At 43.0% G+C, this 57,671-nt stretch carries 43 protein-coding genes and 1 other annotated feature (2 of these 44 only partly in view); of the genes, 12 read left to right on the top strand and 31 right to left on the bottom strand.

Annotation, left to right across the window (positions count from 1 at the left end; translation table 11 throughout):
* Together CJ190_RS01260 and CJ190_RS01255 are read right to left on the bottom strand one after the other, a co-directional pair.
* Nucleotides 1–3,079, bottom strand: partial view of a pneumococcal-type histidine triad protein gene (locus CJ190_RS01260; protein ID WP_432628852.1) — the 5' portion only. It extends 1,034 nt beyond the left edge of the window; 3,079 of the gene's 4,113 nt are visible here — the first part of the coding sequence; the start codon lies at nt 3,077–3,079; its stop codon lies beyond the left edge, outside the window.
* A gap of 47 nt (nt 3,080–3,126) precedes the next feature.
* Complete coding sequence (locus CJ190_RS01255; RefSeq protein ID WP_064292381.1) at nt 3,127–4,035, bottom strand: metal ABC transporter solute-binding protein, Zn/Mn family; 909 nt, start codon at nt 4,033–4,035, stop codon at nt 3,127–3,129.
* Nucleotides 4,036–4,289: 254 nt separating this feature from the next.
* On the opposite strand from CJ190_RS01255, the gene uidA reads away from it, so the two are divergent.
* The gene (uidA, locus tag CJ190_RS01250) at nt 4,290–6,125 is read left to right on the top strand and encodes a beta-glucuronidase (protein WP_064292360.1); all 1,836 of its coding nucleotides are present in this window, start codon (nt 4,290–4,292) and stop codon (nt 6,123–6,125) included.
* A gap of 246 nt (nt 6,126–6,371) precedes the next feature.
* Nucleotides 6,372–7,874, top strand: coding sequence for a DUF1846 domain-containing protein (locus CJ190_RS01245; RefSeq protein WP_064292359.1), 1,503 nt, complete (start codon nt 6,372–6,374; stop codon nt 7,872–7,874).
* Between the two features lie 37 nt (nt 7,875–7,911).
* On the opposite strand, the gene CJ190_RS01240 is transcribed toward CJ190_RS01245, so the two are convergent.
* The 14 genes from CJ190_RS01240 to CJ190_RS01175 all read right to left on the bottom strand — a co-directional run bounded on the left by CJ190_RS01240 (nt 7,912) and on the right by CJ190_RS01175 (nt 24,193).
* Complete coding sequence (locus tag CJ190_RS01240; protein WP_060777688.1) at nt 7,912–8,586, bottom strand: potassium channel family protein; 675 nt, start codon at nt 8,584–8,586, stop codon at nt 7,912–7,914.
* 39 nt (nt 8,587–8,625) lie between these two features.
* Nucleotides 8,626–10,002, bottom strand: coding sequence for a TrkH family potassium uptake protein (locus CJ190_RS01235; RefSeq protein WP_064292358.1), 1,377 nt, complete (start codon nt 10,000–10,002; stop codon nt 8,626–8,628).
* Nucleotides 10,003–10,019: 17 nt separating this feature from the next.
* Nucleotides 10,020–10,325, bottom strand: coding sequence for a DUF4298 domain-containing protein (locus CJ190_RS01230; protein WP_064292357.1), 306 nt, complete (start codon nt 10,323–10,325; stop codon nt 10,020–10,022).
* 213 nt (nt 10,326–10,538) lie between these two features.
* Nucleotides 10,539–11,306 carry a phosphate ABC transporter ATP-binding protein PstB gene (pstB, locus tag CJ190_RS01225; protein WP_216403018.1) on the bottom strand — a complete coding sequence of 256 codons (768 nt, stop codon included), beginning with the start codon at nt 11,304–11,306 and terminating at the stop codon, nt 10,539–10,541.
* A 37-nt stretch (nt 11,307–11,343) separates the two neighbouring features.
* Nucleotides 11,344–12,165, bottom strand: a complete 822-nt coding sequence (pstA, locus tag CJ190_RS01220; protein WP_060777685.1) for a phosphate ABC transporter permease PstA — start codon at nt 12,163–12,165, stop codon at nt 11,344–11,346.
* Nucleotides 12,165–13,037 (bottom strand): phosphate ABC transporter permease subunit PstC, encoded by an 873-nt coding sequence (pstC, locus tag CJ190_RS01215; protein ID WP_064292356.1) that lies wholly within the window; start codon nt 13,035–13,037, stop codon nt 12,165–12,167. The genes pstA and pstC overlap by 1 nt, the downstream gene beginning before the upstream one ends.
* Before the next feature lie 107 nt (nt 13,038–13,144).
* A complete protein-coding gene (locus CJ190_RS01210; RefSeq protein WP_060777683.1) occupies nt 13,145–14,032 on the bottom strand; it encodes a substrate-binding domain-containing protein in 888 nt (295 codons plus the stop codon).
* Nucleotides 14,033–14,345: 313 nt separating this feature from the next.
* Nucleotides 14,346–16,190 (bottom strand): two-component system histidine kinase PnpS, encoded by a 1,845-nt coding sequence (gene pnpS, locus CJ190_RS01205; protein WP_064292355.1) that lies wholly within the window; start codon nt 16,188–16,190, stop codon nt 14,346–14,348.
* Nucleotides 16,187–16,930, bottom strand: a complete 744-nt coding sequence (locus CJ190_RS01200) for a response regulator transcription factor (protein WP_064292354.1) — start codon at nt 16,928–16,930, stop codon at nt 16,187–16,189. Before CJ190_RS01200 ends, pnpS begins: the two co-directional genes overlap by 4 nt.
* 84 nt (nt 16,931–17,014) lie before the next feature.
* A protein-coding gene (prfB, locus tag CJ190_RS01195) for a peptide chain release factor 2 (RefSeq protein WP_101562031.1) occupies nt 17,015–18,125 on the bottom strand; the annotation gives its coding sequence in 2 pieces (ribosomal slippage) (nt 17,015–18,052 and nt 18,054–18,125; 1,110 coding nt in all).
* Between the two features lie 456 nt (nt 18,126–18,581).
* The gene (gene secA / locus CJ190_RS01190; protein WP_101562032.1) at nt 18,582–20,954 is read right to left on the bottom strand and encodes a preprotein translocase subunit SecA; all 2,373 of its coding nucleotides are present in this window, start codon (nt 20,952–20,954) and stop codon (nt 18,582–18,584) included.
* Nucleotides 20,955–21,488: 534 nt separating this feature from the next.
* Nucleotides 21,489–22,058 (bottom strand): ribosome hibernation-promoting factor, HPF/YfiA family, encoded by a 570-nt coding sequence (hpf, locus tag CJ190_RS01185; protein ID WP_013668810.1) that lies wholly within the window; start codon nt 22,056–22,058, stop codon nt 21,489–21,491.
* 118 nt (nt 22,059–22,176) lie between these two features.
* Nucleotides 22,177–22,854, bottom strand: a complete 678-nt coding sequence (locus CJ190_RS01180; protein ID WP_070598119.1) for a ComF family protein — start codon at nt 22,852–22,854, stop codon at nt 22,177–22,179.
* Nucleotides 22,847–24,193, bottom strand: a complete 1,347-nt coding sequence (locus CJ190_RS01175; protein WP_064292527.1) for a DEAD/DEAH box helicase — start codon at nt 24,191–24,193, stop codon at nt 22,847–22,849. The genes CJ190_RS01180 and CJ190_RS01175 overlap by 8 nt, the downstream gene beginning before the upstream one ends.
* Before the next feature lie 158 nt (nt 24,194–24,351).
* Here CJ190_RS01175 and CJ190_RS01170 point away from each other — a divergent pair, with 158 nt between their 5' ends.
* The gene (locus CJ190_RS01170) at nt 24,352–24,999 is read left to right on the top strand and encodes a YigZ family protein (protein WP_064292526.1); all 648 of its coding nucleotides are present in this window, start codon (nt 24,352–24,354) and stop codon (nt 24,997–24,999) included.
* 130 nt (nt 25,000–25,129) lie between these two features.
* Here the strand turns inward: CJ190_RS01170 and CJ190_RS01165 are convergent, their stop codons facing one another.
* Both CJ190_RS01165 and CJ190_RS01160 read right to left on the bottom strand, forming a co-directional pair.
* Nucleotides 25,130–25,756 (bottom strand): bifunctional 4-hydroxy-2-oxoglutarate aldolase/2-dehydro-3-deoxy-phosphogluconate aldolase, encoded by a 627-nt coding sequence (locus CJ190_RS01165; protein WP_064292525.1) that lies wholly within the window; start codon nt 25,754–25,756, stop codon nt 25,130–25,132.
* A gap of 442 nt (nt 25,757–26,198) precedes the next feature.
* Entirely contained in the window at nt 26,199–27,269 is a 1,071-nt protein-coding gene (locus CJ190_RS01160; protein ID WP_101562109.1) for an IS30 family transposase, read from the bottom strand.
* A gap of 348 nt (nt 27,270–27,617) precedes the next feature.
* On the opposite strand from CJ190_RS01160, the gene CJ190_RS01155 reads away from it, so the two are divergent.
* Nucleotides 27,618–28,247, top strand: a complete 630-nt coding sequence (locus tag CJ190_RS01155) for a deoxynucleoside kinase (RefSeq protein ID WP_070598105.1) — start codon at nt 27,618–27,620, stop codon at nt 28,245–28,247.
* Between the two features lie 17 nt (nt 28,248–28,264).
* Complete coding sequence (pnuC, locus tag CJ190_RS01150) at nt 28,265–29,017, top strand: nicotinamide riboside transporter PnuC (protein WP_013669619.1); 753 nt, start codon at nt 28,265–28,267, stop codon at nt 29,015–29,017.
* A gap of 149 nt (nt 29,018–29,166) precedes the next feature.
* Here the strand turns inward: pnuC and CJ190_RS01145 are convergent, their stop codons facing one another.
* Together CJ190_RS01145 and proS are read right to left on the bottom strand one after the other, a co-directional pair.
* Nucleotides 29,167–31,449 (bottom strand): glycogen/starch/alpha-glucan phosphorylase, encoded by a 2,283-nt coding sequence (locus CJ190_RS01145; RefSeq protein WP_064292523.1) that lies wholly within the window; start codon nt 31,447–31,449, stop codon nt 29,167–29,169.
* Between the two features lie 539 nt (nt 31,450–31,988).
* Nucleotides 31,989–33,443, bottom strand: a complete 1,455-nt coding sequence (proS, locus tag CJ190_RS01140; RefSeq protein WP_064293618.1) for a proline--tRNA ligase — start codon at nt 33,441–33,443, stop codon at nt 31,989–31,991.
* Nucleotides 33,444–34,039: 596 nt separating this feature from the next.
* Between proS and CJ190_RS01135 the strand changes: the two genes are divergently transcribed.
* Together CJ190_RS01135 and CJ190_RS01130 are read left to right on the top strand one after the other, a co-directional pair.
* The gene (locus CJ190_RS01135; RefSeq protein ID WP_064293617.1) at nt 34,040–35,035 is read left to right on the top strand and encodes a substrate-binding domain-containing protein; all 996 of its coding nucleotides are present in this window, start codon (nt 34,040–34,042) and stop codon (nt 35,033–35,035) included.
* Between the two features lie 34 nt (nt 35,036–35,069).
* Nucleotides 35,070–35,594, top strand: coding sequence for an acyl-CoA thioesterase (locus tag CJ190_RS01130; protein WP_064293616.1), 525 nt, complete (start codon nt 35,070–35,072; stop codon nt 35,592–35,594).
* A 90-nt stretch (nt 35,595–35,684) separates the two neighbouring features.
* Here the strand turns inward: CJ190_RS01130 and CJ190_RS01125 are convergent, their stop codons facing one another.
* From CJ190_RS01125 to CJ190_RS01110, 4 genes are all read right to left on the bottom strand, one after another.
* Nucleotides 35,685–36,830 (bottom strand): mannitol-1-phosphate 5-dehydrogenase, encoded by a 1,146-nt coding sequence (locus tag CJ190_RS01125; RefSeq protein ID WP_064293615.1) that lies wholly within the window; start codon nt 36,828–36,830, stop codon nt 35,685–35,687.
* Nucleotides 36,830–37,273 (bottom strand): PTS sugar transporter subunit IIA, encoded by a 444-nt coding sequence (locus CJ190_RS01120; RefSeq protein ID WP_013669286.1) that lies wholly within the window; start codon nt 37,271–37,273, stop codon nt 36,830–36,832. Before CJ190_RS01120 ends, CJ190_RS01125 begins: the two co-directional genes overlap by 1 nt.
* Before the next feature lie 49 nt (nt 37,274–37,322).
* Complete coding sequence (locus CJ190_RS01115; RefSeq protein WP_064293613.1) at nt 37,323–39,449, bottom strand: helix-turn-helix domain-containing protein; 2,127 nt, start codon at nt 39,447–39,449, stop codon at nt 37,323–37,325.
* Nucleotides 39,450–39,562: 113 nt separating this feature from the next.
* Nucleotides 39,563–41,371: a PTS mannitol transporter subunit IICBA gene (locus CJ190_RS01110; RefSeq protein WP_064293612.1), complete on the bottom strand. Its 1,809-nt coding sequence runs from the start codon at nt 41,369–41,371 to the stop codon at nt 39,563–39,565.
* Between the two features lie 300 nt (nt 41,372–41,671).
* Here CJ190_RS01110 and nagB point away from each other — a divergent pair, with 300 nt between their 5' ends.
* On the top strand, nt 41,672–42,391 hold the full coding sequence (nagB, locus tag CJ190_RS01105) for a glucosamine-6-phosphate deaminase (RefSeq protein ID WP_101562041.1): 720 nt from the start codon (nt 41,672–41,674) through the stop codon (nt 42,389–42,391).
* Nucleotides 42,384–43,340 (top strand): NAD(P)-dependent oxidoreductase, encoded by a 957-nt coding sequence (locus CJ190_RS01100; RefSeq protein ID WP_064293610.1) that lies wholly within the window; start codon nt 42,384–42,386, stop codon nt 43,338–43,340. Before nagB ends, CJ190_RS01100 begins: the two co-directional genes overlap by 8 nt.
* Before the next feature lie 84 nt (nt 43,341–43,424).
* Here CJ190_RS01100 and CJ190_RS01095 read toward each other — a convergent pair whose 3' ends face one another.
* The 4 genes from CJ190_RS01095 to CJ190_RS01080 form a co-directional block, all read right to left on the bottom strand.
* On the bottom strand, nt 43,425–44,942 hold the full coding sequence (locus CJ190_RS01095; protein WP_064293609.1) for an ABC transporter substrate-binding protein/permease: 1,518 nt from the start codon (nt 44,940–44,942) through the stop codon (nt 43,425–43,427).
* On the bottom strand, nt 44,933–46,351 hold the full coding sequence (gene argH / locus CJ190_RS01090) for an argininosuccinate lyase (RefSeq protein WP_070598107.1): 1,419 nt from the start codon (nt 46,349–46,351) through the stop codon (nt 44,933–44,935). The genes CJ190_RS01095 and argH overlap by 10 nt, the downstream gene beginning before the upstream one ends.
* Before the next feature lie 51 nt (nt 46,352–46,402).
* A complete protein-coding gene (locus CJ190_RS01085; protein ID WP_064293607.1) occupies nt 46,403–47,890 on the bottom strand; it encodes an ABC transporter substrate-binding protein/permease in 1,488 nt (495 codons plus the stop codon).
* 78 nt (nt 47,891–47,968) lie between these two features.
* Nucleotides 47,969–48,186 (bottom strand) — a binding site (T-box leader).
* Nucleotides 48,187–48,281: 95 nt separating this feature from the next.
* Nucleotides 48,282–49,688 carry an aldehyde dehydrogenase family protein gene (locus CJ190_RS01080; protein WP_070598108.1) on the bottom strand — a complete coding sequence of 469 codons (1,407 nt, stop codon included), beginning with the start codon at nt 49,686–49,688 and terminating at the stop codon, nt 48,282–48,284.
* A 160-nt stretch (nt 49,689–49,848) separates the two neighbouring features.
* Here CJ190_RS01080 and yfcC point away from each other — a divergent pair, with 160 nt between their 5' ends.
* Nucleotides 49,849–51,576: a putative basic amino acid antiporter YfcC gene (gene yfcC / locus CJ190_RS01075; protein WP_064293605.1), complete on the top strand. Its 1,728-nt coding sequence runs from the start codon at nt 49,849–49,851 to the stop codon at nt 51,574–51,576.
* 14 nt (nt 51,577–51,590) lie between these two features.
* On the top strand, nt 51,591–52,772 hold the full coding sequence (iadA, locus tag CJ190_RS01070) for a beta-aspartyl-peptidase (protein WP_064293604.1): 1,182 nt from the start codon (nt 51,591–51,593) through the stop codon (nt 52,770–52,772).
* Between the two features lie 53 nt (nt 52,773–52,825).
* On the opposite strand, the gene CJ190_RS01065 is transcribed toward iadA, so the two are convergent.
* Both CJ190_RS01065 and purB read right to left on the bottom strand, forming a co-directional pair.
* Nucleotides 52,826–53,728: an acetamidase/formamidase family protein gene (locus CJ190_RS01065; RefSeq protein ID WP_064293603.1), complete on the bottom strand. Its 903-nt coding sequence runs from the start codon at nt 53,726–53,728 to the stop codon at nt 52,826–52,828.
* A 136-nt stretch (nt 53,729–53,864) separates the two neighbouring features.
* Complete coding sequence (gene purB, locus CJ190_RS01060; RefSeq protein ID WP_064293602.1) at nt 53,865–55,160, bottom strand: adenylosuccinate lyase; 1,296 nt, start codon at nt 55,158–55,160, stop codon at nt 53,865–53,867.
* A gap of 496 nt (nt 55,161–55,656) precedes the next feature.
* Between purB and CJ190_RS01055 the strand changes: the two genes are divergently transcribed.
* Nucleotides 55,657–56,943: an adenylosuccinate synthase gene (locus CJ190_RS01055; RefSeq protein WP_064292228.1), complete on the top strand. Its 1,287-nt coding sequence runs from the start codon at nt 55,657–55,659 to the stop codon at nt 56,941–56,943.
* Between the two features lie 231 nt (nt 56,944–57,174).
* On the opposite strand, the gene groL is transcribed toward CJ190_RS01055, so the two are convergent.
* A protein-coding gene (groL, locus tag CJ190_RS01050; RefSeq protein ID WP_013668604.1) for a chaperonin GroEL crosses the window boundary here: on the bottom strand, nt 57,175–57,671 show its 3' end. The gene runs 1,132 nt beyond the window's last position; the window shows 497 of its 1,629 coding nt (coding positions 1,133–1,629); its start codon lies beyond the right edge, outside the window; the stop codon is at nt 57,175–57,177.

The raw sequence follows: 57,671 nt of genomic DNA, 5'->3' as shown, positions 1-57,671 counted from the left end.
GGTGCTCGGTGGTCACACCATGGTCATCCACCCCTAAGATATTATCTTTACTGAACACATAGCCTTCAGATCCAGTATTATAAGGTCCTGGCTGGAGCCCCTTACCGAAAGCCTTATACTTTTTACCATTAAAGCTTACATAGAAATCCTTGTCATCCGCCGATTGTTTATGAGGGACACCAAAACCATTTTTAGGCGGCATTTTTGCTTCAGGATGAGCGATTAAATAACGCATACTTGCCTTAGCCTTTTCGATTTTCTCCTTATCTTGGTTAAACCAAGCATTTAAATGGATATCTTCGATTTTGTGCCAGTGGTCAATATGGTAAACCAGGAAAGCCCCATTTTCTTCTCTTTCCGGATAGGCCATTTGTATATTCACTGCAGCCAATTGCTGAGGGGTAAAGAGGCCTTCAGGAATAGTGGTAGCTTTTGGCTCCTCTGCTACAAGCTTTTTCTTATTTTCATCTTGGTTATTTTTAGAAGAGCTAAATGAAACTCCTTCATAGTCGATTGGCAAAGCAATCTCATCGAGTTTTTTAGCAATCGTTTTATCCGCAAGAACAGCAAGTAACTGGTCACCATCACGTATAACCTCTTTATCTTGGAGACCATGTTCCAATTTGAACTGACTCAATTTTAAACCTAAAATATAGTCTTTATATTCTTGAGCAGTAGAAAAATCGCTCGCTCTTAAGTAGGAAGGATAGTCCGATAAATTCTTCATATGGCTATGGTTACCATGAGGAACAATGACTTTATTGCCGGTCACTTTAAGATCGGCCTTCTTAACGCCACTCTCCAAAGCGATTAAAGAAAGTTTCTTATCGATTACATCAGCGGAATCCTGACTGCCTTCCACACGCTTAATTTCCTTTTTTCCACTATTTACATAATCTTGTGCTTGACGAATCTCTTCATCATCCAAATCAGCAAAGGGAACATAGTGACTGTGATCACCGTGTTGGGTGATAAAACCGTTACTGTCGTACTCTACGATCGACTCTGGACTAAAGCGATAGCCATCATCAGTAGTATAGGCTTTATGATCTTTCCCTTTGGCGGATTTAACGATTTTTTGAGCTAGAGCAAGGAAGTTTACCTTATCTTGGTCTTTCTCCTCTTGGCTATCGTCCACCTGGCTGGCTTGGTTTTTAGACTCATCTTTTTGACTATTTATCTCTTCACCAGGAGAGTTTGAAGGCTTACTTTCCTGACCTGTTTTCCCAGTTTGGTAAATATAAGAAGGATTGTTGAGATGAGCCTCCGTTGCAGCAATTTCAAGAGCGGATAATTCTTGCAAAGGAATCACATGATGATGGTCACCATGGGGATGAACATAGCCAAAATTGGTCTTGCGTGTCACTTTCATCGGATCGAATAACAAGCCATCCCCTTCCCTATGGCGTTCTTCTAGCGGAAGGGCGTAGAGTTCGTCCAACATTTGCTCTAGCGTTTTTTGAGTATTTGCCTGACTTTGCTTTAGATCTTTTTGCACTTGTCCTTTATTTTCTTGAGAGTGATCGATTTGGCTAGGTTTAAAACTTGGTTTATTCACTTGCGGGCGAACTGGGTCTAAGGGTCTAATGATCTTTTCGGTCTGCTCTTGCTTCGATTCCGCTTGTCCACTACTCTTATTAAGATATGCCTTGGCTTGGGCGCGTTCATTAGCACTTAAATCACCCTTAGGCACATAGTGGAAGTGATCACCGTGCTTACAGATATAGCCATCGCCTTGGTCGGAAACAATAGATTCAGGGGTGAAAATATAACCATCATCGGTAGTATAACGTCCCTGACGTCGCGCTTCTTCTAAGGGAGACAGATCCTTCCCTTGATCTTTATTGCCTTGGCCATGCTCTTGGGCTTTCTGTCCTGCTGGCTCTTTTTTCTCAGGCTGAGACCCCGTTTGCGATTTTTTATTAGACACTGTCGTTTTTGAATGGTCTTTAGGCGCTTGGTAGTGGTAGTTTCCAGCCTTTAAATAAGCTTCAGTGGCCGCAATTTCTAAATCAGATAGTTGGTCAAAAGGAATAATATGGAAGTGGTCCCCATGGGGAAGCACATAGCCGAAATTGTTTCTTTTGGTGACTTTGACCGGATCAAAAACTAAGCCATCGGACTCCACATGGCGTTGATTCATTGGCAGCTTATAAAGTTGGTCTAATAAACCGTCTAAACCAGGCCGTTGTCCCTGACTGGCTTGGGAGGATTGCTGGTTGGCTTGATGTTGAGGGCTTATTTGACCCGTTGATCCCTGTGGATTTTGCCAGCTATTATTCCCATGTACCAGACCAGCATAAGGACTATTATTTAAACGTTGGCTAACGATGCTTTGTCCACTACTATGCGAAGGGCCCGCTGATCCTGGCTGGGAAGATCCTGATCTTCCAGCCATATAGGCCGCTGCGGCCGCCCGTTCTGCTGGAGAAAGATCTGCCTTAGGTACATAGTGGAAGTGGTCGCCATGGGCACAAATATAAGCATCCCCAGTATCTTGTACAATGCTACCCACGGTAAAGACATAGCCATCATCGGTGGTATAACGCCCTTGGGCTTTAGCTGCTTGGACAGCTTGGGCCTCAGCTTTAGTCATAGCATGTCCTCCGTGGCTACCGTCTTCTTTAACATTGTGCAGTTTTCTTTGCTCTTCAATTTCTTCCTTGGTCCGCACATTAACGGCCTTATTAGGATCTTTTAGATAGAGATAATATTTTCCATTAACCTTAATGATATAGCCATCCCGAACTTCGTTAACGATATCTTCTTGACGGAGTTTGTAGTTGGGGTCTCGCATAATCAATTCTTCACTAATAATGGCATCATAAGGAACCTTACCATTGTAATAATGAAAATGGTCACCGTGAGAAGTAACATAGCCATCATCAGTGATCTTGACCACGATTTGTTCTGCTTCGATTTCATCATCTGCATTAGACAATTTCTTGACTTCAGCCCCATCTTTTCCTAGACCTTGGTCAGCCACATAATTAATCGTCGATTCATTGCCTGAATGCCCCTGGGAGTAGCCCCAATAATAGCCCCCTCCTAATAAGAGCGCTGAGGCTGAACAAGCCAGAATGGCTTGCTTAATGTTTTTCTTCTCCACAATTATTCACTCACTTTCTATTTTTTATCCTCTTGTAAATGCTTCAAAAGGGTTTGTAAATTCATCTCGATATTTCCTAAGAGTCCTTTGTCATTTTGGGGGTCAGCTTCCAAGGGACTTAGGGTATCCAATTGAGCCCCCGTCGCTTGGGAAATGACCTCAGCAATTTTAGTAGAAACTTGCGGTTCAACGAAAATGGTCTTGACCTGGTAAGTTTTTACAAAGTCTTGAATTTCAGCCATTTGTTGGGCACTTGGTTCTTGTTCTGGCGAGATCCCCGATATGCCTAATTGCCGTAAGCCAAAGCGATTAGCTAAATAAGAAAAGGCCGTGTGCTGAGTGACAAAGGTTTTTTGCTTGAGCTCTTTAAATTGATCTTGGTATTTATCCACTAGGTCTTGGGCCTGGGCTTGATAGTCGTCAGCGTTCTTTTGATAGATTGCTGCATGGTCAGGATCAATCGCACTTAATTGCTTAGCAATACTTTGCACCTCTTGACCGACAAGTACCGGATCAAGCCAGGAGTGGGGATCATAGAGCGTTTTTTCATCGACTTCTTGACCAGGGTCGAGGTCTTCTAAGCCAGGAACCTTGTCTAAAGTTAAGTTTTCTGACCCTTCGATAACTTTGACTGGAGAATCTTTCAGGTTTTCCTTAAGGTTCTTGGCCCAACCTTCCAAGGTCCGCGAATGATAAACGAAGACATCTGCCTTTTCAATGGCAGCAATATCATTAGCTGAGGGTTCAAAGGAATGAATCCCCGCTCCACTTTGAATCATTTGCACAGTATTCAAGTCTCCCGAAACCGCCCGGGTCATTTCATAAATTGGGTAAAAACTGGTGACAATATTTAGCCCCTTGACTTCTTTATCCCCAGTATTCTTCGTACAAGCACCAGTAAGCACTAATAAAGCGAGTAAAAGCATGCTAAAGACTAGGCTTTTAACCGATTTTTTCACTTGATTTCCTCCTCTTATTTTTTAAATCGTAACTCTTACGATTTATATTATCGATTCTTCCGATCGAAGTCAATAGTAAATCGTAAATATTACGATTTGTTTTTTATTGGCGCTTTTATTTCTGTTTCTACAAAAGGCCTGTTAAAGTAATAACAAGAAGATTTTTTTCTAACCCTGACCAAGAGGCCTGTTAAGAGAAAATCCATAGAAAGGAAATGAAGATGTTATATCCACAAACTAACTCATGTCGTAGTGTCCTATCACTGGATGGCACTTGGCGCTTCCGCATTAAAGAAGACCAAGAAAGTTACGATCCTAAGGACCCCTTAGACCATTGGCAAAGTATTGCGGTCCCCGCCTCCTTCAATGACCAAGTAGCTGACCCAGCCATTCGCAACCATGTCGGCTACTTTTACTATCAAAGGGACTTCAGCCTCCCCAAGACTTTAGCTGACCAAGATATTTTTCTCCGCTTCGGTTCGGCAACCCATGAGGCCTGGGTTTTTGTCAATGGTCAAGAAGTGGCCCACCACCGAGGGGGCTTTACTCCCTTTGAGTGTAAGATTACAGACGCGGTTTCTTTTACTGAGCCTAACCGTTTAACTGTCCTGCTTTCCAATATTCTTGACCACACCACCCTACCCGTGGGGCACTACCATGAAAGGAAAGATGCCCAAGGAAAGATCCAACGAGAATTGGATGAGAACTTTGATTTCTTCAATTACGCTGGGCTTAACCGTTCCATTGTCATCTATACCAGCTCTAAAGCTGCCCGCTTAACTGACCTCACCATCTTGCCTGACTTAAATGATTCCTTAGACCAAGCTAAAGTTAGCTTCGATGTTTCGATTGATTCTCAGGTTATTGATGAACTGTCTTATCAAATAAGCATTTACGATGAAGCTGAAAAGATAGTTGCCGAGGGAAAGGCTAATGAGAGTGAATTTTACCTAGACCAACCCCAGCTCTGGCAACCACTCAATGCCTATCTCTACACTGCCCAAGTCGACCTCTACCAAGACGGACAACTGGTGGACACTTACCGGCAAGACTTTGGGATTCGCAAGGTAGAAGTCAAAAATGGCCAATTTCTAATTAACCAAGAACCCTTCTATTTCAAGGGGTGTGGTAAACACGAAGATAGCTACGCCCATGGTCGTGGTTTTGATCCTGTGTATAATGTCTTGGATATTAACCTCTTAAAGAGCATGGGAGCTAACTCCATCCGCACCTCACACTACCCTTATTCCGAGGAAATGATGCAAGTCTGTGACCGGGAAGGGATTGTCGTTATCGATGAAACCACCGGGGTGGGAATTATGTCCTCCTTTGGTTTTAATATGTCTAACTTTGACCCAAAAACTTACCGCGATGACACTTTCCAAGAACTCGATACCCAAGCCGCCCATGAACAAGTTATCCGCGAATTGATTCAAAGAGATAAAAACCACGCTTGTGTAGTGATGTGGTCCTTGGCTAACGAAGCAGCCACTTTCAATCCTGAAGCCCACGATTATTTTGCTCCGCTCTTTGACTTGGCCCGGTCCCTCGACCCCCAAAAACGTCCTTTAACCATGATCAATATCCTCTTAGCCACACCGGATACTGACCAATGTTCTGACCTGGTTGATGTCATCTGCCTTAACCGCTATTGCGGTTGGTATACCCAAACCGCTGATTTTGACTTAGCCGAGGACTTGAGCTTAAAAGAATTACAAGACTGGCAAGCCCTCTATCCAGATAAACCCATCATGTATACCGAATACGGGGTTGATACGGTTGCTGGCCTCCACGCCATCGAGCGCCAACCCTTCACGGAAGAATTCCAATGGGACTACTATGTCATGATGTCTCGAGTCTTTGACCAGGTGGATAACTTTGTCGGCGAGCAACTCTGGAATTTCGCTGACTTTCAAACCAAGGTTGGCGTCCAACGGGTTCAAGGCAACAAAAAAGGTATCTTTAACCGGGCCAGGGAACCAAAAATGGTGGTTCGTCTCCTTAAGGACCGCTGGCAAAAGATACCAAACTTTAATTATAAAACAAAAGCTAACTAAGCCTAATTGATAAAATCATTTAAAGCAAAGCTGATTTTTCTGTGCCAAAAGCTTGAAATAAGGGGAATCAGTCTTTGCTTTTTATCGTTTTTGACTAATATTTTACGAGAATTATTTTTTTCTACTGTGCAAGCGAGCTTTTTCGTGTATCATATTGTAGGTGTTCATTTGTTGGACTGACACATGAACCGAGACAAGTAACGATCACTTGATCGTTAATAAAAAAGAGAAAGTGAGTGTAAGAGTATGGGTAAAATTGGTTTTGACACTAAAAAGTATCTTGAAGAACAGTCAAAGTATATCTTTAAGCGCGTTGAAGGCAAGGACAAGCTCTACCTGGAATTTGGGGGAAAATTAATCGGCGATAAGCACGCCAAACGGGTCCTTCCAGGTTTCGATGAAGATGCCAAATTGAAACTCTTGGAGAGAATGAAGGATCAAGCTGAAATTATTATCTGTGTCTATGCTGGAGACATTGAAAGTAACAAGATGCGGGGCGACTATGGCATCACTTATGACCTTGAAGTCTTACGTTTAATCGACGAATACCATGCCTTAGATATTTCTGTTAACAGTGTCCTTATCACCCGCTATCATGGTGAGGCGAATGCCACAAACTTTATGCATAATCTCGAACGACGGGGGATTAAGGTCTACACCCACCAAGAAATTAAAGGCTACCCCACTAACGTTGACCTTTTAGGGGAAAATGGTTTTGAAGTCAATCCTTATATTGAAACCACAAAACCGATTGTGGTTGTCTCTGGTCCAGGTGCCGGCTCTGGGAAACTAGCCACCTGCCTTAACCAGCTCTACCATGAATGGAAACGTGGGGTCCGGGCATCTTACGCCAAATTTGAAACCTTCCCAGTCTGGAACCTCCCCCTCAACCATCCCGTTAATATTGCCTATGAAGCAGCTACGGTGGACTTAAAAGATGTCAATATGATTGATAATTATCACTACGATGCCTATGGGGAAGTCGCTGTTAATTACAACCGCGACTTAAAGATGTTCCCAGTCATCCGCCGCATCTTACAAAGCATTACCCATGAAACCGTCTACCAATCCCCTACCGACATGGGTGTGAACTGTGTCAAGGCTGGCATTATTGATGATGAAGTGGTCCGTCAGGCAGCTAATGAAGAAATCATCCGACGTTCCTTCCAAACAGAAAACGATTATAAGAGTGGTCTGGTCGATGAAGAAGCCTTGTCACGGATGCAATTAATTATGGAAGATTCTAATCTCAAGCAAGAAGATCGCATTCCTGTCAAAGAAGCCCGCCAATATGCAAAAGAAGTCCAAGACCGCTTCAATTCCGAAGAAGACCAACCCGTCATGGCCTTGGCTTTAGATGATGGTCAAATTGTTACTGGGCGTAGCAGTGACCTGATGGATGCATCAGGTGCAGTCATCCTAAACAGCCTAAAAGTACTGGCTGGCATCGCTGACCCGATTAACCTTCTATCACCACTTATTTTACAAACCATCCAAGAACTCAAAACTGGTCCTTTAAGTGACCGGACACCGATCCTAACTGCCAATGAATTACTCATTGCCCTAGCTATTTCAGCGTCAACCAATCCAACCGCCCAAATGGCTTATGACCAATTAAAAGCCCTGGACGGCACCCAAGCTCACTCAACCTACATACTCACTAAAGACAATGAAAAAACCTTAAAGAGTTTAGGTATCGATGTCACTAATGACCCTGTCTTCCCTAATGAAAATCTCTATTACCAATAAAAACAAAAAAACAGGCCGTGGCCTGTTTTTTTGCTTATTATAAACGTTCTAAGTAATCAATTTGATCAAATTTTTCATTATTGGCTACAGCCACGATAATATCGTCTTTAGCAAAACGATAATCCGGTTGGAATTGGGTATTTAGGGTTTCCTTTAGATGTTTCCTAATCCCGATAATATTGAGATCGTACTTCTGTCTGACATCTAATTCATCCAAAGTGACATTGACCCATTTTTCCGGAGCCCGGAATTCAACAATAGCGGTTTCTTCATCCAAATTAATCAGGTCTTCAATGGATTGGCGGCTGATAACATCGGCAATATGGTAACCTGATTCCTCTTCAGGAAGAATCACTCGCGAAACTCCTAGCGCTAACAAGGCTTGGGCAAAACGTTGGTTTTTAGCCTTACAGATAATGTGGTTGACCCCTAATTCTTGACAGTTAATCACACCGAGAACAGCAGCCTCGAGGTTTTCCCCGGTTCCAATCACAATAATATCGCAATTTCCAAAACCAGCTTCTCGCATAAAGTCGAGGTCAGTAAAGTCTCCTACACTACCTATAGTTAGACAATCTTCCAAGTCGTTGACATGTTTTTCCATACGGTCACAAGCAATCACATCAATCCCCTTGGTCGCTAGCCGCTTAACCAAGGCAGATCCAAAGAGACCTAAGCCCATAACACCAATAACACGATTTGCTTTACTCATAATGACTCCCTTATCCTATTATTTTTATTTCTTTCTAATCTACCCAATAAGAATATTGGTCTTCGCATAGCGAATATCATAATTGTTCCGATTCCGTCTCAAACTTAAAGCCATAGTCATCGGACCAATACGGCCAACAAACATTAATAACATTAAAACAATATGACTAGCTAGGGAAAGGTTAGGCGTCAAGCCAGCAGAGACCCCAACTGTCGCCAAGGCTGAAATGGCTTCAAATAACAAGTGTAAGTAGCGCTGGCCTGGATCAAAAGTTAATAATAAGGCCGACCCAATGAAGAGTGCACTAACATACATTAAAGCTATGGTAAAAGATTGACGAACCGCAGCATCTGGAATCGTATGCCGGTCAAAATTGACATGCTTAATTTGCCGCACCTCGCGCAAGGCTAACATGATGGTTAAAGCAAAGGTGGTTACCTTTAACCCACCGGCAGTACCCCCGGCGCCCCCACCAATGAACATGGTTAGAACAAAGATCAACAAGGACACGGGACGACAGGCCGTGTAATCCACGGTAGCAAAGCCGGCAGTACGCATAGTGATGGTTTGGAAAAAGGCAGTCATAATCTTATCTCCAAGCGATAACGGCCCAATGGTACCAGGATTATCCCACTCAACCAGTAAAAATAAAGAAGCGCCAATCAGAATAACCAAACCTGTGACAATAAGAACTAACTTGGTGTGGGGACTTAAGTGTTTAAAATAAAAACTCAGTTTACGCCCATTACTTTTCTTAGCATAATTTTTGATTTGATTAGTAATATCAAACCAAACACTGAACCCAATCCCCCCCAGGACGATGAGGGCCATGATGGTCCAATTTAATACCGGGACTGTCTTTAGGTCAATTAGGGAATTGTTTCCCATAATATCAAAACCCGCATTACAGAAAGCTGAGATGGCTGTAAAAAGACCATTCCAGAGCCCCTTAGCCCAGCCGAAACGAGGCACAAAGTAGGTCGACAGTAAGATAAAGCCAGTCCCCTCAATAATCGCTGTATAGCGAATAATTCGGGTTAGGAAGTCGCCAATTTTGTAATTTTCACTGTGGTTAAGGGCCGCGCCAGTGGCTATTTGATTTTTCAAACCAATGTTTTGCCCAATGGTATGGTAGATGGACCCAATAATAGTCATCAAGCCCAAGCCACCCGTTTGGATCAGGGCTAGCATCACCATTTGTCCGATAATATTATAAGAATCATAAATGGATTCGGTCCATAAACCAGTCACACAAACGGCTGATACCGATATAAACAAATGGTCTAAATAAGTTGCAGTAGAAGTCGCCGTATGGGCGATCGGTAGGGATAAGAGTAAGGACCCTACTAAAATCACACTCATAAAAGAAAAAGCAATCTTTTGAGAAACATTTAAGCGCTTAAAAAAATTTAACATGACTACCCTCTTTATTCTTAATAATTTTTAATAACTTGTGTGGCTATTTCTAGCATACGGATAGCTAAATCATAGTTATCTGTAAGTAAATTATAGACTTGATCCTCAGAAAGCACACCACATTTTAAGTCACTAGGAAGAGCTCCCTGGTTAGAAGCCTCAAAATCACGATACCATTCTTCACTCCCATAATAGTCGCTAAGTTTATTTACGGCAGCTTGGCCCTTAGCATATGCCTCTAGAGACTTAGAAAAATCAGCAAGTAAAGCGGCCACTTGATCGGCATGGTTTTCCATCGCCTGGATTCTAGCTTCTCTTTCCATCAACATCCTCCTTAGCTCGCTAAGCCATTATTTCCGGCTAGCGCATATATTCACTCTCAATAACTATGAATTGTACGCCTAATACTTCTAATAAGCTAGCTTTTTCTCCAAGTAATAAGACAATTTTTTAATTATTTTCTATTTCTAAAAAAAGAGGACCTGGCCTTAACCAAGTCCTGAAAGCTTCTTTTCAATTGTAAAAGACAAGTTCCACTAACCAAAACGACCAGCCACATAGTCGGCAGTTTGTTCTTGTTGTGGATTATTGAAGATTTGTTCCGTTGGGCCATATTCGATAATTCTAGAATGGCCACCACCTAATTCGGGATCAGCATAGAAGAAGGCAGTATAGTCGGATACCCGGGCAGCTTGTTGCATGTTATGGGTCACGATGACAATGGTATATTCTTCTTTAAGATCATTAATTAAGTCTTCAATCTTCAAAGTGGATATTGGGTCCAAGGCTGAAGTTGGTTCGTCCATGAGTAAGACTTCTGGTTTAACAGCTAAGGCACGCGCAATACATACCCGTTGTTGTTGCCCACCAGAAATAGCTAAACCACTCTTAGATAAGTCATCTTTGACTTCGTCCCAAATAGCTGCACCACGTAAGGATTCTTCCACAATTTGATCAAGTTCATTTTTATCACGGATACCGTGGGTACGGGGGCCGTAAGCCACGTTATCGTAAATACTCATTGGAAAGGGGTTAGGTTGTTGGAAAACCATCCCTACTTCCTTACGTAAGAGATTAAGATTGATATTTTTATCGTAAATATTTTTACCTTCTAATTCAATGGTTCCGTCAATTCGGCAACCATCAACCAGGTCATTCATACGGTTTAAAGATTTAAGAAAGGTGGATTTCCCTGATCCAGAAGGTCCGATCAGAGCAGTCACTTGTTTTTCATAAATTTCAATATCAATATCTTCCAAAGCCTGGAAATTACCATACCAGAGGTCCATATTATGGGCACTCATCTTTAATTTCATCGGCGTTTTTGTTTGTTCAGCCATTTTATTGTTGTCCTCCTTGTGCTCCCAATTTATTGGATAGCCATGTTGATGTTCCGTTAATAATTAAAACTAAGATCAGCAATACCACACCCGTTGCCATCGCTTCGTTACGGTGTAAACCTTCAGTTGAAAGCACGTACATATGTAAGGCTAAGGTTCTCCCGGATGAAAAGAGTGATTTTGGTAAGCTTGTCGAAGTCCCTAAGGTATACATAAGAGCTGCCGTTTCACCTACGATACGCCCGATAGCCAAGATAACCCCTGATAAGATCCCTGGCATAGCCACTGGTAAAACGATCCTAAAGATGGTCCGTAACTTACCTGCCCCTAAGCCATATGAAGCAAAGCGTAAGCTATCGTTAACTGACATTAAACCTTCTTCGGTATTACGGATAATTAAGGGTAAGACCATGATTGCCATGGTTAAAATCCCGGCTAAAACGGAATACTGGAATTGTGCTGCCAAAACAAAGGCAAGCATACCGAATAAACCATACACAATGGAAGGTACCCCTGTCAAGGTATCTGTAGCAATTCGAATGGCTTCCACCCATTTATTATTTTTACCAGCATATTCTACCAAGTAGAAACCAGCAAAGACTCCTAAAGGCACTGCAATGAGTAAGGAACCTAGAACAATGTAAATGGTGGTGATGATAGAAGGCATCATCGACACATTCTCAGTGGTATAATTCCAAGCAAATAGTTCTGGTGATAAATAAGGAACCCCTTTTACTAGAACATAGAGAATAATGAAAAATAACCAACCAAAAGTAAATAAGGTAAAGAGATAAGTCAAAGCGCGTAGTAATTTATCTGCCATTAGTGGTTGCCTCCTTTACGGTTTACAATAGCTAGTACACCATTGATGATTAAGATAACCACAAATAAGACTGCCCCTGTCGCAATCAGGGCATCACGGTGAGTCCCAGAAGCATAAGCCATTTCTAACATAATGTTAGTGGTCATGGTTCTGACCCCTTTGAAGAGGCCTTGTGGGAAAATGGCTTGGTTACCAGCAACCATAATTACCGCCATGGTTTCTCCAACTGCACGACCAATACCTAAGATAACCGCTGCAAGAACCCCTGACCGGGCCGCTGGCAACATAATCCGATAAGCTGTTCGATCATGGGTAGCTCCCAGACCAATAGAGGCTTGATAGTAGGACTTAGGAACCGCTCTTAGGGATGATTCAGAAGTGGTAATAATGGTTGGTAAAATCATAATTCCTAAAACTAAACCCGCTGTAAAAACGCTCATCCCGGTACTTGAAATACCTAGAGACTGGCAGAAACTACGAACAGCTGGAACCAGAACCACTAAACCAAAATACCCATAGACAATGGAGGGAATCCCAGCCATCAAGTTAACAGCAGGTTTCAACCAGGTGTGGAGTTTCTTGGGACAATAGAAGGCCATAAAGACCGCAGTAAAAATTCCTGCAGGGACACCAATAGCAATCGCTAAGAGAGTCACATAAAAAGAACCAACAATCATTGGAGCAATTCCAAAGTCTCCCTGACGCGGGCGCCAGCTGGAACCAAACAAGAAGTTTCCTAGTCCATAATCCGACAAGAAAGGAATACTTCCCGCAAAAATGAAATAACAAATAGCTAATAATGCTAAAATTGAAACAGCCGCACAAATGAAAAAGACCCATTTCATGACGACTTCTAAAGTATTCTTCTGCATTTTTTTCTCCCTTTAAAATTCTTCTACTAAGCTATTATATTATAAAGGGCCAGCAATAAAAAGGGCTACCTCTAGTTAAAGGAGTAGCCTCTTTTTACTAATCGCTATTATTGATTTAGCTCTGACCAGTCAAGAATTTCTCCTGTATAAATTCCTCTAATTTGGTCTACAGATAAATCATCTGTTGGGTTTTCCTTGTTGACGATTACTGCAATACCATCTTTAGCAATTGCTTCAGCTGTTACACCAGTTTCGTCTTCTTTTAATTCACGAGAAGCCATACCGATATCAGCTGTACCTTCTTGAGCACCGGTAACCCCTGCACCAGAGCCATTTTGGGTAATGTTAATTTGAACATTTGGATTCTTTTGTTCATAAGCTTCTTTTAGTTTTTCCATAACCGGACCAACAGAAGTTGAACCAGCGATATTAATGGTACCACTTGCAGAACCATCACCGCTATATGCTTCAGCGTCAGACTTCACAGGAACATAACCATTTTCTAAGACAATGTCTTGCCCTTCTTTAGAGAAGATAAAGTCATGGAAGTCTTTGGCTGCGCCTTCTAATTCACCAGGGTAAACAATGTTGAAAGGACGAGCAATCTTATAGCTGTCATTGGCAACATTTTCTTCAGTTGCTTCGACACCGTCAATCTTCAAGGCTTTAACGGTATCGTTCATGGAACCAAGGGAGATGTATCCAATGGAGTATGTATCTCCAGCTACATATGAAAGCACTTGGTCAGTACCGTTTTGAACTAAAGCAGACGCTACTGGTTCTTCAAAATCGATGATTTCTTGGAAAGCATCACGGGTACCGGAACCTTCTTCACGAGTGGTTACGTTAATAGTACCTGAGAAATCACCAGCTGATTCACTACCACCATCTGCAGTATTTGAGCCTTCAGAACCGCCGTTACCACAAGCAGCTAAAGTTGCTGTTACACCTAAAGCCATAACTAACTTACCTAGTGGTTTGAATTTCAATGCCATTAAACAATCTCTCCTTCTGATTGATAAAATATAGCCATCATGGATGACCGTTTTTTTCTTACTATATCCATTATAGCCCCCTAATGTAAAAATAATGTTAGGGTTTAGCCTTTTTTACTGATTTTTGTAAAATTTATGTAAATTTTGTGTAAATTTTTTCCTTTTTATAAATTATATTTTAAATGATCAAAAAGACAAAAGCAGCCAATTCCTTTCACGTAAAAGTCATTGACTGCTCTAGATTGTTCATTATTAAAATCTTATTTATCGGATTTTTCTGCTTTTGATATCCGATCCTTAAAAGGCTTAGTTTCTATTCACTATCAGCAGACAGGGAGTCATCTGCTTCTGTTTCTAGTAACTTTTTATCATTTTTAGGCAAATAAACTGTAAACGTCGATCCCTCATCGAGTTCGCTGACCACATCAATCTTTCCACTCATTGATGCGACTAAATTTCGGACAATAGATAGACCAAGACCAGTTCCTCCAGAAGCAGTTGACCGGGTCTTGTCTACCCGATAGAAACGTTCAAAAATCCGAGGGATATCTTCGTCAGGAATGCCAAGTCCATTATCTCTTATAGCAATAACAACATATTTATCATCCTCAGTCACTGTAGAACTAATCCAAACTTGGCCCCCTTCAGCCTTGTTATATTTGATAGCATTGTTGATTAGATTAGTCAAAATCTGCTTCAAGCGCATTTCTTCGGTAGTAAAACGAATGCCTGCTTCAAGATTATTATCATAGTGGACTTCCACCTGGTTTTCACTGGCAGGAATTTCTAAAGAATGAACGACTTCAGCAATCACACGGTTCAGTTGCACCGTTTCACTACGGTGACCGAGTTGGTCTTGCTCAATCTTAGCCAAATCTAAAATATCATTAATGAGAAAACCCAGTCGGTTAGCTTCCCGGTTCATAATCTCGACAAATTCTCGAGCGGTATCCTCATCTTCTAAGGCCCCATCGAGTAAGGTTTCGGTAAAGCCTTTTAAGGCGGTGACAGGCGTCTTTAATTCGTGGGAGGCATTGGCAATAAAGTCAGACCGTACTTTTTCTAAACGACGAATTTCAGTAATATCATAGGCTAATACCACTACCTGCTCACTGATCCCAGAAACATTGGCCTTCTTAGGAACATAGAGAATATTAACATCCAAAATCAATTCCTTAGGATAATAGAGATAAACTTCATCGTTAACATTCTCTTTGGTGGAGTAGCAAGTTTCTATCATTTGTAAGAGCCGATAGCCTGTCAGCACTTCTTCATATTTATGATTAATAACATTATCATCTAAATCAAAAATACTATAGGCTGCCTTATTGGCCACTTTAATGCGGTGTTTTTTATCAATCATTAAAACCCCCACCACCAGATAATCCATCAGGAGTTGTAAACGTTCCTCCTGCATAGAAATTTGGATATCTTGCCGGGATAAATTGCTGGCTAAGTCATTGATATCGTCTCCCAACTCGTCAATTTCAGCCACTCCCAGCTGGTTGTAACGAATCGAGTAGTCACTTTTAGACAGCCGACCGACCACATCCGAAATGGAATAGATGGGTTGGGCAATTTTTTTAAAGTAATAGGAAAGAATGGCTAAAAGGATTAAGACCATGACCACCGACCCACCTACAGACACGATCAATAAGCGATTTTGCGCCTCTGTTATATCGTTAACATTCCGCAGGACTCGGATGGAAGCGATGGGCTGGTGGTTCTTATTCTTGATCAAGCCAGTGTATTCATAGGTGGTCATATCTTCTTCATTTTCAAACTCGGTAAAGGATAAATTCTTATCTAAGGCCTGCTTCCCCGCTTCGGTAAAGGGAATATTGGCTAAAAGTTTATTACCAAAGGAGAGAACTTCCTTATGGTTAGCGTCATAAATAGACACCCGTTCCATAGGGTTAAGGGTATTCATAATTTCCTGCTGGGCATCGAACCAGGCGGAACTATTGTTCACCACATCTTCTGCGGTCAAGTTCTTAGTGATTCGTTCAACAGAATGGACTGTGTCACGCATGGATTCTTGGGTTTCCTGCTGGACAGTGACTTGAACAACTTCGTTAGCATTATAGGCAAAAAGAAAACTATATAAAATAAACAACAGTGAAAACACTGTTGTTATGATTAAAGTTAAACGCTTCATGCTTTGGGCACCTCAAATTTATAGCCAAAGCCTCTAACTGTAATGATATATTCAGGATTTTTAGGGTCCTTTTCAATCTTTTCCCGCAAGTGACTAATATGCACATCCACTAAGCGTGAACCTACCGAGTAATCAAAATCCCAAATCTTGGATAAGAGAATTTCTCGAGAAACAATCCGGTCAACCCGTTCAGCTAAATAAGTCAAGAGTTCAAATTCTTTCTTTGTCATATCTATCGCTTGCCCATGGGCAGTAACAGAAAAGTCACTCTTATTAATGGTGATATCGCCTACTTGGATCACTGATTCCTCTTCCTCGGCTGGGTCTTGGTCAACTTCCTTCTTGTCTTCTTGGTCACTAGCCACTTTGCCATAATCACGTGACCGGCGTAAGATGGCCTTCATTCGTGCGACCACTTCTCGCGGACTAAAGGGTTTGGTCATATAATCGTCCGCTCCCAGTTCGAGGCCAATAATTTTTTCTAATTCATCATCCTTAGCAGTTAGCATCAAGATCGGTGTATTCACCTTATCTTGACGCAATTGCTTACATACATCCATTCCATCCATGGAAGGAAGCATCAAATCTAATATAATAAAATCAAAGTTTTTCTCGCCTGCAAGATCATAGGCTGCCTTACCATCAGCTGACGAAGTGACCTCATAGCCTTCTTTAGATAGGTTATATTCTAACAACTTCCGAATTGATTCTTCGTCATCCACGACTAGAACTTTCTTCATGAATAAGCCTCCCCCTTGTTATCAATCATCAGTTCTTATTGTAGCAAAAAAATATCTGAAAAAGAACTCTATAACATTTTCTTCTTAATCCTGATTGATAGTCTCTTTAAGATAGGCATCGATAAAGCCATCGATATCGCCATCCATCACCTTACTAGTATCGCCTTCTTCATAATTCGTCCGATGGTCTTTGACCATTTGATAGGGGTGGAAAACATAAGAACGAATTTGAGACCCCCAGGCGATCTCAGACTTTTCGCCCCGAATCTCATCAAGTTCTTTTGCGTTCTTTTCTTCTAATAAACGGGCGAGTTTGGCTTGCAGCGTTTTCATAGCGGTTTCCCGGTTTTGTAATTGTGAGCGTTGACTTTGTGAGGAAACGACAATTCCAGTTGGAATATGGGTAATGCGAACGGCTGATGAGGTTTTATTAATATGCTGACCCCCAGCACCAGAAGCACGAAAAACATCAATCCGCAAGTCATCATCATTGATTTCTATTTCCGTATTCTGATCAATCTCAGGCATGACTTCTACGGAAGCAAAGGAGGTATGCCGGCGTTTGTTGGAGTCGAAGGGAGAAATGCGGACCAAGCGATGGATACCGTGCTCCGATTTTAATAGGCCATAAGCATTATTGCCTTTAATTTCAAAGGTAGCCGACTTGATCCCCGCTTCATCGCCCACCTGATAGTTAAAGAGGGTAAAAGTGAAATCATGACTATCCGCCCAGCGTTGATACATTCTAAGCAACATGCTGGCCCAGTCTTGAGACTCGGTTCCTCCCGCCCCGGGATGAATATCTAAAATAGCCGCCGCCTTGTCGTGGGGGCCATTAAGTAACATATGACGCTCATAATCTTCCATCTCTTTCTGGAAGGTGAGCACTTGGTCTTCAAAGTCCTGGTAGAGCTCTTGGTCAGCCTCTTCTTCGGTAAGTAATTCATCATAAGCCTGAAGGTCTTCATAAGTTGACAATAACTTATGATAGGTTTCATAAACAGCCTTGACTTGATTATTTTCATTAATCACTGCTTGGGCCTGATTCGGGTCATCCCAGAAATCAGGGGCCAACATGCGGTCTTGGTATTCAGCCAGTTGGGCTTCTAACTCCTCTAAGTCAAAGAGACCTCCCGAAGCTGGTTAATTGTTCTTGGTTTTCTGCTAATAGATGACGTAATTCACTAATTTCCATCGAACTACTCCTTTATAAAAAAATCCTTATTTTTAAATTGAGTAATAAGAAAACAAGGACTGCAAGCCCCACGAGCCCAGTCCTTCTTTTCTAATCGTTAAATGTGTTCCAAGGGCGAGGTGAGCTCCATGAATCTCCCTCCCTGATCCTTCCTCACATCCTTTTCAAACGTGTTCCAAAAGTCAGCCCTGACGTCCACTTCACAAACTATGTACGATAGGCTTTCGCCTATCTTCCATAGTTTGCTCCAGTTGCTATAGCTGTTCGAAGCGCTAGCGAGTTACAGATATAGTATGCGTAGCTCTTCAGGGCTCTTTACGACTTTTGTCACACTCTTTAGTTGAGTTCAGACGCCAGCCTTGAAGTTGCTTCAGAAAATCCCAACGCACAGACTAGCTGTGCTTATGGTATTTTCCTCCAGCAATTCAAGTCTCTGATGGCGTCCTCACATCCTTTTTACACTTGTTGTCTTTGTAGGTTTTGACGGATTTCAGAGTTCATAAAGATCCGGCTGGCATCGTATTCAATGCCAGAGATCATATCATTGAAGCGTTCATAACCTTCAGTTTGGTATTCCACTAATGGGTTATTTTGCGCATAGGCTCTTAGTCCTACCCCTTGGCGTAATTGATCCATGGCATCAATATGGTCAGTCCAGCGGGTATCAACCGCCCGCAGAATAACTACCTTTTCAAATTCCAAGATCAAATCAGGGTTAGCAATATTATCTAACTTTTCTTGGAAGCGTTGGCGGGCTTTATCGGTAATGAATTGCTTGAGCTCGTCTTGAGACTTACCTTGTAAATCACTAAGTTGAATAGCATCTGAGCGTAGAATTTCGGTAGACACTTGGTCATAGAGGGCTTCTAAGTTCCACTCTTTTTCAGTTCCAGCAGTGTACTGTTCTACCATACGCTCAACGGTGCGTTCAATCATCGCCCACATAATTTTATCAAGGGATTCTTTCTCATCGATAATTTGTTGGCGTTGGCTATAGATGATTTCCCGTTGTTCACGCATGACTTCGTCGTATTCTAAGACACTCTTACGGGTATCGTAGTTATTTCCTTCTACCCGTTTTTGAGCGGATTCAACTTGGCGAGTCAGCATGGGGTTTTCAATCGAAACATCATCATCCTCTAATTGGAGGTTTTCCCAGATGGCTTTCACCCGGTCAGAACCAAAGCGGCGCATCAAGTCGTCTTCTAAAGACAAGTAGAAACGGGAGAAACCTGGGTCTCCTTGCCGGCCAGAACGGCCCCGCAATTGGTCGTCAATCCGGCGTGATTCGTGGCGTTCCGTCCCAATAACTGCCAAGCCGCCCAATTCTTTAACGCCAGGTCCTAATTTAATGTCGGTCCCACGTCCAGCCATGTTGGTAGCAATGGTTACGGCGCCTTCTTGCCCTGCTTGCGCAATGATCTCAGCTTCGCGGGCATGGTTTTTAGCGTTTAGGACATTGCGGGGGATGTTTCGTTCACTTAGCATCCGTGACAGTAATTCTGAAGTTTCCACCGCAACTGTCCCTACCAATACCGGTTGACCTTTTTTGTGGCGGCTTTCAATTTCATCAGCTACAGCACGGAACTTGGTCATCAAGTTAGGATAGATCTTATCCAAGGCGTCTTCACGTTGGACTGGGCGGTTGGTAGGAATCTGGATAACATCCATGTCATAGATTTCACGAAATTCTTGTTCTTCCGTTTTGGCTGTCCCGGTCATCCCGGCTAATTTGTCATACATACGGAAGTAATTTTGGAAGGTAATGGTGGCCATGGTTTTGGATTCTTTTTGAATGGGCACATTTTCCTTGGCTTCAATCCCTTGGTGGAGGCCATCTGAATAGCGCCGTCCTTCCATAATCCGACCAGTAAAGCCATCCACAATCTTCACTTCATCCTCTTGAACCACGTAGTCGATATCGCGGATCATGATGTAGTTAGCCCGTAAGGCCGTATCAATGTGGTGGATCAGGGGACCATTTTCCACATCGTAAAGATTATCTAAGTGGAAAACCGCCTCAGCCTTGTCAACCCCTTGTTCAGTCAGACTAATGGTTTTCGACTCAATATCAATGACATAGTCCTCTTCCTCTTTCAAGGACTTAACAAAATAATCGGCCCGTTGGTAAAGGGCTGTGGATTGTTCAGCTTGACCAGAAATGATCAAAGGCGTCCGGGCTTCATCGATCAGAATGGAGTCCACCTCGTCAACAATGGCGTAATGCAAGGGACGTTGGACCATTTGTTCCTTATAAACCACCATATTGTCACGTAAGTAGTCAAACCCTAATTCATTGTTGGTGGAATAAGTCACATCACAGTGGTAGGCAGCCCGTTTTTCTTCGGCGGTTAGGTCATTGGTATTTAAACCGACTGTGAGGCCTAGAAAGCGATAGACTTCTCCCATATCAACCGAGTCACGGCGGGCCAGGTAGTCATTGACTGTTACCACATGAACCCCTTTACCTTCTAAGGCATTGAGGTAAACTGGCATGGTTTCCGTCAAAGTCTTACCTTCACCGGTCTTCATCTCAGCGATATTCCCATAATGCAGGGCTAAGCCCCCTACAATTTGGACATGGTAGGGGTATAAGCCTAAAACCCGTTTAGCCGCTTCCCGAACAGTGGCAAAGGCTTCGACTAAGATATCTTCTAGGCTCTCCCCATAAGCGAGGCGCTCACGGAAAGAGGTGGTTTTTGCCCGTAATTGTTCATCGGAATACTCACTGTATTTATCAGCAAGTGCTTCCACTTTTTTTGCTTGTTTATTAAAACGTTTTAATTCTCTTTTATCGTTATCAAACATTTTTCTTAAAATGTTGGCCATGGAATTCTCCTTAATCTACTCGTATTCCTTGCATAAATAAGGTATCTTTATTATTCTAGCATTTTTTTATAGCTATGAAAACAAGAAAAACTTTCCCCATTGATTGTAACAGAAGCAAGCCAAGTCGGCGAAATGATATCATTTTTTGTTTTTATAACTACCCTGACCTTTCAAGCTATCGCTAGTTACTTAGCTGACTTGTTTAGCTCTCTATTAAATGCTGTTGGCTGTTGATGAGCATTCGTTCTGCTTTTGAATTTTGGCCGTTGAAAAGCCATGGCATCGATTCAGCCCAAGGTCCCTCATCTAGCGAGCTTCAAACGGCTAGTACGGCTAGCGCCTACTAGCCATATTTCACATCGCTTGCTTGTTCATGGCTAAGGCCCAACATTCAAAGCGCCACTACTGCTCATGGCTATTTATCTTACAAGTCTTGTTAAATGATTACTCATCAACAGCAAAAAGCAAAGAATGCTTTTCCATTCAAAAAAGCTGGATCAAGGTGACCCAGCTTGTTTACTAAAATAATTTTTCTTATTCGTTAACGATGTCTTTTTCAATTTCGATTAAACCGTACTTACCGTTATGGCGTTTGTAAACTAAGGACACGCTTTCACTTTCAGCATCTTCATAAATAAAGAATGAGTGTCCTAACATTTCCATTTGTAAGACCGCTTCTTCAGCGCTCATTGGTTTTACCGCAATACTCTTGGTACGAACAATTTCAATATTGCTGTCATTGTCATCTTTACTGTCTTCTTGATTGTTTTCAGTAAACATCACATCAGAAATACCTTTTTCACGTGATTTGCGGTTAATCCGAGTTTTATATTTCTTCACTTGGCGTTCGAGTTTATCAACCACTAGGTCAATGCTACCGTAAAGGTCTTGTGAGGTTTCTTCAGCCCGTAAGGTTAAACGTGGTAGGGGAACGGTAACTTCTGCTTTAGCCTCTCCGTTTTGGTAGACTTTGGCATTCACATAGACGGTTGTATCCGGAGCGTCTTTAAAGTATTTCTCGATTTTTGAAATCTTGTTCTCTGCATAATCACGGATAGCAGGAGTGATTTCAATATTTTCTCCGCGAACATTGTAAGTAAACATAATTACTCATCCTTCCTAAGCCAAACATGGTCTGGCAGAAGCTCTTAATAAGCTTCTTTCTTACTACTTATATTATATGTTAGATAGCGCTTTAATTCAAGTCATAAGGCAGTTTTCCCTAACGTCCCAGCGTAAGTGAAGTGATTTCTTCTACCCCAAAAGATTCTAAAAAACGGGCCACTTGGTGGAACGTCGCACCGGTTGTATAGACATCATCAAAGAGAAGAATTTTTTGAGGGAGTGGTCCTTCTGTCAAGCGTTCAATCTGGCGTTGGTTAGCTAAACGCTCTTGGCGGTTCAACTGGGCCTGTTTCTTTTTGGATCCAGCTAGGTGGATTAAACGTTGGTAGGGAATACCCGCCTGGTCCAAAATAAGCTCACTTTGATGAAAACCGCGTTTTTTAAACTTTGCACTTGAGCCAGGAATGGCTAGCCAGGTATATCCGGGGTAGGCGCCTTTAATCTTTTTGAGTTCTTGAGTAAATAAACCAGCTACCCTGACATCCCCCTTACTTTTCAAGGTATGTAACCAGTTTTTAAAGACATCATTATAGGCGAAGAGTGAGTAATTACGAAAGTACCAGCCATCCTCCCTTTGCCAGGTCAAACAGTCAGAACAGTAGTCCTCTTCTTCCCATTCCCGGCTACATTGCTGACAACGCGGCCCCTTTAAATAATGAAAGGCCTCTTGGCAAGTCGAACAGATAATACTAGGCTCCCAGCTTTTCCAGGTGAGGAGTTCTTTTAAGCTAAGCTTTTCTTGGAAGCTTTCCTGACACAATAAGCACTCACTCATCGATTAACCCCCGCTTCCTAGCTTCTTGATTTAGCCACTGAATCTGCTTGACCGCTTGCAGGCTGGCCTTCGTTTTCCCCTCATGAAGAAAATATACTTTCCCGCTGGCTTGGTCAGGTTTTCGTCCTACCCGTCCAGCAATCTGAACTAAGGAGGAGGTGTTAAAGACCCGGTCTTCACTTCCTAAGACAATGACGTGAATACCGGGAAAGGTCACGCCCCGCTCTAAAATAGTAGTGGTAAGTAAAAACTGATAATTCTGTTCACGCATGGCGGCTACCTTTTCAATCCGATCAGGGTCCTTGGAGGAAACACTAGTAAAGCTTACTTGCTTAAAATGCTTATGGAGAATTTTTTCGAGTGCCTCCATCATGGCAATATGGGGGAGAAAGAGTAAAAAAGCCTCGCCCTTCTTTAGAAAGGACTGGATGGTTGAACCTAATACACCCGGCAAGCGCCCCTTAGCAATGGCTTGGCGCCAATCGCCAACCCAGCGGTGCTTGGGAACTGGGAGAGGATGGCGGTGGTAGCGAGCTGGCAGGATAGAAGCGGCAATCTTTTCCTGCTTGATAGCCCTTTGCTGGTCTTTTGAAGGGGTAGCGGTGAGTTCCACTCGCACGCCGGTATCTTTGACGGCTCGGCGGCTAGCTGCTTCTAATAAGGGATCACCATGGTAGGGAAAGGCATCGACTTCATCAACAATTAAAAGATCAAAGGCCTGGTAAAAGCGCAGTAACTGGTGGGTCGAAGCAATAGTCAAGGGACTTAGCCGGTAAGGGTGGTCAACCTTGCCGTGGAGGAGGAGAATATCAATTTCTGGGAAGGCAGCTTGAAAGCGGGGGAATAACTCATTACAGACATCGACCCGAGGCGTGGCCAAGGCGATACGCTGCCCCTGACAGAGGGCATAGTCAACTAGGGGAAAAATCATCTCTGTTTTCCCTGCTCCAGTGACTGCCCAAACCAAGTGATCCTGCCCCGCTTGATAAGAAGCCAGCAATTGATCGGCACACTGCTCTTGCTGGGGCGATAGGGTGCCCGGCCATTCTAGGTAAGGTTGTTCCCGACATAAGTCTTTAAAGTAAAAATGAGGATCTAAGTCATAATAAAGCCGGTCACAGGTCCTTAACTTGGCAAAGGCCAAGCAATTTAAACAATAAAAACACGTCCCTTCACAAGTACACGGATTCGGATAAAAAGCTAGCTGGTTAAAACAACGTTGGCAGACCAATTGCTTTCCATCGACCTTTATCGCTGGCAAACTAGAGGCATCGCTTAAATCAAGCTCCTCAGGTAGCTCACTTGCCGCCAGCAGCCGTCCTAAAAGTAAGTCTTGCATGGTTATTCATCCTCTCTTTATCCACTGAGCTAAACTATTAAGCCGTAATTAATGACTAAGTTCGTCCTCCGAGTTGGCGAATAAAGGGAGACTTTTGAACTTTAGCCCTGCTTTAGTTACAATAAGGAGAAAATAAACAGAAACGAGCTGAACCATCAATGATTGAGTACCGTACCATTAAAAGTGCTGGTGAACATGAAATAGAAATCAAAAAATCACGCTTTATATGTCGGATTCAGCGTGCCTACACTAAGGAAGAAGCCGACGCCTTTGTTGAAGAGGTGAGAAAAGAACATTATAAGGCCACCCACAACTGTGTCGCCTACCAAATCGGAGAGCGTAATGAAATTCAAAGAGCCCTCGATGATGGTGAACCCAGTGGAACTGCTGGAGTTCCTATGCTGGAAGTCCTAAAAAATATGGATTTAAAAAATGTTGCCTGTGTGGTTACCCGGTATTTTGGAGGCACCAAATTGGGAGCTGGCGGTCTAGTCCGGGCCTATAGCGGTGCCGTTTCCGAAGCCGTCCACCAAATTGGTGTGGTTGAACGCCGCTTGCAAACCCAAGTCGACGTGACAATCGATTATTCCCTCAATGGTAGCATGGCCTACTGGGTGGAAAACTCTCCCTACTCGCTCCTAGATACAACCTACTTGGAAAAAGTGACCTATCATTTAGGCGTTCCGAGCCAAGAAGTAGACAAAGTCCAAGAAGAACTCACCAATCTTACCGCTGCCCAAGCCAGTTTTCATATTGGTGAAGAAGTTTATGTGGACATACCTGTCCCGGTCGATACTGATCAATAAAGAAATAAGCCTGATCTTACCCCTGGAGGTGAAATCAGGCTTATTTACTGTCAATTTTTAGCTGGCTAACAAAATCTTCGTTCAAAAAACACCCAGGCGCTAAAAGCTGGGTGTTATCCTGCCAATAATTTTAGTGGAGCTGCTTGGTTAAGGCAGCTAATTTTTCCGAGGCTGTCTTTCCTTCATCTTTTAAGACCTCTTTTTCAGACAAGATAAAGGAGCCTCCCACTGCCAATACGGCGTCATTGGCTAAATAGTCGGTGAAATTGTCACTATTGACCCCGCCAGTGGGGATGAATTGGATATCAAAGAAAGGCCCTGCTAAAGACTTAATCGCTGACAGGCCCCCATAGACATTGGCTGGGAAGAATTTCACCACGTCAAGGTCTAAGTCCATGGCTTGCATGATTTCACTTGGAGTAACTGCTCCCGGAAAGACAGGGATATCTTCTTTCAAGCAATAATCGACTACTTCAGTCGATAAACCGGGACTGACAATAAATTGCGCGCCATGATCAACGGCGTCCTTGGCGGTATCCAAGTCACGGACTGTTCCTGCTCCCACAACTAATTTTCCCCTATCCGCCAATTGCTGGATGGCTTGAGAAGCCAGGTCACTGCGGTAGGTGACTTCGATAAAGGATAAGTTATTTTCACTTAAAACCGCCTCAGCTAAGGCTACCGACCCTAAGTCATTAACCGTGTATAAGGGTAAGAGTTGTTCTTTGCCTAATTGTTCTTTAAAAGTTTCTGCCATATCTAAAGTCCTCCACTCATAGAAATTACGCTGCTTATTATTATTCAGTCTAACACGATTACTAGGATTTGCGAGAAAAAAGCCAAGGACTACTTTATATTTCCTTGAAAACAAAAAAGCCCTTACAGGTTTTGGGTAAGCATTGTAAGGGACTCACAAGCTTATTATAGCAGCTTGTTACCGCTTTCGCAAGCGATTTCATCACCTTATCAGTCTTTTTAGAACTTTGGTAAATTGCAATATCAAGTGCATATTTATTTTAAAAAATCCCAGTGTCATGCCAAATAACTAAAAAGCTGATAAAGTCAATAATTCTTGGCCCGTTTTTCTCTAGCTTAAAGTGCTTGATTATCATTTAGAGATTCAGGGTGGGGCTGTCAAGGTGGAGAGCGAAGCGGACCTTGACTGGCCCACACTGAATCTCTATGCTTTGTTAAGCACTTTAGCCTGCTTCTTTAAGCGTTTCCTGAAGTTTCGCAACTTCTAGGTTATAACAGTCGTTAGGGGTTTGATAATCTAAGACCTTTCTAAAGCGATTATTTATTGTATTCGTATAGTGTGCGAGTTCCTGGTATGTCAGCTTTTTAAAGCTTGTCCCTTTGGGCAAGAATTCTCTTAACATGCGATTATGTCTCTCATTACTGCCTTTTTCCCAAGCTGAATAGGCATGGGCGAAAAAGACTTCCAAATCCTTCAGAGCATACTCAAGCTGAGATAGTTTAGAAAATTCACTGCCGTTATCGGTCGTTAAGGTTTTAAAACACGCTTGACCCTCTTTAAGAATCACCTTTTTAACCGATTTTACAATGGAATCTGCATCCCACTTCCAAGTCTTCTTGGTGAGGAATTTTCGCGTTTTCCGTTCAACTAGAGTAATAAGACATGGCTCTCCTTTAGTCTTCTTTCCTATCACGAGGTCAAGCTCCCAGTGACCAAATTCTTCTCTTGAAAGGACGTCTGGGCATCGCTGATCAATGCTTTTTCCAAATACCTTTTTATTCGTCCCACGCGGTTCACTAGGTTGTTTTCTTGGACGAATCCTTGTTTTCATAGGAAGATCAATATTCCTCACATTTAATAAACCAAGATTGATATATTTATACATGGTTTTGGTGCAAGGAACTCTTTCTAAAGGGTGTTTTCTGCGGTAATCATGAATAAACGTATCAACACTGAAAATACGGTCTTCTTTAGGTGTCAGTAAGGCTTCCTCAAAGGCTTTAATGAAGTTAGATTTTCCATACAAAGCGCCTCTGGCTTTAGAATTTGACCGATTATCTTTATAAACACGCGAGCCAGTTTCTGCAAGATAGACATCAACGTAGGTATGATCATAGTTCATTTGACGTGTTTTTCCACGTTTTAGTTCACGAGATATGGTGCATTGATTGACGCCAACGGCGTCAGCAATCTCTTTCTGTTTATGTCCTTCTTGGTGCATTGCTTGGATAATTCCGCGTTTTTCTGCAGAAAGGTGTGTATATGATCTAGGTTTCGTGTTAGAATGTTTCATAGCCAGTGAGTGCTCCTTTACTTGGGTTTAGACGCTTTTAAGTATAGAGCATCACTGGTTTTTTGTCGTCCTTTTCTCTATGCACTTCATTTTACAATTTACCTTTTTAGAACTTTTATAAAGACGGCCTCCAAATATTAAAGCTTAATTAAATTTTAAAAATAATTAACCTGAGCCATCCAGCCAGTCTCAAGCTTAGTCAAATAAGTCAAAGATTGCAGGAAAATTTCTTCCTTGGCCTTTTCAATATCCTATGATAGAATACTTTCCGGACACAAGATATAGTGTTTACCCTTATTTTTATAAGAAAACAGCACAATATATAGTTAGAGAGTAGGGATTACAATAGTGATAGTTTTTGCTGGAACCATCGGCGCAGGGAAATCGACCTATGCCGGAAAATTAGCTGAATATTTAGGCACAAAAGTATTTTACAAACCTGTCGAGGAAAACCCCATCCTTGATAAATATTACCAAGACCCCAAGAAATATGCCTTTTCCTTACAGATTTACTTTCTAAACCAACGCTTTAAAAATATTAAGGCAGCCTTTTTTGATAATAATAACGTTTTGGACCGTAGTATTTACGAAGACGAACTTTTCACCTATTTGAATGTTTTAAATGGGAATATCTCTGAAGAAGAGTTTAGCATCTACCGTGACTTACTAGCCAACATGATGGAAGAATTAGACAGCCTACCTAAAAAGGCTCCTGATCTCTTAGTCTTTTTAGATAGTTCCCTAGACAACGCTGTCAAAAACATCAAAAAACGGGGCCGAGTTTATGAACAACCAAGTTCTGATAATGGCCTTTACGATTATTACCGTCAACTCCACAGCCACTATGGTCAATGGTATGCAGACTATGACCAGTCACCTAAAATGCGGCTAAATGTGGATAATTATGACATTCATCGTCCCGAAGATGCCCAAATCATTTTTGATAGTATTGACACTTACTTAGAAAAAATTCAATAGGAAAACGAGGAAAATATATGCAAGAACAAAACAAAGCCACTAAGACCCTGTCCTTAAAAGAATGTATTCACCGCGCCTTAAAACCACTCAACAAGGTGGAATTAGCCATCATCGCTTTTGGTTTTATCGTCTCCTTGGGATTTAATTTATATGGAATTATTACCAGTTTAACCAGCCAAGAATTTGACCTTAACATCCTTATGTCTCTGGGGATGAGTATTTTTGGGTTTTTAGGCACTTGGACCTTAGCCATCCAATGGCAACCCACTTTTATTGTCAATGGGATTCAAAATATCTTCGGGATTGCCGCTGCTGCTATCCTAGGGATTTACGGGGATATGTTTTCATCTATTTACTATCTCATCACCGAATTTGTCGGCCACTTCAGTTGGGCTAAACGTCGAGACGAAAATGGTGACCTCCATGTCGACCAATACTTTAATTTAAAAATAATTTGCCAAGCTGTCTTCTTCTGGACCATTGGTTTGGGGGCCTTCTCCTATGTATTGGGTGGCCAACAAATTGTCTTAGATGCCATCACTAACGGGATTTCCTTTACCGCCCAACAACGTCAAGTGACTGGTCACAAGGACGGCTACTATCTCTGGTTAATTAACGATGTCCTTTCAGTAATTCTTTGGTTACAAGCGGGCAACCTCATCGTTGGTTTCTCATACCTAGGCATGTTAGCTCAAGGGATTGCCGGTTTAATTATCTGGTCTAAAGGAAAGAGCTCTGCCTTAGAATACGAAAACGAATGCATCGACTAAAGACTTGTCGCTTCCATCTTCAACAACACAATAAATAAAAAGTGCAGCAAGCACAAAAGGATCACTGAGAAGTTCTAAACGCTCCTACTTCTCAAGCAAAGTCCTTAGGCTTGCTGCATTTTTTATTTTACTTATGTATTTTTATCGGTTTATTCGGGATCGTCTACGTCTAAGTGCCAAATATCTTCATTATATTCCAAAATGGTCCGGTCACTAGAGAAGTAGCCTGCCTCAGAAATATTGACTAAGACCTTATCCAACCAAGCGTCTTGGTCTTCATAGTCTTGGTACATCTTATCTTTGAGGGCAATGTATTCTTCTAAGTCAATCATGGCCATGAAGTAGTCCTTGTTCTTGATATCTTCATAGAGACGCCGTAATTGGCTCTCATGGCCTAAGCGAATCATTTCCGAACTCACAATAAAGTCGACCAGAGCTTTAATGGCGGGGCGATTATAGTAATCTTGTGGATTATAGCCATTATTCGTATAGAGGTCAATAATCTCATCACTAGACTTACCAAAGGTGTAGATGTTGTCTTCTCCTACCCGCTCAGCAATTTCCACATTCGCCCCATCCAAGGTACAAATGGTCAAGGCACCATTGAGCATAAATTTCATATTCCCCGTCCCACTCGCTTCTTTTGAAGCCAAGGAGATTTGTTCAGAAATATCAGCTGCCGGGATGAGGTATTCTGCTTCCGTGACATTATAGTTGGAGACAAACTCAACCTGTAAATAAGGTGCCACTTCAGGATCTTCCTTAATCAGAGCTGACAAGGTAAGAATTAAGTGGATAATATCTTGGGCAATGGTATAGGCTGGAGCAGCCTTGCCGCCAAAAAGAATGGTGATTGGGGTTTGGGGAAGGTTGCCGTTCTTGATATCAAAATATTTGTAAATAATATAAAGGGCCAGCATTTGTTGGCGCTTATACTCATGGATCCGTTTAATTTGAACATCAATAATCGAATCTGGCTTAATATCGATCCGTTTACTTGCTTTTAAATGGTCCGCTAACCGTTCCTTGTTGGCCTGCTTAATTTGGGCTAATTGATTCATGAAATTCGTATTATTCTTTTCTTTGCTTAAATCGCTAAGATCTGCAATACCTTGATGCCATTGGTCGCCAATGCTTTGATCAATTAAATGACCCAAACGCGGATTGGCAGCCATTATCCAACGTCTAAAGGTGATCCCATTAGTCTTATTGGAGAATTTTTCTGGGTAAATAGCGGCAAAGGCCTTGAGTTCACTATTTACCAAGATATCCGAATGCAAACGGGCTACGCCGTTAGTCGAAAAGCCAAAATGGATGGCAATGCTGGCCATATGGACCGTGTTGGACCCATCGATAATCTCAACCGCATGATTACCTGGAAACTCTTCCTTAATCATACGGTCTAAACGGCAGATTATATTAGCAATTTCCGGTTGAACGGCTTCAATATCTGCCAGTGGCCATTTTTCCAAGGCCTCACTCAAAATAGTATGGTTAGTAAAGGCCACCACCTGACGAACAACTGCCACCGCTTCTTCAAAAGTAAAGTCGTGGTCTTCAGTTAACAGTCGGATCAATTCAGGAATGATAAAGGTAGGGTGGGTATCATTAATCTGAATGACCGCATAGTCAGCTAAATCATGGAGGTTGGACCCCCGATCCAAGGCTTCACGAATAATCAATTGAGCGGCGTTAGAGACCATAAAGTATTGTTGATAGATTCTTAACATCCGCCCGGCATGGTCAGAGTCATCAGGATAGAGAAAAAGGGTCAGGTTTTCAGGGATATTTTCCTTATCAAATTGGATGGTACCCCATTGGATTAAATCTGAATTCACCGTGTCCAGGTCAAATAAGCGGAGGCGGTTACGTTCTCCTCTTTTAAAGCCAATAATATCAATCTCATATAAGGTGGAAGCGACTGGCCCATTTTTAAAGGGAACGGTAAAAGTAGTCTCGGTACGATTTAACCAAGTTCTCCCCCCTAACCAGTCATCAGGTTTGGCCGTTTGCTGGTTATTATCAAAAAACTGCCGGAAGAGACCAAAATGGTAATTTAAACCGATTCCGTCCCCGTTCATGCCTAAACTGGCAATAGAATCTAAGAAGCAAGAAGCCAAGCGTCCCAATCCCCCATTACCGAGTGAAGGTTCTTTTTCTGCTTGTTCCACTTCCGTTAAAGACCGGCCATGAGCCTGTAATTCTTCTTCAACTTGGTCATAGATCCCTAAGTTTAAGAGGTTATTGACCAGTAATTTACCAATCAAGAATTCTGCCGATACATAATAAAGTTTTTTCTTGCTGTGATTAGTAGCTAAACCTTTGCTTTTATCTTTGATCAAATCGAGTAGTAAATAATAAAGTTCCTGGTCACTAATATCTTCTATGGACTTATGAAATTGATTTTTTGCCATAGCTGCCATTGTATTCATAGGTGGATCCTTTCTCGTACTTGGATAATAACAACTAAAAAGTTGTATCCACTTTAAAAAAATTAAGTAATATACTATTAAAATAGCTGATTTCATCTCATTGAGCAAGCGTTTTCTATTTTCCCCTGAGATAAAAACAAGAGTTAACTACTTAAAATATAAAAATAGCTGGCCTTTAGCTAGTAGAAGAAGCTTGTTTGAGTTAATAAAAAAGAGGGCGCACTGCCCTCTTATTGTGACTGTCGTACTCTCAAAACGTGCTCCGGGTGCAGATCGATCTCCACTTCACTAAAGTGCAAGAAATTCTTTTCAAGAATTTTTGCTCTTTAGCTCCAGTTGCTATAGCTGTTCGAAGCGTAGCAAGTTACAGATATAGTATGCATAGCGTTATCGATCTTTGGTGCACCCGTCGCACTCTATTCAAACCTGCTCGCTGACAAAAGTGAACTCCGCTTCAGAAATATTTGGCAATCCTTTTCAAGGATTCCCGCATATTTCTTCCAGCGTTTCACTTTTTTGTCGTCAGCTCGCACTCTATTTTAATATGCGCGGGCAAACCAAACGGTGTGTTTTGCGGGTTTTCCACTGACCAGGTCGACGGTTTTTTCAACTGCTGGTTCAAAGGGGATGTTCCGGGTAGTGAAGCCGGTTTCTTCTTTGACCTTGGCTTCTGTTTCTTCCGTGCCATCCCAGCCAGCAAGTACCCAGCCTGGGTATTCTCCCTTTTCTTCACAAGACTTGATATGTGCCTTTAATTGGTCCAGGGTGTCGATGTCGAAATGTTCATGGTCATGACGGAATTGGTCGGCCTTGTCATAGAGACGTTTTTGCATGGTTTCCATTTCACTAGCAACCTTGTCGAGTAAGTCATCTAAGTTAACCGCTTCTTTATCCTCTAAGTCACGCATTTTAATCATGCATTGGCCCTTTTCCATATCCCGTGGACCAAATTCGATCCGTAGTGGGACCCCTTTTACTTCGGCCTCATTGTACTTGTAGCCTGCTGAATTATTGGAATCATCTAAATAAGTTGAATAACCGGCTGCTTGTAGGTCCTTTTCAATGGCTTCGAGGCGGGTAAGGACTTCAGGGTTCTTCTTCACATTGCCAACTGGAATCAAAGCAATTTGAATTGGTGCCATTTTTGGTGGGAAGACAACTCCCTTTTCGTCACCATGGACCATAATCATGGTCCCGATCAAACGGGTCGAGGCGCCCCAAGAACTGGTATGGGCATAAACGTGTTGGTTTTCGGTATTAAGATACTTAATGTCAAAGGCTTCGGCAAAATTGGTCCCCAAGTAGTGTGAGGTCCCTGCTTGCACAGATTTGGTGTCTTTCACCATGGCCTCGATAGAATAGGTATCCACCCCGCCAGCAAATTTTTCCGAAGGGGTTTTTTGACCAGCGTAAACGGGTAAGGCTAATAAGTCTTCGACGGTTTCTTGATATACCTTAAGAAAGTGCATGGTCCGTTCCCGAGCTTCTTCTTCAGTAGCGTAAGCACAGTGGCCTTCTTGCCAGAGAAATTCAGAGGTTCTTAAAAATGGTAGAGTCCGTTTCTCCCAGCGGAAAACATTGGCCCATTGGTTAAGTTCCATAGGTAAATCACGGTAAGAGTTAATCCAGTCAGACATGGCATTACCAAAGAGGGTTTCTGAAGTTGGACGAAGGGCAACTGGTTCCTCTAATTCTTCGTCACCCGCCCGAGTTACCCAGGGTAATTCAGGGGCAAAGCCCTCAACATGGTCAGCTTCTTTCTTGAAGAAGGACTCGGGAATTAACATGGGGAAGTAACAATTCTTTACTCCTGATGCTTTAAATTTCTTATCAAATTCGGTCTTAATTTTTTCCCATAAGACGTAGCCATTAGGTTTAAAGACCATGGTTCCACGAACAGGACCATAGGCAAATAAATCAGCCTTTTGAATACTTTGTAAATACCACTTAGAAAAATCATTTTCTTGTAAATGACTTGTTGTTTCTTTTGCCATTGTAATCTCCTTTTCCACTTTATCCGATAAAAAAAGCGAGTCCACCATCCCCTAAAAGGACGATATGACTCGCGGTACCACCTTTATTAAGCTTTTGCTTATCTCATTGGACGATAAGGGTGTCTCCCCTGCAAATGCTTGCACTTGCTAAGTTTTACTTAGTATCTTAGTAGGTTCAATTGTGAGCGGGGTAGTTTTTTCAGCAGCCAAACTCTCTCTTAACCCTTCAACAATTTACTAGTCTAAACTAACATCCATTGTGGCCGACTTAGGGCCTTTTGTCAATAGGAAAAAGCTCAATGCTTAGAGAAATACTGTCAAGAATGTTTTTTTGTTACAAAAACTTTTTCTATTTATCATTTTATGCTAAAATTTTTAAATTAATATTTTATATATAATGAAAGAGACAGGTGTTTTCTTAGACAGCAAGCAGGCTTAAGCGCTTTTCAGTCTAATAAGCTACGATAACTTTTAAGGAAAGATTTTATTTTTTATGAAAGTTAATGAAAACGTGATATAATGAATGAGTAAACGGTTGCAAAAGAAAAACACCTTTGCTATATTAAGTCAGTAAATTTTTTCGAAGGAGTTTTATTATGGAGAAACAAAACGTGACAATCTATGATGTCGCCCACCAAGCAGGGGTATCCATGGCCACAGTTTCACGTGTCGTTAACGGAAATCCTAATGTGCGCCCTAAAACTAGAGAAAAAGTCATGAAAGTGATTAAAGAATTAAATTACCATCCTAACGTCATTGCCCGCGGTTTAGCCAGCAAGCGAACCCGCTATATCGGGGTACTCTTGCCAGACATTACTAACCCTTATTACAGTTCTCTGGCTTTGGGAATCGATGATATTGCTAATATGTATGAATACAATATTATTTTAGCTAACGCCGACCCTGAGCATGACGCTGCTGGGGTGGAAAGTTTAATTATGAAGCAAGTCGACGGCATTATCTTTATCGGGAATAGCATTTCCCAAGAGGCCCGGCAAAAAATTTCCGCCGCTGGTCGTCCTTGCGTCTTCACTGATTTAATCGATCCTGAAGCAACCATGCCTACGATTAATATAGACGTGGAAGATGCCTACTACCAAGTCACTAAAGATTTCTTAGCTAACGGCAAGAAACGGATCGCCCTAGTCGGTAGTGACCAAGGCTTCAAGGTAAGCCAAAGCCGGCAATTACAAGGTTATGAAAAGGCCTTAACAGAAGCTGGACATGCCGTCAATGAAGACTTATTAATTGCGGCTAAGTCACCTTCTTATGACTCAGGCTATGCCCTTTACGAGACTTTCACTGAAATAGAAGCGGATGCTGCGATTGCTACCGATGATACCATTGCCATTGGCTTACTCAATGCCCTATTGGATAATGGCGTTAAGGTCCCTGAAGAGGTCGAAATCATGGCTTCAGATAATTCTTCAATTGTCAACATGTCACGTCCAGAACTCTCCTCAATTGCCCCACCAATTTATGATATTGGTGCTGTTGCCATGCGGGCCTTGACCAAGTTAATGGAAAATGAAACGCTTGACACTGACCTGAAGCTTCCTTACCAAATCATTAAGGGAGGAACCACTAGTTAATCAAGCGGCTTAATTTAGAAAGTAGGATGTCACTATGGAAAACGAAACAAAGGATTTAGTCCTTAATTGTAAAGACACACTAGTTGTCCATGAAATGTTAATTTTACCTGCCCATACTAACCCAGCTGGAAACCTCTATGGTGGGGAGTTACTTTATTTAATCGACAATGTGGCTAGTCTAGCTGCCCATAAGGCCACCCGCTGTTCTGGGGTAACAGCCTCCTTGGACAATATGAACTTCATTAGCCCCTTTAAATTAGGGGAGATTGTCCGCATCGAGTGTTATGTCACTGGGACCGGTCATCGCAGCTTGGAAGTCTTTGTCAAAGTGATTGGTGAAAATTATCAGGAAAACCGGAAATTCATTGGCGCAACCTCTTTCTTAACCTTTGTCGCTACTCCAAAAGAAGATGAAGATTTTACCATGCCCAAAATTCAACCAGAAACCGATGAAGAACGCTACATCTGCGCTGGTTATGGCTCCCGCCGCAAGATCCGCCAGGAACAACGCAAAGAAGACCAAATCATTCAAGAGAAAATGAAACATCATTTCCATTAAGCAAGAGCGGCTTAATCTTTTAAAATTGTTCAAACAAAAGAGGTCAGGATATTTTTCCTGACCTCTTTTTGTTTGACGTTTTTGCAGAAATTATTTAGCGGCTTCAACTGCGGCTTTAATTTCATGAATTAAGTCCGTATCATTCAAGCCAGTGACATCTTGGATGACTTCTTCTAGGCTTTGCTTTTGTAATTTTTCTTGTAAGGCTACACTTTGGTCGTCTTGGGGATTATCAAAGTTAAAGGCTAGGCCAACCACTGCTAGTAGATTGCTATAGTCTAAGCCCTGTTCCTTTAATTCACGGATTGGACGGATAAAGCGTTCATTATAACCCAACTTACGGATCGGTGTCCGACCCACCCGATTGACTTGGTCAACAATCATTGGATTTTGGAAACGTTCAACAATTTTTTTCCGGTAGGCGGCCATATCCGCTTCCTTAAAGTTCCACTTGGCAATTAACAAGCTGCTGGTTTCTTTTAGGACTGCTTTCAAACGTTCTAAAATGACCTCATCTTCTAAGGCTTGGCCAATGGTTTGATAGCCCTTAGCTGCTCCGGAATAAGCTACGGAAGCATGGCCAGTATTGACCGAGAATAACTTCCGTTCAATGTAAGGTTCGAGGTCATCCACATAGAGGACCCCGTCTAAGCGAATGTTCTTCGCCTTGGATTGGGTTTGGTCAACCACCCATTCTTTGAAGGGTTCTACACTCACAAAGAGGACATCCTCATGGTGTTGCTCAGGGACAATCCGGTCGACAGCTGCATTAGGAAAACCAACATAGCGATCAACATAGTCTTGATCTTGATCGGTCAGGTACTTATCGACTTCTTGGTGTAAGAAATCGGTCCCCCCAATCATGTTTTCACAAGCAATGACATCAATAGGTTGGCTAACCCCAGCTTGGCGACGTGCTTGTAAGCCTAGGGCAATTAATTCAGCAATATAGGGAAGGATATTAGGGCCAATCGCGGTGGTAATAATATTTGCTTCCTGAATGGCTTGAACCACGGCTTCAGGATTTTTCCCATTATTAATAGCTTTTACACCAGAAATATCAATTTTTTCTTCTCCCGGTGCCGCATAACCAATTTGGTAGGATCCCCGCTCGTTCAAGGCATCCACGATCGTTTCATTCACATCCACAAAATCAACGGTAAAACCATTGGCAACTAATACTTCACCAATAAAACCACGTCCGATATTCCCCGCGCCAAAATGTACAGCTTTCATTAAACTTCTGCCTCCTCAAAAATAGCAATAATTTCTTGGGCACTTGTTGCATTGACTAAGCGTACAACACTGTCCATATCTGAACATACAACTGCAATCTTGGATAAAAGATCCAAGTGTTCATTACCAATCCCTGCAATACCAAAAACCATCATAGCCATTTTTTCTTCTGGCTCATCGGGGGCAAAATCGACCCCGAACGGCACTTGGATCACCGAAATACCAGTTGCTTTTACTTTATCTTTACCTTCATCGGTGCCATGGGGAATGGCAATAAAATTCCCCATATGGGTTGAAACCACTTCTTCACGGGCTAACATGGAATCAATATATTCTTCTTCCACATCACCGTCATCAACGAGCAACTGCCCCGCTGCTCGAATGGCATCTTCTTTATTAATAAAGGATTGATTCAAACGAATCATCGATTCTTTTAATTCCATTTCCTCACTCCTTTTATCTCCAGGGAAACTCCTACATCATTTTTGTTTTTTATAGACTGTCCATATTTTTTATAGTAGCCAGTAATATGTTATTCAGTAACTGTTTCAAGAGCCCTTCATCGCCTCGGTCATAAAGGGAGAGATTAGCATCATTTTCAATCACGGAACTCGATATCGCTCCCATCACTTCCTGTAGCCAGGGGGTTAAGGGGTTAGGGGCTAAAAGCAATAACAAGCGTCTGAGCGTCATCATTTGATGATCCATCCCCAAAATCGGGTAACCTTCCGCCAAGTCATAAATCACAAAGTAAGGCTGAAAGACTTCCGCATGACTGGTATGGAAGAGTCCGATACCTGAATGTGGGATACCGATAGCCGATTCTTCAAACCGACGCATGACCGCCTCGCTGACCTGCTGGCTATCGCCAACTTGCTGGCCCCTAAGTTGCCCTATTTGCTGATCAAGTAAGCTTTTGAGATCAAGCTTAGCCTTTCCAGTATTATTGACCTTAATCACTTGAAAGTTTTGGTAGACTTGATAAGCCTCTTTGATCTTATGATAATAATTTTCTAAACTGAGCTCCTGATTATTTCTCGCTAAGCTTCCTACTTCCCCAGTTCGATTGTTAGATCCTACCCGGTCCTTATTTTGAGCGATTTGCTCAATTTCAATTTCTAAGGCCTTTAATTCGTCATCTAAGAGCAAGGGGGAAACCAAGTGATAGTGACGGCTGAGTCCTGGTAAGAACAGGGTGGATAAGACGATATCATAGGAAGTTAGCGCGACTTGATTTAAGGCTGATAATTTCACCACATCAATCAATAGATTTTGTTTAATGTACTTTTTCAAACGGTTTTCCAGAATTTTTGTCGTTCCCATCCCACTCGCGCAAACCAAGAGCAAGGAAATTTGCTGGCGGCCTTGAGGGTGACGTTCCAAGGAAGTTGCAAAGTGAATAACAATATAGGCCAATTCATCACGGCCAATCTTCTGACCCGGGAAGGCTTGGGAAAAGCTCGTCCCCACTGCCTGGTAAAGGTCAAAATATTGGTCAGTAATCCGGTCCAATAAGGTATGGGGAGATTCTTGAAATTCACTCACTTCCGGCCGATTAAAGGTCGCCTGGATATGGGTGACTAAATTATAGTAAAGGGCTGAATCAGTGCGGAAATCGTTGGCTGTTTTTTCACTGACAGCTTGGATAAGCTCGGAAACCTGATAGAGAAAGGTTCCATCATAATTTTCAATCAGCAAGTGTTCAAGCGGCTTGTAATTGACCCCTTCTAACTGCTGGGCCAAGAAATTCCGTTCATTAATACCAATCGGTAAGGCTAAAGCATCCGATAACCAAGCCATAATTTGCTGGGCTAAATGTTGTTCGGTTTTCCCAGGTTGGGAAAGGGCTAAGTGCTTACTTTTTTCTTGCCCCCCGTCTTCTAAATGCTGGCCCGACTTTAAGCGAATAATAGTAACCGTAACTTGGAGCATGATCAGCTTCAACTGGTTATCCGTCACCTTAGCAAAGGTCGTTGGATTTAAACGATTAAAGATTTGCTGAACTAATTCCAAGTCTTCTCCCTCTAGTAAAGCCATGAAGGCTTGACTGTTTTGTCCGCCTTGGCGGTTAGGATGGAAGAAGGTATATTCGTCAATATTTTGACTTAAAAGTGAACTCAGCATTTGCCGGCGTTCAGCTTCCCACCCCCTAACCAAATAATTCTTCTTATCATCACGCACGAGGTGGAGGTCATAATTCAATAGGGCCTCACCAACCGCCTTGAGGTCAGTTTGAATGGTGGCTAGGCTGACGCCATAATTCGCTGCCAGGCCTTGCCTGGTCAATTCTGGATTTTCTAGTAATAATTGGCAGGCCAGGTGCTGCTGGCGTATCTCCCGGTCAAAGAAAGGCCAGGATGCTTGCCTTTGCTTTGGCCCTAAAATATCCTTTAAATCTTCAACAGTAAAATCCTTGGGATAGCGTAAGAAGTAACCCTGCTTGCGGTCACGACCGATTTCGATCCCAAACTTGTTCAAGGAAACTGCTAAATTATTCAATTCCCGATAAACTGTACGCTGGCTGACTTGTAAGGTCATCTTTAAACTTTCCAAGCTCACGCCATCGCCTTGCTCCATAAAGCACTGTAATATGACCCGTTCTCGTTCTGAAAAGTACATGGCCTAATCCTCTCTGTAAAAGCTACTTTGCCTTAATAGTACACCATGAGACGAGCTAATGGAAAACTTTATCTGACTTCAGTCGCTTATTTATTAAAGGATGGCTAAAGGCCTTATTCCCCTAAGGATTGAATCAATGAATAGTAATTTCCTTCATCAATCAAACGGTCAAAATGAATGACTCTAGCCTTTTGGAAATGTTCCTTGGCTGTTTGATAGTCATCACTCTGTACGATCACCAAGATATTGTCTTGGTCATTAATCTCATCCAGTGCTTGAGCAGAGGCATGGATATTTTTATCAGGGGCTTTTTTGACTAAGAGATTTCTAAAGATGGACGCTGCAATCGTCGTGCCGCCAACACCAGGTCCTTGGAAGGCAAAGACGACCTTGTTAATGCCAGCATAGTCTGATGTTTGCGCTTGACTAGAGTCTTTTTTAGCGGACTCGCTAGAACCATCAGATACTTCAGCTTCAACCGTTTCTACATCTTCATCTAACATATCCGCTAAAATTTCATCATAGCGGTCAGAATCCATAAAGTTGTTCACCGAAATATGGGTGGATGATGGAGCTTTTTTACGGGCTTGAGGGGTTAATTCTTGTTGGGTGATGACTAAGGTCTTCGCATCGTCACTCAGATTATTAATGGCTGAGTTGGTCACGGGTTGCGTCAAGCCTAATTGTTTGGCTTTCTTCCTTAATAGGGAAGCCCCCATGGCACTTGACCCCATCCCAGCATCACAGGCAAAGATAATCCGGTCGATTTGGTTAACGTCTGGAACTTCATCTGAAGTCGCTTCAACATCAGCACTTTGACCTTTAGATTCAGCCTTGGCTTGAGAAACAGCCGCTTGTTGTTTTGCAAAGTTGTCTTCTTGGGAACGATCGGTTTTTAGGATTAAAGCAGCAACCGCAAAGGATACCGCAGCAGCAGCAGCAACAGCTAGGAGCATGGGTAGATGGTCTCCACGAGCAGTTACCCCGAAAATAGCAAAAATGGAGCCTGGAGAAGCAGGTCCAGTTAAACCAACATTGAGGAGGACGTTAACAAAGGTCCCCGTTACCCCACCAGCGATAACCGCTAAGATTAAGAGAGGCTTGGTCATCACATAAGGGAAGTAAATCTCATGAATCCCACCAAGGAAGTGGATGATCATAGCTCCCCAACTGGAAGATTTAGCGCTACCCTTACCAAAAATAGCAAAGGCTAGTAAAACTCCCAGACCAGGGCCAGGGTTGGCTTCTAAGAGATAGAGGACCGATTTACCCACTTCAGCAACTTGGGCTGAACCTAGTGGGGTTAAGATCCCGTGGTTGATAGCATTGTTTAGGAAGAGGATCTTAGCGGGCTCAATCAAGACATTGGCCAAAGGTAAGAAACCTAGTTCCATGATCTTATTGACGCCAATTTCCATCCATTCAGTTCCCCAACTCACCAGTGGTCCAACTGCAAAGAAACCGAGTAAGGCTAAGAAGAAGCCCAGAATCCCACTGGAAAAGTTATTGACTAACATTTCAAAACCAGAAGGGATTTTTTCTTGGAAGGCTTGGTCAAATTTCTTAATGACCCAACCTGCAAAAGGCCCCATGGCCATGGCACCAATAAACATTGGTGTTTCGGGTGGCGCACCACCGATAACTCCCATCGTGGCAATGGTTGCAACAACAGCTCCCCGTTGTTGGTAGACCAGGGCACCACCAGAATAAGCAATTAATAATGGCAAGAGATAACGTTGCATGGCTCCACCAACAGCATTTAAGCTTTCATTAGGTAGGTAACCCGTTGGAATGAAGAGCGCAGCAAAAATCCCCCAGGCTATAAAGGCACCGATATTAGGCATGACCATGCTAGAGAGATGGCGTCCCAATTTTTGGATACCTGCCTTCAAGCCGGAAGACTTGGCTTGTGACTGTTCCATAATATTTCCTCCTTCATTGAATCACTGTAATATGTATTTACACCATTATTGTACAGAATATCTGTATACGCTTTCAATGGATTTGCCGGCTAGTTTTGGCAAAGTGTCCTCTGCCAAAATTTATGCCAAGACACTTTAATCCTTTCTCCCCCCCTTTTCCACCTATTCAACTTTGTGATTTTTTTGTTAAAGTACCGGTTCTACTTTCAAAATCTCCTTTTGCCACAGATTTATTTTCCTATCCGTGTTAAACTAGTGATAAGATTTTTATCAACTTATATCTTTTATGGAGGTACAAAAATGAAAGTTTATATTTATGATGACATCGAAACAGCCAGCCAAGCCGCTTTAAATTACTACAAAGAAGCCTTAGCTGACGGGCCTAAAGTCTTAGGCCTAGCTACCGGTTCGACACCAGAAAAACTCTACCAAGAAATCGTTGCTTCAGACTTAGACTTTACCGACAGTCTTTCCTTTAACTTGGATGAATATGTTGGTTTAGAAGCCAGCCACCCACAAAGCTATAATTACTTTATGCACAAACATCTCTTCAACGAAAAACCCTTCAAACATAACTATCTCTTAAATGGGGCCAACCCTAACGAAGAAGAAGAATGTTCACAATTTGAAAACTTGCTCCAAGAACATCCTATTGACCTACAATTACTCGGTATTGGACGCAACGGTCATATTGGTTTTAACGAACCTGGTTCTTCCTTCACCAGTAAGACCCGTAAAATTGAACTAACGGAATCAACTATCGAGGCTAACAGCCGTCTCTTTGACTCTCCTAGCGATGTTCCAACCACGGCTTATAGTATGGGGATCGGTTCCATTTTAAACAGCAAAAACATCTTGCTCTTAGCCTTTGGTGAAGAAAAAGCAGCTGCTGTTAAAGCCATGGTGGAAGGCCCAGTGACTGAAGAAGTCCCAGCTAGTGCCCTGCAAAAACACCCTAACGTGGTTGTCATTCTGGACCAAGCAGCCGCTAGTCAATTAAGCGGTGAGGCGGATGCCTAAACCCATCCTCTACCTAGCTGCCAAATATAAGGACCAAGCCCGTGAGCAACTAGCAGAGCTGAGTGACCGCTATCAAATTAAAGACAAAAACCAACTTCAAGCAAGCGACTACGCCCAAATCGAAATCTTTTTCGGTAGCGACTTAGATACCCTAGCCGCTATCTATCAAGAAAAGGACCGCCGCTTAGCCTGGCTTCAATTAGATACTGCTGGAGCTGACTACTTGCCCCAGGAAGTTATGGCTGATCCCAGAGTAACGGTGACGACCGTCTCAGGAATCCATGCCCCTTCCATTGCTGAGAGTATTTATGGTTATCTCTTAGGGGGTTTCCACCAACTCTTTATCTACCATGACCAGCAAGAAGAAAACAACTGGCACCGTTATGAGCATGTGAAGAATCTGGCAGGTAAAAAGGCACTCCTTTACGGGACTGGCCATTTAGCCAGTGAAATTGCCCGAATTGGCCAGGCTTTTGGCTTAAGCTGCTACGGAGTCAATACCTCAGGAAGGCCGGTGGAACATTTCCAAAACACCTACACCCAAAGCAGTGTGACCGAGCGACTTGGCGAAATGGATATCATTATTAATACCCTTCCGGCAACAGCAGAGACTGAAAATATCTTTAACCAGCACTTCTTTAAGCAGATGAAAACCAATAGCTATTTCATCAACGTCGGCCGTGGCAATGCTGTCGTAGAGGCTGACCTCCAAGCCGCCTTGGAAGAAGAAAAGATCGCCGGAGCCTATCTGGATGTCTTTCAAGAGGAACCCTTAGAGGAAGACAATCCCCTTTGGCAGACTAAAAACCTCTTGATCACACCCCATGCCTCTGGACGGGTAGAACACTTCCGTGATGATATTTTTAAGATTTTCTACCAAAACTACCAGGATTACCTAAGCGGTAACTATCCAAACGTCAACCGCCTAGATAAAAAGAAAGGCTACTAAAACATTAGCATCATAAAAAGCCACTTACCCTTCCCTTCAAGGAAGCAGTAAGTGGCTTTTTCACATAGATATTATTCATCAAATCTAAGCATATTTGGCATTCATTTGTTTTTCCCAACGGTTTAAGACCTTGGTTAAGGTAAAGGTCAGAATAAAGTAAATCACCATAGAAATCAACAAGGGAATAATCCCTTGATAGGTAATGCTGGTAACCGCCCGGGTTTGGAAGGTTAATTCAGCAATACCGATAGTCGATACAATAGATGACTCCTTAATCAAGGTCACAAATTCATTCCCCAAGGCTGGCCAGATTGACCGTAGGGATTGTGGGAAGATAACCTTCTTCAGGGTAGTCAAACGGTCTAAACCAAGAGAACGTGCGGCTTCAGTTTGCCCCTTATCAACCGCTTGGATCCCCCCACGGATAATCTCACTAATATAAGCCCCCGAGTTTAAGGACACCGCAATCAAGGCTGAAAGCAAGGCAGGAACGTTAAATAATCCACCGATTCCTAAGAACATGAAGAGGACTTGGATCATTAAAGGCGTCCCCCGAATGAATTCAACATAGGCCATAGCAATACCGGATAAAATTTTGTTCTCAGTCAGACGCATAACAGCTAAGATAGCCCCTAAGGTTAAACCAAAGACCACACTGACCGCTGAAATCAGCAAGGTCATTTTAATTCCGTTCCAGTAATAAGGCCAATAGGATAACCAGTCAACCCCTTGTTCAGCTTGTTCTTGGCCTTCACTAATAATCAAATCATAAGATTCATCTAGCCATTGGTCCATCAAACCTTGGTCTTTGACCTCTTGGACACTTTGGTTGATAGCTGCTTGTAGGTCAGGTTGGTTTTTGGGCATAACTACCCGTTTAGAGTTATCGTCTTCTAATTTAAAGTGGCCATTGATCATTTCTAGGGCATCTTCATGGGCCCGAACGTGGGCACCACCCACACCAGAGTCGATAATAACCCCATCAATTTGCCCCGTCAGTAAGGCAGAGATTAAATCAGGGAGTTGTTGCATAGCGTGCTTACCCACATGAGCCATTTGTTCATTGGCTAAGCCTTCTTGAATCGATCCTTGTTGGTAACCTACCGTCATATCTGGGGTGAAGGAATCTTTATCATGGATCTTTTCGGCATCGTCTTTACGGATAATAATGGCTTGTTCATCATTTTGGTAACCATCAGAGAAGTCAACCGACTTGGCTCTTTCTTCAGTATAACCCATCCCAGAAATGATAATATCGATATTCCCCGCTTCCATGGAAGATAGGAGACTAGAGAATTCCATGGTCACAACATTTAATTTAACCCCGAGGTCATCGGCAATTTTTTGCCCTAATTCAATATCAGCTCCGGCCACGGTTTGTTGGCCGTCTTTCATGGTAATAAATTCAAAAGGTGGATAGTCCGGGCTAACCCCCATTCGAAGTTCACCACGGTCTTTTATGCTTTGGAGGAGTGAATTCTCACTAGGGGCCTGGCCCTGGCCTTCCTCACCATAGACTTGTGGGGCTAAGAGACCGGATAGGGTCGTTAGCATCAGTAAAACTGCTAAAAAGCAATGACTCAATTTCTTCATCAATGACATTTTTCATTCTTCCCTTCTTTTCTCTTATTTTGATAGTTTTTCAGACGTTCTTTCACTTGAGCAATATGTTCTTTGACCTGGTCTGGAGCTGGTCCACCAGCCACCTGACGGGCATAGACCCCATGTTTCAAGTCAATGGCCTGGTAGATATCAGCTTCAAATAAGTCATTAAAGGACTGGTATTCCTCTAAGGAGAGTTCCTCTAAAGTTTTATCCGTTTCATGACAATACTTTAAAATATCTCCAACTTGGCGATAAGCATCACGGAAGGGTAAGCCCTTAGCGCTCAGGTAGTCGGCACAGTCAGTGGCATTTAAATAACCTTTACCCGCGGCTTGGTACATGTTTTCCACCTGAGGATGGGTGGCATCCAAGATAGCTGGCAGTAAGTTAAGTAAGGCTTGGACTGTATCAATGGCATCGAAGAGCCTTTCCTTTTCTTCTTGTAAATCCTTATCATAGGCAAGCGGTATGCCCTTCATGATGGTTAAGACCGCCATCAAGTCGCCATAGACCCGGCCAGCCTTGCCCCGCATTAATTCATGGATATCCAAGTTCTTCTTCTGAGGCATAATCGATGACCCCGTAGAAAAGCGGTCATCCACTACAATCAATTGGAACTCTTGGCTGGCCCATAAGATCATTTCTTCACTATACCGGCTCAGGTGCATACTAATCAAGGCCAAGGCACTCAGTAGTTCAATACTATAGTCCCGGTCGGAAACCGCATCGATACTATTACCGGCGTAAGCATCAAAAGCTAATAGCTCAGTGGTTAATTGCCGGTCCAAGGGAAAAGTGGTTGTAGCTAAGGCGCCTGCCCCTAGAGGCATGGAATGATTAATCCGTTTTTGAGCATCCATCAAACGCTCGTAGTCACGCATAAACATTTCCACATAGGCCATCAAGTAATGACCATAAGTAACCGCTTGGGCTCTTTGCAAGTGGGTGTAGCCAGGCATGATGGTTTCTAGGTGTTGGCCTGCTTCCTGGCAAAAGGCCTCTACCACTTGGTCCAATTGATCTAATAATTCGTCAGCCGCTGTGCGCGCATAGATTTTCATGGCCGTGGCGACTTGGTCATTACGGCTCCGTCCAGTATGGACTTTTTTACCGATATCACCTAAGCGTTTGGTGAGTTCACTTTCAATAAAACTATGGATATCTTCTGAAGCAGGATCAATCGTGAGTTTTCCCTGGGCATATTCTTTTTGCATATCCCCTAGGCTCGCTACTAAAGCCTCCGCTTCTTCTTTAGCGATAATCCCTTGTTGACCTAACATTTTGGCATGGGCTTGGCTAGCCTCAAGATCTGCAGGAAGCAACCGCAAATCAATAGCCAAGGATTGATTTAACTGGTAGGCTGACTCAGCCATGGCTTGATGATAAGTATTCGACCAAAGTGCCATTTTAACACAACCTTTTCTAGATTTTTTGTATTCAAGTGTTCCTCGCCGACTTTATACTTTCGCTTGCATCTTATTCTCATATAAACGTAAAGCCATCGAAGTCACAAAAGTAAGGACAAAGTAACAACACATCGAGATAAATAGAGGAATGGTTCCCTGATAGGTTAAGCTGGTAACCGCCCGGGTTTGGAAGGTTAATTCCGCTACCCCAATAGTAGAAACAATGGAGGAATCCTTAATCAGGGTGGCTGCTTCATTCACTAAGGATGGCCAAACAGGACGTAAGGATTGCGGGAAGACAACCTTCTTCATGGTGGTCCAGTAATTGAGCCCCAAGGAACGAGCAGCTTCTACTTGCCCCCGGTCGACGGAAAGAATCCCGCCCCTAAATATTTCTGAAATATAGGCCGCAGCGTTTAGGGAAACTGCGATAATCCCTGATAGTAGGGAAGATAAGGAGAACAAGGCTCCGATACTCAGGAAAACAAAGAGAACTTGGACCATTAAAGGGGTTCCCCGGACAAACTCAACATAGGCGCTGGCCAGTTGAGGTAGGACAGGTAAGTTTGAAATTCTCATCAAGACGATGATCAAGCCCAAAATAATCCCAGCTAAAACGGCCACTACTGAAATCAACAGGGTGACTTTGATTCCATCATAGAAGTAGGGCCAGTAGCTCAACCAGTTCGACTTTTGACTTTGCCGGATCAAGTCATAGGATTCTTCCATCCATTGATCCATTTGTCCCGATTCCACACAGGCATTCACCGTTTTATTAATTTCTGCTAAGAAGGTGGGCTGGTTATTAGGGATAGCCACCGACTTACCGTCAGAACTCACATCTAAACCAGAAGGAATAGCTAACAGTTCCCCATGTTCAGCAGCAAAGGCCTTGGCTACCGACTCATCGAGGAGTACGGCATCCACCTGGTTAGCCATTAAGGCAGCGACCGCATCAGCCGACTTCCGCATGGCTACCTTTTCAGCACTGGTAACCCGTTCGGTCACCAAGGTATCTTGGAGGGTGTTATCGGAAACCCCAATCTTGCCTCCTTGATCAAAGTAAGAAACATCTTTAATTTTATCTTGGTCTTGCTTTCTAATCACAAAATATTGCTGGTCGGACTGGTAGACATCAGAGAAATCGACTTTCTTATCCCGCTCTTCGGTATAGGACATCCCAGAAATAATCATATCAACAGACCCGGTTTCCATGGCTGGAATAAGAGAGCCAAATTCCATATCAACAACTTCTAATTTCACCCCTAAATCATCAGCGATTTGTTGGGCGAGGAAAACGTCCGTCCCTACTAGGCGGTTTTGACCATTTTCTAAGACGGTAAACTCAAAGGGAGCATAGCCACTCGCTGTACCAAAGCGAAGTACGCCGCGGTCCTTAATTTCCTGAAGTAGTTGATCGTCTTGGGCAACTTGCTTACCCTCGTTTTCCTCTGCGTAAACACTGCTTGGACTAAGTAAGATTAAAAGAGTCAAAGCAAACAAACACAGCGCACTAAACATTTTCTTGCATTGATACATATAAATACCTCCCTTTATAATAACTAAACATCACTTCAATCAATGAATGGCTCATAAACAACAAAAAAAGCCCACCTCCTAAGAGGCGGACTTCTTCCACGGTACCACTCTAATTTGCGAATAGCTTACTAACTATTGACAACTCTGTTTGGTAACGCAGACATCTGCGAGTTAATCTCAAAACTTCGACTAACTATCTCAGCAAGACGTTTCATTAGTCATCCTGGGAACCTTACACCAAACGTTCCTCGCTTTGCAGGAGTGAGTTAATTACTTATTTGCTTCATCGATTTCATAAATTAATGTTATTATAAAGGACATTTATTTATTGTCAATCTTTATTTTTATTTTTTCTTAAATTTTAGCCCTAATGGGGAAAATAAGCAAGCCCTTAGACGAAGATCGTCTTAATTTCTAAGTAGTCAGCAATTCCGTAGGGACCTTTTTCCCGACCGAGACCGGATTCTTTATAACCACCAAATGGCGCCCTAGAAGACCCAGAAGCATGGTTAACGAAGACATTCCCTGTCCGCAATTGTTCAGCCATGGCCACTGCTTTCTCCTTAGGCCCAACCACATAACCGGATAGACCATAAGCCGAGTCATTAGCAATAGCAAGAGCCTCTTCTTCATCCTTATAGGTCAATACACATAGGACAGGGCCAAAAATTTCTTCTTGGGCAATGGTCATTTGATTATCTACCTGGGTAAAGACTGTAGGTTGGACATAGAAACCACTATGATCAATATCTTGACCACCTAAAAAGAGCTCAGCGCCTTCGTCAATTCCTTTTTGAATATAGTCAAGGACGGTTTCTTTTTGTTGAGCCGATACCATCGGCCCTACCATAGTCTCTGTTTCGCCAGGCATCCCAATATGGACATGGTCTTGATAATAAGATTCAATCAATTTCTTAAATTCTTCCAGTTCAGCTTCAGGCACTAATAAGCGAGTAAAGGCGGAACAGGTTTGACCCTGGTTGTTTAAAATCGAATCCATGGACTTTTTAACTGCTAAGTCCTTATCCCCACCGGCTAAGTAGAGCATGACCGACTTGCCACCTAATTCAAGAATTAATTTCTTAATGTTAGGTGCAGCCTTTTCATAGAGACCGCGGCCGACTTCAGTAGACCCCGTAAAGGAAATCACGGCCACATCAGGGTGCCCCGCCAGGTAGTCACCGACTTCGCTGCCGGAACCAGTGACTAAGTTAAAGACGCCATGAGGAAGATCAGCTTCCTCAAAAACTTTGGCATAGACCAAGGCGGTCAAGGGCGTATTGGAAGCCGGTTTAACCACTACTGTATTTCCGGCAATGAGGGCTGGGGTGACCTTACGCTGGATTTGATTGAGGGGGTAATTCCAAGGGGTGATGCAAGCTACCACGCCGAAACCTTCCTTAATAACCCGCGCTCCATCGATTTCTTCTTCAAAGTCAAAATCTTTGGCCGAATCCATATATTCACGCATCTCTTTGATGGCCATAGGAATATGATTATCCTTAGCAAAATTGACCGAGGCCCCTAACTCTAATACCGTGGTCTTAACTAAGAGATCGGCATATTTCTTCAAACCATCATAAACTTTCTCCAAATAGGCTAAACGTTGGTCCACACTTAAGGCATTCCAGGCTGGAAAAGCTGCCTTAGCCGCGGCCACTGCTTGGTCAACATCCTCTTGATTACTTTTTTGAACATGATTGATGACTTCTTCTGTCGCCGGATTAATGACTGGCATTAATTCTTGGCTTGACGATGCTATCCATTCTCCATTGATAAAATTCCGATAGTTCTCCATAATCATCACCTCGTTCTTATTATCTAAAAAAATCCCAAGAGACTCAAGCAAGAAGAAATGACATAATGAACTTATTCATTAATTAAAAGGAATTTCATTTTCAGACATATCACCTAAAGCGCTATCATGGTACAATAACCTTATAAATATAAAATAAGGAGTGAGAAAAATGAATGAAACCGCTGAGAAAAAACAGCGTTTCCAGACGCCACACACTTACGTCATTATTTTTGGTATTGTTCTCGTGGCCTGGTTACTAACATTCATCGTTCCGGCTGGTAAATATACCACCGAAGTTTTGGAATATGAAGGAGCCAACGGGGAAACCCAAACCCGGACCGTTCTCCAACAAGATTCCTTCCGTTACATGCATCCCTTAAAGGAGGATGTTTTAAGGGACAACTTGGAAGACCTGGTCCAAGAACCCGCTAAATTGCAAGAGCTAGAAGTTGACCAGGAGGATTTATCCAAGCTTCTAGAAAAGTCAGAACCCTTGACCCTGGGAGAACTAGAAGAAATCGACTTAGAAGAATCTGAACTCTATGCCATGTATGGAGATAGTATCTACGACACCAGTAAAAACTTAAATAAAACCGCTGGCCTATGGGGAACCCAGGACCACTATGGCTTTGGGGTGTTAAACTATATCTTTGAAGGGATTGTCACTGGCGACCGCTATGGTTCCGCCATTGGGATTGTGGCCCTCCTCTTAGTCGTTGGGGGTTCTTTTGGAATTATTATGCGGACCGGAGCTATTGATGCCGGGATTTATGCCTTTGTCAATAGCGCCAAAGGGATGGAGCACTTAGCCATTCCCCTACTCTTCTTCCTCTTTTCCTTTGCCGGAGCAACCTTTGGGGCCTCTGAACAGGTCATTCCCTTTGTGATGATTATTGCTCCCTTTATGATTGCCCTAGGCTATGACTCCATCACGGCCGTGACTGTTACCTTTGCTGCTTCACAGATTGGTAACGCTTGTTCCTGGATGAGTCCCTTCTCCATTGCTATTGCCCAAGGGATCGCGGGGCTACCGGCCTTATCAGGGGCTGGCTTCCGGATTGTCATGTGGGTAATTATTACCACCCTCTCCTGTGGCTTTACCATGATCTACGCGAAGCGGATTCGTAAGGCTCCACAATTATCAGCCTCTTATGAATCAGACGCCTACTTCCGGACCGATTTAGCCAAGCAAGAGGACGTCAGCCATGAATTTACCCTGGGCCACAAGCTTATCCTATTAGAAATGTTACTGGGCCTGGTATGGATTGTTTGGGGTGTGATGAGCCAAGGTTTTTCTATTCCTGAATTAGCTTCCCAATTCTTTGTTATGGGCTTAGTGTCAGGAATTACCGCCCTCATCTTTAGAATTGATGACATGACTGTTAACGACATTGCCTTCGCCTTTAAAGATGGGGTCTCTGATCTGGCACCTACCGCTGTAGTGGTAGGGATGGCCAAGGGGATCTTACTGGTCTTAGGAGGATCAGACGCGGGGACCTTCTCTGCCTTAAATACCATTCTCTATGGTGTCGGTAACCTTCTCTCTGGTATTCCTAACGTTCTGGGTGCCTGGTTCATGTACATCTTCCAATCACTTTTCAACCTAGTGGTGACCTCCAACTCTGGTCAAGCCGCCCTCACCATGCCGATTATGGCCCCACTGGCGGATATTATCGGAGTCAGTCGTCAAGTTGCCGTCTTGGCCTTCCAATTGGGCTCCGGTTTTGTGGACGCCTTCACCCCAGTTTCTGCCAGCCTGGTGGGTTGCTTGGCAGTGGCTCGGATCGATTGGGCTGATTGGGCTAAGTTCCAAATTAAAATGCAGGGTTTCCTCTTTGTTTTAGGAAGCATTGCCATTATTATTGCCATTAGTATCGGTTACAGTTAGAAAGTTGGGAAAGTATGAAATTAATCAAACAAGTCACTGTTTACGCCCCTGAAAAATTAGGGGTTAAAGATATCTTAATGGACAGTTCCAAAATTATTGCCATTGAGGACCACATCACTATTGATAGTAATGCAGTCGACATTGAAGTAATCGACGGTCAAGATAAAATCGCTACCCCTGGTTTCATTGATAGCCACTTCCATCTCCTCGGTGGCGGGGGTGAGAATGGTTTTCAAAATCGGACACCCGAAGTCCAGTTAAGCCAACTAACCACAGCTGGGGTAACTACCGCTTGTGGCTTATTAGGAACTGATGGGGTCGCTCGCGATGAAATGGCCCTATTAGCTAAGGCCCGGGGTTTAGAAGCAGAGGGCATCTCTACCTATATCTACGTAGGGAACTACCGCCTCCCAGCAACCACCCTCACCGGATCCATCATCAAAGACATTATGGCCATTGACAAAGTGATTGGCATTGGTGAAATTGCTATTTCCGACCACCGCAATGGAGCGCCTACCTTTGAACAATTTGCCCATGCCGCAGCCGATACCCGGACTGGGGGTTTACTAGCGGGTAAGGCCGGTGTGGTCAACTGCCACGTGGGCCCCAACAAGGGGCGCTTAGAATTCCTCTTTAAGGCCTTAGATGAAACCGATATTCCGGTCACCACCTTCCTGCCGACCCACTGTGGTCGGAGCCAGGAACTGGTTGACGAAGCCATTGCCTTTGCCAAACGCGGCGGGACTTTCGATATTACCGGTAGTGAAGACCCCGATATGACCTATGAAAAAGATGGGGAAATTCCTTTTAGAACCGTTCTCAAGCAGGTCCTCGACCAAGGCTTAGATGAATCCTGCATTACCATGAGTTCTGATGGACAGGGAAGTCTGCCTCGCTTCGATGAAGAGGGCAACTTCCTCCGTATTGGTGTGGGCAGTGCTAAGTCGCTCTTGATCGGTATTCAAGAGGCGGTTCAAAGAGAAAATATCGCCCTTGAAAAAGCCCTCCCCGCAGTCACCTCTAACGTTGCCCGTATCCTAAAACTTGACCACAAGGGTCGGTTAGAAGTAGGAAGAGATGCGGATATCCTGCTCTTAGATGAAGAAAGTTTAGCAATCGATACCGTGATTGCCATGTCAGAAATAATGATTAAAAACAAAGAAATCATTAAATACGGTACTTTTGAAAATGCTTAAAGAAGGCCAAATTAAAAAGGAGTCGCTCACTGCGACTCCTTTTTTACTTAGGCTTACTCTTTAACATCTTTTAATTTTTCATAACTGGTCTTGTCAACCCGAACGCGCATGGAAATATTGGGATTAACAATCTGACAAGATTCTAAATGAGCGGCAAAGGTCATGAACATGCCAACTTTATTATAGGATAAGCCGGTTTGAGCCATGATAAATTCTGCCATCCGGTCATTAGCTTGGACAACTGCCGTTTCAAAGTCTTCGCCAACGCCATAAGAATAATAAGCTTGGTCAGTTTCCACAAAAGGCGTTGGACAAGGGAAGGACTCGAGAACTTCTACAGTTAAGTCAACCGAGCCACCGATCTCAACACCACTGCCCCAAATCTCACCATCGCCCATGGCTGCATGCATGTCACCTAAAGCCAGAAGCGCCCCTTCGACCTCCACAGGCAGGTAAACCACAGAGCCTTCGGTAATTTGATTGTTATCCATATTGCCACCATGTAAGTCAGGCAATCCGGTAGCCACCGCTTCGTCCTTGGGTGCTGTCCCGATCACACCAATCATCTTATGAACAGGGAAAGTTGCTCCGTAATAGTCAAAGGTCTTTTGGTCTTCGCTGACCTTACAGATGGCGGTCTCTTCTTCAGTAATTTCCTTGGAGAAATATTTGTTGAGCCCTGGAGAAGTCATAATAGCTCCTTGGGGATCTAAATCAATGCTGTGAATAGTCACTTTCAGCACATTGCCTGGTTGAGCGCCTTCCACATAAATCGGACCAGTGGCTGGATTAATTTCATTAAAGTCAATCCCAGAAATTAAGTCCTTTTCATCCTGGACACTGCCCTTGAAGCAATCCCAAACATCAACCTGTAAGCGTTGGCCGCTAGCTACCTTAGCAATGGGTTCATGGTTTTTGTCCATAGAGAACACATAGTGATCTTTTGTAATATGCATAAGCCTACCTCCAATATGTCTATTTAAGATTTGATATAGTCCTATCATCTCATATTGCTTATAAATAGTAAACGTTTTCAACAGCATATTAGAGGGTAAGCGGAGAAGGAGAAAGCGATCATTTAAGAATAACCAACTAAGCTAATCCCAAACGTGCATAAATTTCATCCACCCGGCGCAAGTGATAAGCCGGATCAAAGGCATCATCAATGGCTGCTTGGTCAAGAGACTGGCGAATTTCCGCATTATTTTCGACTAAGTCTTTAAAATCAAGGCCTTGGTCCCATGATTTAGCGGTGAGGGGTTGGACTAAATCATAAGCTGCCTCCCTAGAAAGTCCTGCATCGATTAATTTTAATAGGACCCGTTGGGAGAAAATCAAATTATGGGTAGCCTGCATATTCCGCTTCATGTTTTCTGGAAAGACCGTCAGATTAGCTAGAATATTACCGAAGCGATGAAGGATATAGTCCACTAAGATGGTGGTATCTGGTAAAATAATCCGCTCGGCTGATGAATGGGAAATATCCCGTTCATGCCAGAGACTGACATCTTCCATAGCAGTCACTACATGCCCTCGAATCACTCGGGCTAGTCCAGTAACATTCTCACTACCGATCGGGTTACGCTTATGGGGCATGGCGCTAGAACCCTTTTGCCCCGCAGCAAAGTATTCTTCCACTTCCCTGACCTCGGACTTTTGTAAGTGGCGGATTTCAGTCGCCATATTTTCCACTCCGGTAGCAATTAAGGCTAAGACTGAAATATATTCTGCATGTAAGTCACGCGGGAGAACTTGGGTCGAAATCTCTTGGGCACGAATCCCTAAATGCTCACAAACATAGGCCTCCACTTGGGTAGGCACGTTGGCAAAAGTCCCTACTGCACCGGAAATTTTTCCTGCTTCAACGCCCTTAGCCGCATGTTCAAAACGTTCACGATGGCGCTTAAATTCACTATACCAACGAGCCACTTTTAAACCAAAAGTAGTCGGCTCCGCATGAACCCCATGAGTCCGCCCCATGCAGAGGGTGTTTTTATATTTGAGGGCTTGTTTTTTAAGAATCGCTAAGAAATCGTCTAAGTCTTGGCGGAGGAGGTCATTCACTTGCTTTAATTGGTAGCCGTAAGCCGTATCCACCACATCGGTCGAGGTCAGACCATAATGGACCCACTTCTTCTCCTCGCCCAATGACTCCGAAACACAGCGGGTAAAAGCCACCACATCATGCTTGGTCTCAGCTTCAATGGCTAAAATACGGTTGACATCGAACTTGGCCCGCTGACGAATCGCTTGGGCATCCTCTTGGGGAATCTCTCCTAATTCGGCCCAAGCTTCAACAGCTAAAATTTCTACTTCCAACCACGATTGGTACTTGTTTTCATCCGACCACAATTGTCCCATTTCTGGACGGGTATAGCGATTAATCATCTAATTTGACTCCTTTTCTGGCAGTTCACTCTGCCCTGTGCTTCTTGCCTGCTGGTGCGCTTGTCGCACTCTATTCAAATCTGCTCCAAGCGCAGAGCAAGCGTCCATTTCAGAAAATGGCGACAAATTCTCTCTGAGAATTTTTACGCCTTTTTCTTCCAATGGTCTTGCTCTTTAGTGCGCTTGTCACACTCTGTAAAAACGTGCTCCGGATGCAGATCGATCTCCACTTCACTAAAGTGCAAGAAATTCTTTTCAAGAATTTTTGCTCTTTAGCTCCAGTGTTATCGATCTTTGGTGCATCCGTCGCACTCTGTACTTTATAAATGTATGCTATTTTTTTAGGGCAGGCAAGGACTTTTTTTATTATTAAAAAGGTCATGACCTAAAAAAAGGTTTTCTTCAAAAAAAATTGCGGTATAATATTTTGGGTGTTATGCCACAAGCTAACATGATGAAGACATTATTAAGATCGAATAGATAAAGGAGAACGCATATGCCATCAGTTGTTGTTGTAGGTACTCAATGGGGCGACGAAGGAAAAGGAAAAATCACCGATTACCTCAGTAGCCAAGCCGATATTATTGCCCGTTACCAAGGCGGAGATAATGCTGGCCACACGATCCAATTCAACCAGCAAACTTTTAAGCTCCACCTCGTTCCCTCAGGAATTTTTTCAGAAGATAAGCTGAGTGTGATCGGAAATGGCGTGGTTGTTAACCCTAAATCTTTACTTGAAGAATTGGCCTATTTGCGCCAAGCAGGGATCTCTTGTGAAAATCTCCGCATCTCTGAACGGGCCCAAGTGATCTTGCCCTACCATCAACTGATCGACCGCTTGGATGAAGAACGTAAAGGCGACAACAAGATCGGTACCACCCAAAAGGGGATTGGTCCTGCCTATATGGATAAGATTGCTCGTAATGGTATCCGGATGGCTGACCTCATCGATCCTGAAACTTTTGCGGAAAAGTTATCTATACAAATTCAAATCAAGAACGAACTCTTAACCAAGGTATATGACGAAGAGCCCTTAGACTACGACACCATCTACCAAGAATATCTGGCATATGGCCAAGAACTGAAAGAATATGTCACGGATACTTCCTTATTGATGAATGATGCCTATGATCAAGGGGAAAATATTCTTTTTGAAGGAGCCCAAGGGGTCTTACTGGATATTGATCATGGAACCTATCCCTTCGTGACTTCCTCTAACCCTATTGCCGGTGGTGCTACGGTCGGTTGTGGGATTGGCCCAAGCAAAATCAATACCGTTATCGGAGTCATGAAGGCCTATACCTCTCGAGTAGGTGACGGTCCCTTCCCAACCGAATTACATGATGCGATTGGGGACCGCATCCGTGAAGTTGGCCATGAATATGGTACTACTACGGGTCGTCCGCGCCGGGTAGGTTGGTTCGACGGAGTGGTGACGGCCCATGCTCGCCGCGTTTCTGGTTTAACCAAACTTTCCTTGAACTGTTTAGACGTCTTAACTGGCCTCGATGAAATTAAAGTCTGTGTAGGCTACCAAACCCCTAATGGCCAAGTATCCAAGTCCTACCCCGCTAACTTGCGCTACCTGGCTCAATGTCAACCTATCTATGAAAGTTTACCTGGCTGGGAAGAAGACATAACTAGCTGTCAAGACTTTGATCAACTTCCCGAAAACGCTAAAGCTTATGTCCGTCGCATCAGTGAAATCGTAGGGGCCCCCATTGCCACAGTGTCAGTGGGACCTGACCGGACCCAAACCTTAATCTTAGATAATATTTGGTAAAAACAATAAAGAGAAAAAGTAAGCTCTGACTGAGGAAAATCTCCTTAATCTGAGCTTACTTTTTTAATAAAATAGAGTGTGACAAGCGCGTCAAAGCTGTGCGTTGGAATTTTCTGAATCGGACGTTCGTCCTGTGACTGGAGCACATTTTGTTTAGATAGTTGATATTAAAAACGGCTAGGAACCTTTGTCCCAGCCGCTTTTCAATCTTTATCCTATTCAGTTTTTGGATTAATACATGCCTGGTGCGCCTGCTCCTGCAGCTGCATCATTGCCTGCATTTTCTTCTGGATGGTCAGCAACAACTGCTTCAGTAGTTAAAATCAAACCAGCTACTGAACCTGCATTTTGTAAAGCAGAACGTGAAACCTTGGTTGGGTCAACCACACCATCAGAAATCATGTCTACCCATTCACCGCTAGCAGCGTTGTAACCAACACCTTGGTCTTTATCGTGAATGTGTTCTACAATAACAGATCCTTCTAGACCAGCATTTTCAGCGATTTGACGTAGTGGGGTTTCAAGGGCACGAACCACGATGTCTGCACCAGTTTGTTCGTCACCTTCTAAGGAGTCAACAACTTCTTTCACCTTGTCTTGGATATTCATGAATGCAGTACCACCACCAGCTACGATACCTTCTTCAACCGCAGCACGAGTTGCGTTTAAAGCATCTTCGATACGTAATTTACGTTCTTTTTGTTCAGATTCTGTGGCTGCACCTACAC

The sequence above is a fragment of the Aerococcus loyolae genome (genome assembly GCF_002871915.2).
GTDB classification, from domain to species: domain Bacteria; phylum Bacillota; class Bacilli; order Lactobacillales; family Aerococcaceae; genus Aerococcus; species Aerococcus loyolae.
This window is presented reverse-complemented; position numbering and strand designations above follow the sequence as displayed.

Coding starts and splice junctions, on each gene's coding strand:
- pnuC (WP_013669619.1), top strand. CDS start 28,265: ATGCAAGAACAAAACAAAGCCACTAAGACCCTGTCCTTAAAAGAATGT.
- CJ190_RS01095 (WP_064293609.1), bottom strand. CDS start 44,942: ATGTCATTGATGAAGAAATTGAGTCATTGCTTTTTAGCAGTTTTACTG.
- CJ190_RS01115 (WP_064293613.1), bottom strand. CDS start 39,449: ATGTACTTTTCAGAACGAGAACGGGTCATATTACAGTGCTTTATGGAG.
- CJ190_RS01110 (WP_064293612.1), bottom strand. CDS start 41,371: ATGGAACAGTCACAAGCCAAGTCTTCCGGCTTGAAGGCAGGTATCCAA.
- uidA (WP_064292360.1), top strand. CDS start 4,290: ATGTTATATCCACAAACTAACTCATGTCGTAGTGTCCTATCACTGGAT.
- CJ190_RS01145 (WP_064292523.1), bottom strand. CDS start 31,449: ATGAATACAATGGCAGCTATGGCAAAAAATCAATTTCATAAGTCCATA.
- purB (WP_064293602.1), bottom strand. CDS start 55,160: ATGATTAATCGCTATACCCGTCCAGAAATGGGACAATTGTGGTCGGAT.
- proS (WP_064293618.1), bottom strand. CDS start 33,443: ATGGCAAAAGAAACAACAAGTCATTTACAAGAAAATGATTTTTCTAAG.
- CJ190_RS01055 (WP_064292228.1), top strand. CDS start 55,657: ATGCCATCAGTTGTTGTTGTAGGTACTCAATGGGGCGACGAAGGAAAA.
- CJ190_RS01235 (WP_064292358.1), bottom strand. CDS start 10,002: ATGTTAAATTTTTTTAAGCGCTTAAATGTTTCTCAAAAGATTGCTTTT.
- CJ190_RS01180 (WP_070598119.1), bottom strand. CDS start 22,854: ATGAGTGAGTGCTTATTGTGTCAGGAAAGCTTCCAAGAAAAGCTTAGC.
- pnpS (WP_064292355.1), bottom strand. CDS start 16,190: ATGAAGCGTTTAACTTTAATCATAACAACAGTGTTTTCACTGTTGTTT.
- argH (WP_070598107.1), bottom strand. CDS start 46,351: ATGGCACTTTGGTCGAATACTTATCATCAAGCCATGGCTGAGTCAGCC.
- CJ190_RS01125 (WP_064293615.1), bottom strand. CDS start 36,830: ATGAAAGCTGTACATTTTGGCGCGGGGAATATCGGACGTGGTTTTATT.
- CJ190_RS01160 (WP_101562109.1), bottom strand. CDS start 27,269: ATGAAACATTCTAACACGAAACCTAGATCATATACACACCTTTCTGCA.
- CJ190_RS01130 (WP_064293616.1), top strand. CDS start 35,070: ATGGAAAACGAAACAAAGGATTTAGTCCTTAATTGTAAAGACACACTA.
- CJ190_RS01175 (WP_064292527.1), bottom strand. CDS start 24,193: ATGCAAGACTTACTTTTAGGACGGCTGCTGGCGGCAAGTGAGCTACCT.
- CJ190_RS01240 (WP_060777688.1), bottom strand. CDS start 8,586: ATGAGTAAAGCAAATCGTGTTATTGGTGTTATGGGCTTAGGTCTCTTT.
- hpf (WP_013668810.1), bottom strand. CDS start 22,058: ATGTTTACTTACAATGTTCGCGGAGAAAATATTGAAATCACTCCTGCT.
- CJ190_RS01120 (WP_013669286.1), bottom strand. CDS start 37,273: ATGGAATTAAAAGAATCGATGATTCGTTTGAATCAATCCTTTATTAAT.
- pstC (WP_064292356.1), bottom strand. CDS start 13,037: ATGCAGAAGAATACTTTAGAAGTCGTCATGAAATGGGTCTTTTTCATT.
- CJ190_RS01165 (WP_064292525.1), bottom strand. CDS start 25,756: ATGGCAGAAACTTTTAAAGAACAATTAGGCAAAGAACAACTCTTACCC.
- CJ190_RS01210 (WP_060777683.1), bottom strand. CDS start 14,032: ATGGCATTGAAATTCAAACCACTAGGTAAGTTAGTTATGGCTTTAGGT.
- CJ190_RS01170 (WP_064292526.1), top strand. CDS start 24,352: ATGATTGAGTACCGTACCATTAAAAGTGCTGGTGAACATGAAATAGAA.
- nagB (WP_101562041.1), top strand. CDS start 41,672: ATGAAAGTTTATATTTATGATGACATCGAAACAGCCAGCCAAGCCGCT.
- CJ190_RS01230 (WP_064292357.1), bottom strand. CDS start 10,325: ATGGAAAGAGAAGCTAGAATCCAGGCGATGGAAAACCATGCCGATCAA.
- iadA (WP_064293604.1), top strand. CDS start 51,591: ATGAAATTAATCAAACAAGTCACTGTTTACGCCCCTGAAAAATTAGGG.
- CJ190_RS01100 (WP_064293610.1), top strand. CDS start 42,384: ATGCCTAAACCCATCCTCTACCTAGCTGCCAAATATAAGGACCAAGCC.
- CJ190_RS01080 (WP_070598108.1), bottom strand. CDS start 49,688: ATGGAGAACTATCGGAATTTTATCAATGGAGAATGGATAGCATCGTCA.
- pstA (WP_060777685.1), bottom strand. CDS start 12,165: ATGGCAGATAAATTACTACGCGCTTTGACTTATCTCTTTACCTTATTT.
- CJ190_RS01065 (WP_064293603.1), bottom strand. CDS start 53,728: ATGCATATTACAAAAGATCACTATGTGTTCTCTATGGACAAAAACCAT.
- CJ190_RS01255 (WP_064292381.1), bottom strand. CDS start 4,035: ATGCTTTTACTCGCTTTATTAGTGCTTACTGGTGCTTGTACGAAGAAT.
- CJ190_RS01085 (WP_064293607.1), bottom strand. CDS start 47,890: ATGTATCAATGCAAGAAAATGTTTAGTGCGCTGTGTTTGTTTGCTTTG.
- pstB (WP_216403018.1), bottom strand. CDS start 11,306: ATGAGTGCCCATAATATGGACCTCTGGTATGGTAATTTCCAGGCTTTG.
- CJ190_RS01245 (WP_064292359.1), top strand. CDS start 6,372: ATGGGTAAAATTGGTTTTGACACTAAAAAGTATCTTGAAGAACAGTCA.
- CJ190_RS01200 (WP_064292354.1), bottom strand. CDS start 16,930: ATGAAGAAAGTTCTAGTCGTGGATGACGAAGAATCAATTCGGAAGTTG.
- secA (WP_101562032.1), bottom strand. CDS start 20,954: ATGGCCAACATTTTAAGAAAAATGTTTGATAACGATAAAAGAGAATTA.
- CJ190_RS01135 (WP_064293617.1), top strand. CDS start 34,040: ATGGAGAAACAAAACGTGACAATCTATGATGTCGCCCACCAAGCAGGG.